Source organism: Kitasatospora sp. NPDC058492 (genome assembly GCF_042720685.1).
GTDB lineage: Bacteria > Actinomycetota > Actinomycetes > Streptomycetales > Streptomycetaceae > Kitasatospora.
Genome location: NZ_JBHXMU010000023.1, coordinates 54,294 through 106,625 on the forward strand (window position 1 = coordinate 54,294; position 52,332 = coordinate 106,625).

Sequence of the window (52,332 nt, forward strand, 5' to 3'; positions counted from 1 at the left end):
TCCGGGCACCGCGACGGCCTGCGCGGCGCCAAGCCTGGCCAGCGTCGCCGTGAACTCGGCCACCTCCCGGGCGCAGGCCGGACACTGCGCCAGATGGCGTTCGAACTGCGCGCGCTCGTCCGCGTCGAGGGCGTGCGCGGCGTAGGCGCCGGTCAGCGTGTGCAGGTCGGCGCCGCTCATGCTCCCACTCCCAGGCAGTCGCGCAGCCGGATCAGCGCGTCGCGCATCCGGGTCTTGACGGTGCCCAGCGGGGTGCCGAGCAGTTCGGCGACCTGCGGGTAGGTGTACCCGCGGTAGTAGGCCAGCGTGATCGACTCCCGCTGCAACTCGGTCAGCCCCTTCAGGCAGCGCCGCACCTGCTCGCGTTCCAGCCGCCCCTCGACCTGCTCGGCGACCTCGTCGAACGCCGGCACGTGCGAGGCGGCGGCTGCCCGCTGGTCGCGGTCGGCGGCGGCCTGTGCCGCCCGCACCCGGTCCACGGCGCGGCGGTGGGCGATGGTCAGCACCCACGCCAGCACCTCCCCGCGCTCGGGCCGGTAGCGGGCGCAGGTGCGCCACACCTCCAGCATCACCTCCTGCGCGACCTCTTCGGACTGCGCCGGATCCCGCAGCACCCGGCGGACCAGCCCCAGCACCGGGCCCGCCACCGCGTCGTACAGCCGGCCGAACGCCTCCCGGTCGCCGAGCGCGGTCCTGCTCAGCAGCTCCTTGAGGTCGGTGCCCGGACGCCCCGGCCCGGACAGGTGAACGACCGTGCTCATCCGGCCGCCTCGCGCTCGCGACACACGGGCGACGGCCCCGGCCAGTGGACGGTGGGCATGGCACGACCTCCAGGTAATCCCGGCCGGGCGGACACCCGGCCGGGCCGACGGAACACGGCGACGTCAGGCGTTCGAAGCTGCACCCGGCGCGGATTGCCCGCGCAGGACACCGGATTCCCGGCCCCCTCGCAGGACACCGGATTCCCGGCCTCGCGCACGCCCGGATTCCTGGCCCCGCGTCCGCACGGGCGCCCGCAGGAGACCCCTGGAAGACTCGAATCCCCGGCCCCGTCCAATCCCCGGCCGCGTCCGCTCCGAACACCCCGGCAGCGCCCCCCGCGCCTGGCGGGGCACGGGGGGCGCACCCGCCCGCACGAGAGGAGCCGCAGGTGGACGAGCCGACCCGGACGCGCCCGCACTGCCTGGTCACCGGCGCCACCGGCTACATCGGCGGGCGCCTGGTGCCCGAACTGCTCGCCGCCGGGTACCGGGTGCGCTGCCTGGTCCGCGACCCGCTCCGGCTGCGGGACCAGCCCTGGCGGGCCGACGTGGAGGCCGTCACCGGGGACGTCACCCGCCCCGAGACCCTGCCCGCGGCCTTCGACGGCATCGACGCCGCCTACTACCTGGTCCACTCCCTGGGCACCGGGCCCGGCTTCGAGACCCGGGACCGGCAGGCCGCCGAGGCCTTCGCCGAGGCGGCCGCCGCCGCCGGCACCCGGCGCATCGTCTACCTCGGCGGACTGCTGCCCGCCGGGGTCCCCGAACCGCACCTGTCGGCCCACCTGCGCTCGCGCGCCGAAGTGGGCCGCGCCCTGCGCACGGGCGGCGTCCCCACCGCCGAACTGCGGGCCGCGGTGATCATCGGCTCCGGCTCGGCCTCCTTCGAGATGCTGCGCCACCTGACCGAACGGCTCCCGGCGATGGTCACCCCCCGCTGGGTCGACACCCGCATCCAGCCGATCGCCGTACGCGACGTGCTGCGCTACCTGGTCGGCGCCGCCGCCCTGCCCCCCGAGGTCGACCGCACCTTCGACATCGGGGGGCCCGACGTGCTCACCTACCGGCTGATGATGCGCCACTACGCCGAGGTCGCCGACCTGCCCCGGCGCCTGATCGTGCCGGTGCCCGTGCTCTCCCCGCGCCTGTCCAGCCACTGGGTGGGCCTGGTCACCCCCGTACCGGGCTCGCTCGCCCGCCCGCTGGTGGAGTCGCTGCGCCACGAGGTGGTGTGCCGCGAACACGACATCGCCCGCTGGATCCCCGACCCGCCCGAGGGCCTGACCGGCTTCGACCGGGCCGTGGAACTGGCCCTGCGGCGCATCCGCGACGCCCAGGTCTCCACCCGCTGGTCCTCCGCCTCCCTGCCCGGCGCGCCCAGCGACCCGCTGCCCACCGACCCCGACTGGGCCGGCGGCAGCCTCTACCAGGACCTGCGCCGGCGCCGGGTGGCCGCCGACCCGGCCGCGCTGTGGCGGGTGGTGGAGGGCGTCGGCGGCGAGAACGGCTGGTACTCCCTGCCGCTGGCCTGGGCCCTGCGGGGCCGCCTGGACCGCCTGGCCGGCGGCGTCGGCCTGCGCCGGGGCCGCCGCGACCGCCACCGGCTGCGGGTCGGCGACGCGCTCGACTTCTGGCGGGTCGAGGAGATCGAACCCGGACACCTGCTGCGGCTGCGCGCCGAGATGCGCCTGCCGGGCCTGGCCTGGCTCGAACTGCGCGTGACGCCCGACGGCGACGGCGGCGCGCTGTACCAGCAGCGGGCGCTGTTCCACCCGCACGGACTGGCCGGCCACCTCTACTGGTGGTCGGTGGCGCCCTTCCACGCCCTGGTGTTCGGCGCCATGGCCCGCAACATCACCGAACGCGCCCGACCCGCCGCCTGACACCCCTGTCCCCATCCCCACCCGCACCCGCACTCCACCGCACGAGGCCCCCGATGAGCACCGCCGTCGTCCTGTTCACCCAGGACCTGCGCCTGCACGACAACCCCGCCCTGCACGCCGCCCGCACCCGCGCCGACCAGGTCGTCCCCCTGTTCGTCCTCGACCCGGCCATCGCCCGGGCCGGCTTCGCCGCCCCCAACCGGCAGGCCTTCCTCGCCGAGAGCCTCGCCGACCTCGACCGGGCGCTGCGCGCCGCCGGCTCCCGCCTGGTCCTGCGCCACGGCGACCCCGCCGAACAGGCCGCCCGCCTGGCCGCCGAGTGCGGCGCCGACACCGTCCACACCAACGCCGGCGTCTCCGCCTTCGCCACCCGCCGCGAACACGCCCTGCGCCGCGCCCTCGGCGAGCGCCTGCACCTGCACGACGCCGCGCTCACCATCGTCCCCGCCGGCCTCGTCACCCCGGCCGGGCGCGACCACTACGCCGTCTTCACCCCCTACCACCGCGCCTGGCAGCAGGCCCCCCGGCGCACCGTCCTGCCCGCTCCGCGCACCCTCGCCACCCCTGACGGCCCCGCGAGCGCCCCGCTGCCCGCCGCCCCCGCCGGCACCTCCCCGGGCCGCGCCCCCGGCGGCGAGAGCGCCGCCCGCCGCCGCCTGCGCGCCTGGAACCCGGACGACTACGAGCAGTTGCACGACGACCTCGCCGCCGACGCCACCTCCCGCCTCTCGCCGTACCTGCACTTCGGCTGCCTGTCCGCCACCGAACTCGCCCACCGCGCCGGGAAGTCCGACACCCCCGGCGCGGCCGCGCTGGTGCGCCAACTCGCCTGGCGCGACTTCCACCACCAGGTCCTCGCGGCCCGCCCCGACGCCGCCCACGCGGACTACCGCCCCCGCCCCGTCCGCTGGTACGACGACGAACGCGAGTTCCAGGCCTGGCGCGAGGGCCGCACCGGCTACCCGATCGTCGACGCCGGCCTGCGCCAACTCGCCCACGAGGGCTGGATGCACAACCGGGCCCGCCTGCTCACCGCCTCCTTCCTCACCAAGAGCCTGCGCCACCACTGGCGCCCCGGCGCCGCCCACTTCCTCGCCCTGCTCGTCGACGGCGACCTCGCCAACAACCAGCTCAACTGGCAGTGGGCCGCCGGCACCGGCACCGACACCCGCCCCAACCGCGTCCTCAACCCGCTGCGCCAGGCCGACCGCTACGACCCCGACGGCGCCTACGTGCGCCGCTGGGTCCCCGAGCTCGCCCACCTGCCCGCCCGCGCCGTCCACCGCCCCTGGGAGCTCGCCGAGCCCCCGGCCGGCTACCCGGCACCCCTGCTGCCCCCCGACGCCCTCGGCACCCGCCTGCGCGAGAGCGGCTGAACCGCCCTCGTCCTCACCCGCACTCATCCGCCCTGACCCGAAACTCACCCGAGCTCACCCGAACGGCGCAGCACCGCGTCCGCTCCCGCGCGGGCCCCACCCGCCTCCCGTTGGATGAACCTGCGGCCCGGCCGCCCCCGGCAGGCCGCCCCCGGCAGGCCGCCCCACCCCCGGCGTACCACCCGAAGGAGCAGGAGCATGCCCATCTCCAGGACCCGCGACGGCGTCGAGATCTTCTACCAGGACTGGGGCAGCGGGCGCCCCGTCGTGTTCATCCACGGCTGGCCGCTCAACGGCGACGCCTGGCAGGACCAGCTGAAGGCCGTCGCGGACGCCGGCCTGCGGGCCATCGCCCACGACCGGCGCGGCCACGGCCGTTCCGCCCCGGTCTACGGCGGCTACGACTTCGACACCTTCGCCGACGACCTCGACAGCCTGCTCACCGGGCTCGACCTGCGCGACGTCACCCTGGTGGCCCACTCGATGGGCGGCGGCGAGCTCGCCCGCTACATCGGCCGCCACGGCACCGGGCGGATCCGCTCCGCCGTCCTGCTGTCGGCGATCACCCCGTCCATGCTGCAGGGCCCCGACAACCCGCACGGCGTGCCCGGCACCGTCTTCGACGACCTCAAGGCCGGCATCCTCACCGAGCGCTCCCAGTTCTGGCAGGACACCTCCGTCGACTTCTTCTCCGCCGACCGCCCCGGCTCCCGCGCCACCCAGGGCAACCGGGACGCGTTCTGGTTCATGGCGATGCACCAGACCATCGAGGGCGGCGTCGACTGCGTGGACGCCTTCGGCTACACCGACTTCCACGAGGACCTGGCCAAGTTCGACATCCCCACCCTGATCGTGCACGGTGACGACGACCGGATCGTCCCCGTCGAGGCCACCGCCCGCCGGGCCGCCCGGATCATCCCCGGCGCCGTCCTGAAGGTGTACGAGAACGGTTCGCACGGCATCGCGATGGTCCCCGGCGACAAGGAGCGCTTCAACGCCGACCTGCTGGAGTTCCTCAAGCGGTGAGGGCGCCCCAGGGCAGCCTCAGGGCGCGCGGCGCAGGGACAGCGCCGTGACGTCGTCGCGGCTGCGGCCTCCGCTCCAGCGGCGGGCCTCGCGGTCCAGGGCCTCGGGCAGCAGGGCGGCGGGGGCGGTGGCGAGGGCGGCCAGGCCCCGCTCGACGGGGTAGAACGCGCCGGTGGCGTCCTGGGCCTCGGTGATCCCGTCGGTGAGCAGCACCAGCACGCCGTCCTCGGGCAGCGCGAACCACCGGACGGTGCGCACCTCGTCGGTCAGCTCCGCCAGCCCGAGCGGCACCCCGGCCGGCAGCGGCACGGCCTCGACCCGGCCGCCGTGCAGCAGGTAGGGGGCGAGGTGGCCGCAGTTGACGGCCTGCACGTCCGCGCCGCGCTCCACGCCCAGCACGGTCGCGGTGACGAAGCGCTCGCTCTCGCCGCCCTGCACCGCGTACGCGTTGTGCCGCTCCACCGCCGCCTCCAGGGCGTCCGCGACGCCGGTCAGCGCCGGCTCCCGGAAGGCCGCCTCCCGGAACGCGCTCAGCACCGCGAAGCCCGCGCCGATCGCCGGCAGGCCCTTGCCCTGCACGTCGCCCACCAGCACCCGGGTGCCGTACGGGGTGTCGGCGACGTCGTACAGGTCGCCGCCGACCAGGGCGTCCTCCTCCACCGGCCGGTACAGCCCGTACAGCTGGACGTCGGGGGTGAGCACCGGCAGCGGGCGCAGCAGCTGGCGCTGCAGGGCGACGGCGGTCTGCCGCATCCGGAACAGCTCCCGCTCGCGCCGCACCCGCCGCGCGCACAGCCCGACCACGGCCGCCTCGGCGCCGACCACGCCCACCAGGGTGCCCACCCGGGCGGCCAGCGAGGACGGCGGGAACAGCACCGTGCTGACCGCCACGACCCCGGCCACCCACACCGAGACCACGACCGTCTGCGCGACGGTGCCCAGCCCCGCCAGCAGGGCCGGCAGGAACACCAGCAGCAGCACCAGCCGGGCGCTGGTGCCGCTCGCCGCCTGGGCGAGCAGCACCACCGCGGTGGAGGCCAGCACCCCCAGCACCACCGCCCGGTTGCCCGGCGCCCGCGTCCCCGCGCCGTCCCGGTCCCCGCTCCCGTCCGCGTCCGCGCCGCCCACCCCGCCGTCCTCTCCGCCGCCTCGCCGTCCCCCCAGGCATACCGGCGGCCCCACCCGGCCGCCAGCGCAGCCCGCCCGGACGGGCGAGCGCCCGCTCGGGAGCGCCCGCCCGGGCCCGGACGCCCGCCGCCCGCCGCCCGGGCGTCAGGCCGTCAGGCGCAGGTGCTGTCCGCGCAGAGCTGCCACGGCTCCCAGGAGACGAACCGGTCCACCTCAGTGGTCCGCCACGAGCGGTCGCGGTTCCACTCGCGGACGGTCACCCGCAGCCGCCCGTCCGGCAGTTGGACGACCGAGGTCGGCGCGCCCAGGCCCGCGTTGGGGTCCGGCAGCCTGGGCAGCTGCCGCACCGGGCCCCAGGAGTCCTGGGCGTCGCCGTCCTGGCTGCGCACCTCCATGGCCGCGTTCGTGTCGGCGCCGGAGGCGAAGACGTGCAGCCGGCCGTCGCGTTCCCTGAAGAGCGTGAGCCCGCCGTGGTAGGGCGGCGGTGACAGCTCGAAGTTCTCGGTCGGGGTCCAGGAGTCGCCGGGCGCGGGCAGGACGGTGTGGCAGAAGCCGCCGTAGGAGGCGAAGAACACCTCCAGGGCGCCGGCGCTGTTCTCGACGGCGCTCACCTGGTACAGCTTCGGGCCCACGGGGGTGGCGCTGACGCGCTCCCAGCCGCCGTAGGCGCCCCCGGGCGCGTCCTGGGAGCGGTGCCAGACGAAGGGCAGGAGGGAGGCCGCCGAACTGTCGTAGAACTGCTGGAACTGTTCGGTCCGCCCGTCGGAGCGCGGCGTCTCCACCAGGGTGTTCGGGAGGGCGGTACTGGCCAGGCCCTGGGCGGTCGCGTCGGCCCCGCACCCGGCGGCGACGCCCGGCGCGGGGGCCGTGCCCGCCGTCGTCGTGGCCCACGCGGTCGTTCCCGCGAAGGCCACGACCAGCACACCCGACAGCACGGCTTGCGGAAGTCTCCTGTACACGGTCGGTGAACCTCCCCATTCGGTAACGGAAAAGGATTGCCCGGCAGGGGAGTTGGCCGCTTTCGCCGGCCCCTCGCGCGGGACCGGCACATTCTCGTGCACCGGCGGCGGGGCGGACAGGGCGCCTGCGGGGCGGCCGGACGGGATCCGGCCGAACGGCGGCCCGCCCCGGCGGCGGCGGGAGGCCGGCCGGTCGGGGGTCGGCAGGTCGGGGGGTCGGCAGGTTCGGGGGACGCCGGTCAGGCGGTCGGCAGGGCCGGGGCGTCACCGCGGGGGCGGCCGCGGAACAACTCGTCCAGGTGGTGGGTGAGGATCGCCAGCGCGGCGTCGCCGGTGCGCTGGCCGCCGAGCACGCTGGAGCCGAGGCCGTTGACCATGGCCAGCAGCCCGGCGGCGGTCATCTCCGGGTCCCTGGCGGGGTCGATCTGCCCGGCCTGCTGGGCCGTGCGGACCTGCTTGGCGAGGAAGCCCTCCAGCAGGTCGGGCTGGGGTGTTCCGTGCTTCTCCACCAGTGCGGGATCGCTGAGCACCAGCGTGTAGTAGGCGGCGTAGGTGCGGGTGATCCGGCGGCTCTCCGGGTCGGTGGGCAGGATGCTGGACAGGACCGCGGTCACCAGGCCGCGCGGCGTGGACGGGGTGGCGGCCGCGGTGATCCACGCCGCCATGCGGGCCTGGAGCTGGGCGCCGAGCCGCTCCAGCGCGTCCAGCAGCAGCCCCTCCTTGGTCGTGAAGTAGTACTGCACCAGCCGCAGGGAGACGCCCGCCTCGGTGGCGACCGCCCGCATGCTGGCCGCCTGCAGCCCCTGGGTGTCGGCGATGCGCAGCAGCGCTTCGGCGATCTGCCGCCGGCGTTCCTCGTGATCGACCCGCGCGTTCATGTACGACCTCCCTGGTACACCCGTATCATGCCGTGATACACATGTATCATGCGAATCAGCCAGTTCAAGAACGACCAGGCCGGGGACCGGTTTCGCGCCGCCTACGAGCGGGCCCTGACGGAACTGTGGCCCGGGCCTCGGACGGTGCTGGACCTCCCGACCGCGTTCGGGACCACCCGCGTCTACCGGACCGGCCCGCAGCACGGCGAGCCGATCGTGCTGCTGCCCGGCTCGGGCGGAAACGCACTGATGTGGCACCGCTACATCGACACACTGGCCCGCCACCGCCCGGTCATCGCCGTCGACACGGTCGGCGAACCGGGCGCGAGCGTGCAGAGCGCCCCGATCGCCGACGGCCGGGACGCGGCCGCCTGGCTGGACGAACTCCTGGCCGCACTGGAGGTGACGGACGCCCAGGTCGTCGGCTGCTCCTACGGCGGCTGGCTGGCGCTCCACCACCAGATCCACCACCCCGGGCGGGTCGCCTCCCTCACCCTGGTGGACCCGGCGGGCTTCGCCGACATGGGCGCCCGGTTCTACGCCTGGGTGATCGCCGGCGGCCTCGCCGCCACCGCGCCGCGGGCGCTGCGCCCCCGGCTGGCCCGCCTGGTCGGCAACAGCGCCATCCTGGAGACCGAACTGATGGCCCTGATGCGCGCGTCGATGGGGTTCCGCCGCGCGCTCCCGGTGCCCCCGGTCCTGTCCGACGAGGAACTGCGCGGCCTGGACGTCCCCGCACTGTTCCTGCTCGGGGAGCGCAGTGCCATGCACGACGCGCACGCGGTCGCCGAGCGCCTCGGCCGCCTCGTGCCCTCGGCCCGGACGGAGATCGTGCCCGGCGCCGGCCACGCCCTGCCGACCGACCGGCCGGACCTGGTGGCCGACCGCGTCCTGCACCCCGCCGGGCGGTAGCGCCACCGGCCGGCCCCGGGGGCTCCCGCTGTGTACCGTCCCGCTGACGGAGCACCACGTGAACCGCGCCGAGCCCGCGCCGAGGCCCGTCGAGCCCGCGCCGAGGCCCGTCGAACCCGCGCCCGCGACCGGACGAAAACCGGTTGCGGGCGCGGCCGCACGCCTGCGACCGTACGGCTCCCGCCAACGACCCCTCCACGAGGCCCCGATGACCATCTACTTCTACGGCGCCGACGAAGCCCCGCACGGCTGCTTCTCCAACTTCTCCCCCCACCCCCTCCACCTCGACGGACACCTCTGGCCCACCTCCGAGCACTACTTCCAGGCCCAGAAGTTCGCCGGCACCCGCCACGCCGACCTCGTCCGCCGCGCCCGCACCCCGCTGCGCGCCGCCGAACTGGGCCGCGACCCGGCCGGACCGCTGCGCCGCGACTGGGAGCGCGTCAAGGACGACGTGATGCGCCGGGCGGTGGCGGCCAAGTTCCGGGAGCACCCGGACATCCGCGCCGTCCTGCTCGCCACCGGCGACGAGGAACTCGTCGAGGACACCGGCACCGACCACTACTGGGGGCGCGGACGCACCGGCACCGGCAGGAACATGCTCGGCCGCATCCTGATGCGCACCCGCACCCGGCTGCGCGCCGAGTTCCCTGCCGGACCCACCGAGCGGGCGTGACACCGCAGCTCACCCGCAGGCGAGTTGACGAAGCGTCAGGACGCGGGGGCCGCCGCCATCAGGTCGTGCAGCAGGTCGTCGCCCAGGCCCAGGCCGGTCTTCGACTCGTCGGGCAGGTGGTAGTCGCGGTACCAGTCCGCGGGGGCCTCCGGGTGCGGGCCGCTGACCGCCACCCGGCCGGCGCCGTAGGGGGCGGTGACGGCGGCGGCGCGGCCGTTGGAATAGCGGGCCAGGACGTCCACGCCCGGGCCGTCGACGTCGAAGTACGGGCCGTCCTGGAAGTACATCCGCTGCGGGCGGCCGCGCCAGGCGACGTCGACGAGGCGGTCCTGCTCGTCGGTGACGGTCGCCCCCCGGGAGTGGATGTACTGCCCGGAGTCGCCCGGCAGGAGGTCGTAGCCCGGGTCGCCGGCCAGGTAGCCGCCCATGCACAGGCCCAGGTAGCGCCCGCCGCCCCGGACGAAGTCGCGCACCAGCTCCGGCGAGAAGCCGGGGTCGCGCTGCAGCAGGCCCCACGCGGTGCTCACCTCCTGCCCGTTGGTGCCGCCCGGCTGCACGTACAGCGCGGCGCCGGCCAGCACGCCCGCGCCGAAGCGCAGCCGCTCCTCGGGCCCGACGTAGCGCACCGCGAAGCCGTCGCGCTCCAGCAGCTCCCGCGCCGCCTCCGGGCAGCCCTCGCAGGCCGCCGGGCCCCGGTAGACCAGCGCGAGCGGCCGCCCGTCGGCGGCGGCGACCGCGTCGTCGGCCGCGCCGTCCGGCACGGGGGAGGCGCCGCAGGCGGACGCCGTCAGCAGCGCCGCCGCCACCGCCAGGGCCGCAGCGGCCCGCCCGGGCCGCCGCCCACCCCTCATGACCGGCACTCCCGCCATCGCTGACACCCTCCCCGGACAGGACCTACGCCGTGTGCAGCGACGACGCTACGGGCACAGCGGCCCGCGCCGCACGTCCGCCCCCCGAACGGGTGCCGCGCGCCGTCCGCGTTGACGGGAGGCGGGCCCGGCGGAGTAGCACGGACGGGCAGGTCAGGCGGACGCGGCCTCGGCCCGCCGTTCGTCCTGGTGCCGCAGAAGATCGTCCGTCGTCATCGGGCAGGTCTGCCGGTCTGCCAGCGGCCGCCGGCCCCGGGAATTGACCCGTGAAAGTGGCATTCAATTGCCACCTGATGGCGGGTCTTTCCGGTTCTAGCCTGGTCCCATGACGACGACGAGCAACACCGCCACCGCCGCCCCCGTGCTGACCCGCCACGCCGAGGCCGAGAGCTGCGCCGACCCGAGCAGCACCATGACCCTGCTCGCCGACTCGGCGCACACCGAGGGCGGGTTCACCAGCTACCGCTCCACCTTCGCCAAGGGCGCCGTCGGGGCCCCCGCGCACTTCCACACCCGGGCGTGGGAGCTGTTCTTCGTGATCGGCGGCTCGCTGCAGGTGCTGGTCGGCGAGGAGGTCACGATCCTGGGCGAGGGCGACTTCCTCGCCGTGCCGCCGCACACCCCGCACGCCTTCGCCGCCGCCCCGGGCGCCGAGGCCGACGTCCTGTTCGTGTTCACCCCGGGCATGGACCGCTTCGACTACCTGCGCCTGCTGGGCCGCGTGATGCGCGGCGAGACCGACCCGGGCGCGATCGCCGCCTCCGCCGGGCGCTTCGACAACCACTACGTCGACAGCCCCGCCTGGCGCGCCGCCCTCGACCGCAGCGCCGCCCCCGCCTGAGGCCCCGTCCCTGCCTGAGGCCCGTGACGGCCGCTCCCGGCGGGCCGGTGCGGGCCGGGTGTGGAACGGTGGAGGCCGGGGGTGTCCTGGTTGCGAGAGGAGTGGCCATGTCGTCGAAGCGTCGCCGCAAGAAGAAGGCCCGGGCCCGGCGCGGGGCCAACCACGGCCGCCGGCCCCAGTGCTGAGCGCCTGAACCGTGCGCGCGGCCGGGGCGCCGCCCCCGGCCGCACCGGGCGCTCAGCCCAGTTCACGCCCGCGCCCGCGCCCGCGCGGCACGGCGTGGTACGTGCAGGTGTCCGTCCAGTCGCGGCCGAAGGTGAGCACCAGCACCGGGCCCCGCCCCTCGGCGCGGGCGGCCCGCAGCAGCGCGGCCGGGTCGCCGTCCGGCGGGATCTGCTCGTGCCGGAAGTACACGTCGCTGCCCGGGCGCGGCCAGTACGGATCCGGGCGGGGGACGCCGGGCAGGTCCCAGACCAGGGTGGCGTCGGCGGTGGACAGGCTCGGGCCGGGCATCCGCCGGCCGTCGGGGAAGAGGCCGCGGTCGCGGTGGTAGCGCAGCGCGTAGGCGACCGTGCCCGGTGAGTACGGCGGTTCGTCGCCCCAGGTGTTCGGGAAGCCCCAGTCGGCCAGGCCCGCCGCCTCGATCCTGGGCAGGACGGCGGTGATGTCCTCGTCGGTGGCGAAGTAGGCGGCGGCGCTCATCCGGCAGACCAGCACGCCGCGGCCCTCGGCGGTGGTGGTGAGCAGGCCGAGCGAGGCGGGGCGGTCGCAGTGGTCGGCGACGCGGGTCAGCAGGTGCGCCACACCCTCCACCGCGGCCAGGCCCTCGACCAGCCGGCGGATCCGCTCGCGCTCGGCGGCCCGCAGCGCCTCGACCTGCGGCGAGGAGGCCAGGGCGCGCAGCCGCCGGGTGGTGGGCAGGCGGGCGCGCAGCGCGTCCCGGGCCCGTACGGGCTGGGCCAGCAGCATGCCGAGCAGGTACTCGAAGCCGTTCACCGGGCGGGGTCCTCTCGGGCCGGGTGGCGTCCGCACGGGTCGCGGCGTCCGCCCCACAGGCTGGCCCGGCGGCGGCCCGCACCGCAATGCGCCGCCGTACCCGACTTCCGCCGGCCGCCGGGTTCAGCCGAGGGCGCCGACCGCCGTCCGGACGGCCTGCGGCAGGCCGAGCAGGTCGGTGCTGTCCGTCCACTGGTCCACGCCGCCCACCGGCGGTAGGGCGCGCAGCCGCGCGTCGGTGACCGTCTCCAGCAGCGCCCGGGCGAAGCGGCCGGCGTCCAGGACGAGGTAGGGGCGGCCGTGGAACGGCCGGCGGGCCGCCGCCAGCGGTGCGGTCAGCCCCAGGCCGTTGTGCCGGCGGGCCGCGGCCTCGTACGCCTCGCACAAGTACCGTTCCCGCTCCGCAAAATGACCGGACGTCAGCGCGCCGTGCAGCAGCGGCCCCAGCTCCCCGGCGGCGCCGGTGCGCCCGAACGCGCTGCCCAGCCACTTGCCGTACGGGGCGTAGCGGCGCTCCATCAGCAGGGACAGCCGCATCACCTCCCGGACCAGGCGGGCGGCCACCACCATCGAACCGAGCTCGTCGCCGACCTCGGCGCAGCGCCCGACGAACGCCTCCTCCTGCTCGATCCGCCGCCACTGGCAGGCCAGCAGGTAGCGCCACACCTGCTCCGGGTACCAGGCCAGGTGGCGCCGGGCCGCGGTGAGGTCGCCCGGGCCGTCGTGGAACACCGCGCCGCCGGTCACCTCGGCCAGGCGCTGCTGCGGCAGTGCCAGCCAGTCACCGGCCCCCGGGTCCGTCCGGTACCACCCGGCCGCCGCCGGGCCCAGCCGGGCGGCCAGCCAGGAGGGCACGTCGTGGACCTCGACCAGGTGGTCCACCGGGCCCTCGGTCCAGTCGGGGTGGCGCACCGGGTCGAGCGGGTCCGGGCCGCGCCGGAAGTGCGTGGAGCGGCCGCGCACCTGCCGGGGCAGCCGGTGCGCCAGCACCTCGCGCAGCCGCTCCCCGTGGCGGGCGGCGTCGCCGGGGGAGAGGAACAGCTCCAGGCGAGGGCCCCAGTCGTGGTCCGTCGAGCGGGCGGTGTCGAAGCCCAGCACCTCCGAGCCCGCGCCCACCCGCGCCGCCGCGTACCCGAGTCCGGGGAACGCCTCGGCCAGCAGCGGGCGCACCGCCTCCTCGTGCAGCGTCCGCGCCAGCTCCAGGCCGGGGACGAACGCGCCACCATCATCGGGAGTCGTCATGGGGCCCACTGTGCCAACACCCCGCCGCCCCGGGCCACCGGATTCCGGACCACCGCCTCCCGGAAACCCCTTCCGTCGGCTGCCGTGTCCGCCGGCCGCCGCCCTTTTCCCCGGCGGACAAACACAGAGAGACCGCTCGGGCCGCTGGGGGCCGGGCGGTCTCTGCTGTTCGGACGGGCCCATGCGCCAACACGGCCCGCTGCCGGTGTTCCCGAGAATTTGGAGTAGACAGCGCCCCCGGGTTCCTGACCCGCAGGTCTGGATGACGCTGCTGCACATCGTCACATTCAGCCAGGACGGCTACAAGGGCGAGTTGCACAAAAATGCATCAAATTCCGGTTTCGAGTTCCTGAACTGCACTGATGTCACAGGGTTGTGACGAGATTGCGGGCCGGGCCCGGGATTCTGGCGCATCAATCTTCGCGATGTTCACCGAACCGATTGGGAATCACCCGTACGCCTGACAGAGTGTTGCGCGAAACGGGTTCCTCGCGTGACGCCAACCACCGAAGTTCCCGTCCGTTGGAGTAGACGGTGATATAGGAGGTCCTCGATGACGAGGAAGCGGAAGAAGAAGCGCGCCCCCGCCCACTGCGCCGCCGGCCACCCGGCGCCGCCGCGGCCGGGCCTGCCCTGGTCGTCCGGCCCCGTGCGGACGGCCGTGGTCGTCGTCGTGGTCGTCGTGGCCGCCGCCCTGGTGAGGACGGGCATGTCGGCGGGAGCGGCGCTCGAACTGGCCACCGGCGGACTGCTGTTGAATGCCAGGCTCCAGCAGGGGCGGGCCTAGAAGGAACGCCGGACCGCGATGGGACGCCAGGAGAAACCGATCGCGGCGACCGAGCCGGCCCTGGGTCGGCTCGCCGCGTTGCTGCGCGAGCAGCGTGAAGAGGCGGGGCTGACCTACCGTCAGCTCGCCGACCGGACCAACTACCACCCGACCACCCTGCAACGGGCCACCAGCGGCCGGACCATGCCGAACTGGGAGGTCGTCGAGGCCCTCACCCGGGCCTGCGACGGCGACCTCAAGGCGGCCCGCCGCAAGTGGACCCTGGCCAACTACTGGGCCCACGTCCCGCGCCCCTCCGGGACCCAGCGCCGGGCGCCCCGACGGCTCAACCCCGAGCAGGTCGACTCCCTCGCCGACCTGCGACGGGCGATGCACGAGATGCGGCGCAAGGCCGACTGGCCCTCCCTGGAGGAGCTGGACCGCCGGGCCCGGGCCGGGGGAGGGCGCCTGCCCTCCAGCACCCTGGCGCTGGTCCTCAGGGGTGAGGCCCCGCTGCGCAAGGCGGTGTTCCTCACCTACATGGAGGTCTGCGGGGTCAAGGAGGCCCGCCGCGCACTGTGGGCGGCGGCCTGGGAGCGGATGAACAACGCCCGCACCCCGGCACCGGTCAACTCCCGCACGTACCAACGGGAGTTCACCCGGGCCATGCAGTCCTCCAGCAGCGGCACCCCGACGGACACCCTGTTCAAACTGTGGGTGACCCTGCGCAACAGCCTGGCCGCCGACCGCGCCGAGGACGCCGGCCAACCCGGCCACTCCGGCCACTCCGGCCACTCCGCTGCGACGGGCCGCGACGGCACCGGCGGCGGCCCGCCGGTACTCGTGTGACCCGGTCCGCGGACGGGAACGCGCCACCAGCGCCCCGTCCGCGGACCAGCACCCACCCGCGCCACCTCGGGAATCAACCATGCCGACACCACCACGACAGCCGACCACCGCCAACGCCACGACCACCGCCATGACCACCGCCACCGGACCGGCGCTGGGCCTGTGGGCGCTGTACGACCTCCACCTGCGCCACTACCTCGACTACGCCGCCCTGCTGCTCCCCGCGGCCGACGCCCCGCTGGCCGTCCAGGGCGCCTTCGACGACCTCAGCGGCCACTGGCTCGACGCCCTGGCCACCGCCAGCCCGGCCGCCTGCGCCTGGCAGGCGGTCCGCCGACGCGTCTGCGCCCTGGCCGGCCCGCGCCCGCTCGGCCCGGTCGCCCACCTCACCGCCCCCCAGCAGGACGTCCTGCTGCTGCACCTGGTCCTCGCCCTGCCCGCCGCCGAGGTCGCCGCGCTGACCGGCACCGAACCGGGCGCCGTCCACGTGCAGTTGCGCTCGCTGGCGGCCGTCCGCCGGTAGCGGCCGCCGCCCTGGCCTGCTCCCGCCGTTCCACCGGCCGGGTTGCCCCCGGCCGGTCCGGCGGCTCACCGCACGGGGCTCGCGACCGGGTCGGGGTCGGGGGCGCTGGGGGAGGGGGCGGCGGCGCGGGCGCAGGCGCGGACCTCGGCGACGGCCGGGCAGGTGGCGTAGACGCGGGTGAGGTGGGCCAGGTGGTCGGCCTCGGACTCCAGGTCCGGCCCCAGGGCGTGCGGCGGTTCGGCCGCCGGGGCGGTGCGCGGGGTGTCGGGGTTGGGCCGGGCGCCGGCGGCCGCGCGTTCCAGTGCGGCGGCCAGTGCGGCGGCCTCGGCGGTGGCGTCGGCCCGGGCGGCGGGCGGGGGGAAGCGCGAGGTGGCGGCGGCGAGCCACCGCGGGGTGCGCGGGTCGAGGTGCTGGCGCAGGATCAGCCGGGCGTCGTGGATCTCGATGATCCGCCGGTACAGGGCGAACTGCGGGTCGCGCGGCGGCAGCAGCGGCAGCCGGCTGGCCGGGGCGAGCGCGATCTCCGGCAGCACGGTGTGCAGGTCCCGCCAGAGCGGGGCCAGCGCCCGGTAGCGGCGGTGGGCGCGCAGCCAGCCGCGGACGGCGGCGTGCGCGGCCGGCCACACCGTGGTGCCCAGGCCGGTCGCCAGCAGTGCCACGCACAGCAGGCCCAGGACGCCGCACAGGGCGTCCTCGGCGCCGGCCTGGGTGCCGGTGGCCGCCGCCTGGACGACGTCGTCGACGCCCCAGGCGTTCCACAGCAGGCCCGCGACCAGGCTCAGGGTGAGCAGCCGCAGCCCGCTGCGCTGCCGCCCGGGCGCGGCGGCGCGGGCGAGCCGGGCGAGCTGGCGCAGCAGGGCGGTGAGGCAGTAGGCGAGGTAGAGCACGCCGGCGGCGGTGTACCCGGCCAGCGCCAGGCGGGCGCCGGTGGAGGGCGCGGCGGTGAGGTCGGAGGCATCCAGACCCGGCGCGGCGGCGACGAACAGGACCGCCCGCACCCCCAGGACACCGGCCAGCAGGGCCAGCTGGCGCCGCACCGCGCGGCGAGCGGGCTCGGGCGTGCGCAGGACACCGGCCAGCAGCCGGATCGCGCAGGCCGCGCCGATGCGCAGCGTGTCGCCGAGCAGGACGGGCAGGGCGGGCGCGATCCCGAGCCGGTGCAGCCGGTCGGCGGCTTGGACGGTGGGCGGGGCGAGCAGCAGCAGGGCGGCGGCGAGCAGCGCGGTGGCGTAGCAGCTGTAGCGGGCGATGGCGCGCGGGTTGGTCCGGCGGCCGCGGGCGAAGTGCCAGGCGCTCAGGGCGAAGAACAGCGCGACGCCGTAGAGGACGAGGCCGCTCACGGACGCCCCGCCGCCCGGTCGCCAGCCGCCCGACCGCCCGCCGCCCGACCGTCGGCCGCCCGGTCGCCGGCGGGTCCGGGCCCGGGCTCGCCGGTGAGCAGGACGTCCAGGACGTCCAGCGAGTCCGGGTGCGGGGCGGGGCCGGGCGGGTGCGCGGCGTCGGCCTTGGCGGCCCGGCTGAGGATGAGGGAGGCCAGCAGCTCGGCCTCGCGCTCCTGGGGCTCGTCGTAGCCGGTGCGCCCGAGCACCCGCCGGACCAGGTCGGGGGACAGGTGCGGCAGGAGGTCCGCGGCCGGGCCGAGCGGCGCGGAGCCGGCGTGGTCCAGGAGCAGGTGGGCGATCTCGTGGACCAGGATGTGCCGGCGGTGCAGCGCGCTGGTGTCGGCGGTGTACAGGATGTAGTCCGCCTCCCGGGTGGACACCAGCAGTCCGCAGGGCGCGTTGGGCCGGGCGGCCACCGGCAGCAGGTCGATCGGCCGCCCCCGCCGGCGGGCGATCTGCTCCAGTAGCACGGTGGTGTCGAACGGGTTTGGCAGTTCCAGCTGTTCGGCCATCCGCCGGCAGCGGCGCAGCGCCGATCGGTAGCACCTGTCGTCCCGCACGCTGTGTTCCCCTTCTCGATCAGCGGCCCCGTTCCCCCCGATCTCCCGACCGCCGTGGTTCCGCCTCCGTGCCTGGCCCCCGTCTTCCTGGCCCCGGACCCCGTCAGCCCCGCCCGCGGCCCGCGCCCCCGTCCGCCCCGCCCGCGCCCCCGTCCGCGCCTGTGCCCCCGCCCGCGCCGCCGGCGTCAGGGCGCCGGGTGCCGGCGGGCCGCGTCCCGGCGGGCGATGACGTCGATCAGCTCGCTGACCGTGTCCAGGCCCTCGGAGGAGAGGCCGACCGCGCGCAGCGCCAGGCTGCGCACGCCCGCGTCGCGCAGCGCGCCGAGCAGGGCGAGCTCCTTGGCGATCTCCGCGCCCTGCCGCTCGTCGAAGAAGTACGCGGGCGGGACCTGGAAGAACTGGGCGAGCGCCTCCAGGTGGCGCTTGGTCGGGTTGTCCCGGCGCCCGGTGCGCAGCTGCCACAGGTAGGTGGTGGAGAACGACTCCCCGGTCGCCTCGCGGCAGGCCCGGGCCACCTCTTCGTTGGTGTACTGCTCGCGGTCGGGCCTGCGGACGGTGTGGAACAGCGCCTCGATCCTGGCCGCGAGCCCGGACAGTTCCACCGGTCCGTCCTCCCGGTTCGATTCCGCCATGGCCCGCCCTCCTCACCGGGGCCCCGCGCGTCTCCTCCTGGCGGGCGGGCAGGGCCGGCCAGGTCACGATAACCCAACGGCATCAGCTGGCGTGGATCACAAGATACCGCCAATCAACGTCAGTTGACCCCTCCACCGGTGGCTGACATCCTGGACCGCAGGCCGTCCGGTCGAACTGACTGGCCATCAAGTCCGTTCGTGTTAAAGACATTTGACGTTTCCCCCGGATCATCCGAATGATCTCGGCAGGCCGGTAGTGTGACCGACTCCCCTGGGACCACCAGGCATCGACACCCGAGACGGGACCGGCCGGCCCCACCGACGGCACGACATGGGAAGGGAGCGCCCGTGAACACGGCGCCGCGACACCAGACGGTGCGGCTGGGCTTCCTGTGGCGAGCCGCCGGCGCCCCCGTCGGCTGCGTGCTCGCCCTGGCGATGGGCGTCGTGCTCGCCGACACCGGGGCCGCCGGCCGGATGGGCGCCGTCCCCGCGCTGCTGCTGTCGAGCGCGGCCGTCCTGGGCGTGGCCCTGCCCGTCCCGTACGGCTTCTGGCTGCGCGCCGACGACCACGGCCTCACCCTCGTCCGGGCGTTCGTCCCGCGCCGCTACCGGTGGCGCGACATCCAGGGCCTCGCGATGGACGCCGGGCAGGACGCCGACTCCGGCGCCCACCGGCTCGTCCTGCTGCTGCGCCTGGCCCCGGCACCCCGCCGGACCGCCCGCACCGCCCGCACCGCCCGCGCCGCCCGCCTGTACGGGCCGGTCCTCGGCATCCTGGGCACCACCCGCGACGGGCTGCCGCGCGGCACCGAACCCCGCCGCCTCGCCGAACTGTTCGACCTGCTCCGGCGCCACGGAGTCCCCTTCGACGACCGCCGCTACGCCGACCTCGTCCTCACCGCGCACGGCTACCCGGCGCTCGCCCACACCGCCCCCGGCGAACCCGCCCGCACCGCCCGGCCCGCCGCCCGCCCCGACGCCGCCTGAACCGGGCCCGAACCGCCCGAGCCGGGTCTGTGCCGCCCGCCCCGGCCGGCCCGGCCCTTTGAGCCGCCCACCGCTGAGCCGCCCACCGCTGAGCCGCCCACCGCCCCGCAGCCGTTGACCCCGACGGAAGCGCGCCCGCCCGGACGGCGCGCCAGGACGTCAGGAGTGCGGCGATGCTCAGGTTCCACGGCGCGTGGCGGATCACCGTGGTCGGCAAGAACGCCAGCTTCGACCAGCGCGCGGTGGTGCGCGGCCCCTACGGCACCCGGATCCTGCCCGGCCGGGTCGGCGCCACCCTGGAAGTCGACGAGGACAGCTGGACGCTGACCCTGGAACACCACCTGTGGGGCCGCAGCTGGCAGCCGAACCTGCGCGTCACCCCCGGGCCCGTCACCGAACGCGACGGCGTCCGCAGCCGCCTGCTGACCAGCAACGACTGCCACTGGCCCGACAAGCCCCTGGACTACGTCAACTTCGTCGTCCGCCTCGACCAGAGCCTCGCCCCGGCCCCCGTCCTCGCCCCCGTCCGGGCCGTGCGCGCCGCCGACTCCCTGCAGCCCTCCGCGCCCCGGGCCATCCGCACCTCCTCCTCCGGCGACGTCGGCGACTTCGGCGCCCCCGCCACCCGGCCCGCGCCCGCCTCCCGGCCCGCGCCCGCCTCCCGGCCCGCAGCCAACCCCGCGCCCAGGCCGGCGCAGGCCCCGGGCACCAACGCCCGGCCCGCCGCGACCCCCTGGTAGCCCGCCGCCGGGCCCGGGGGACAGCCCCCGGGCCCGGCGGCCCGCTGCCCGGATGTCCCGGACGGGCGCCGCAGGGTTGGCTGGACGCATCCGAACCAACCGATCCGAAAGGCCGTCACCCGTGCTCCTGCGCAAGACCGTCCGCCGCCGCGCCGCCCGCGCCACCGCCGTCGCCGCCCTCGCCGCCGCCCTTGGCGCCACCGCCATGACCGGAAGCGCCCAGGCGATCGTCAACGGCCACGACTCCACCGAGCGCTACCCGTTCATGGCCACGATCCCGATGAGCGCCAAGCAGATAGCCGACGGCACCTGCGGCGCCACACTGATCGACCCCCAGTGGGTCCTCACCGCCGCCCACTGCGTCCAGGGCTACCCGGGCAGCGAGCTGACGCTCGACGGCACCGTGCGCATCGGCAGCGCGCACCGCAAGAGCGGCGGCACCGTCCGGGCCATCACCCGCACCGTCGTCCACCCCGGCTTCAGCTTCGGCGACGGCCAGACCCGCCCCAACTACGACGACCTCGCCCTGGTGCGCCTGGACCGCCCCGTCGCCCAGCGGCCCATCCCCGTCGCCCAGCGACCCGGCCCGCCCGGCACCCCGACCCGGCTGCTCGGCTTCGGCACCGTCCTCGACACCCCCAAGTACGAGGACATGGTCTTCCCGGACCGCCTCCAGGAACTCGACACCCGCCGCGCCGCCGCGGCCGACTGCGCCCCCGGCTTCGCCGGCCCCACCCGCCTGTGCACGACCAGCCCCACCCCGAAGGCCATGGCCTGCTTCGGGGACTCCGGCGGCCCGCAGATCCAGCGCGGCCGCGGCGGCCGCTGGGAGCTCATCGGCACCACCTCCGGCCCCGGCGCCCCGGGCGTGCCCTGCTCCGAAGGCCCGGGCCTGTACACCGACGTGCGCGCCTACGCCGACTGGATCCGGGCCACCATCGCCGCCGGCTGACCCGGCTGACCCGGCTGACCGGCCTTGGCCTGACTGACTGACCGGCCTGGCTGACCGGCGTATCCGGCCGACCGCCCGACCCCGGCGGCCGGATGCGCCGACCGACCCGACGGTAAAGTCCCAGGTGAGCACCGTCGCGCCCGAGGAGACCCCGCCATGCCGACCGACCCCGCCACCGGAGCCGCCACCGACCGCCCGCCGATCGCGCGGTACGGCCTGGGCACCGCAGCCGTCGGCCGGCCCGGCTACATCACCCTCGGCCGCGACGGCGACCTGCCCGCCGAACGCACCGTCGAGGCACTGCGCGACCGCACCCACGCCCTGCTCGACGCCGCCTACGCCGCCGGCGTGCGCTACCTCGACACCGCCCGCTCCTACGGCCGCGCCGAGGAGTTCGTCGCCCAGTGGCTCGCCGAACACCCCCAGGCCGCCGCCGAGGTGACGGTCGGCAGCAAGTGGGGCTACACCTACACGGCCGGCTGGCAGACCACCGGCGTGGCCGCGCACGAGGTCAAGGAGCACTCCACGGCGGTGTTCGACCGCCAGATCCACGAGACCCGCTCCCTGCTGGGCCCGCACCTGGACGTCTACCTGGTCCACTCCGTCACCCCCGACAGCCCCGCCCTGACCGACACCGCCCTGCACGCCCGCCTGGCCGACCTGGCCGGGCAGGGCGTGCGGGTCGGCCTGTCCACCAGCGGCCCGGCCCAGGCGGACACCATCCGCGCCGCCCTGGCCGTCACCGTGGACGGCCGCCCGCTGTTCACCGCCGTCCAGGCCACCTGGAACCTGCTCGAACCCTCCGCCGCCCCCGCCCTGGCCGAAGCCCACGCCGCCGGCTGGCTGGTCGTCGTCAAGGAGGCCATGGCCAACGGCCGCCTCGCCGGGCGCAACGCCACCGGGGACGACACCGCCGCACTGCGCGCCCTCGCCGCCCGCACCGGCGCCCCCCTCGACGCCCTCGCCCTGGCCGCGGCCGCCGCCCAGCCCTGGGCCGACCTCGTCCTGTCCGGCGCGGCGACCGTCGACCAGCTCGCCTCCAACCTCACCGCCGCCACCCTGCACCCCGACCCCGACGACCTGGCCGCCCTCGCCGTCCTGGCCGAACCCGCCCCGGCGTACTGGCGCACCCGCGCCGCCCTGCCCTGGGCCTGAACCACCCCCGCCGCACCGCGGGCCCGAACCCAGCCGCCCGGCCCCCCTGCCCGAACTCCCTTGTCAGTGACCGCCCCTACGGTGGCCCCATGACCTCGGACCTGTCCCGTCTCCTGCCCGCCACCCTCCCGCCCGGCCGCCTGGTCGGCGGCGAGGACGGGCCGGAGCCGCTGCTGTGGATCAGCGACGCCCCCGCCCCCGCCGGCCTGTGGCAGCAACTCCACCGCGCCCACCCGCAGTCCGGCCTGTGGCCGCTGCTGCTCGTCCCCCTCGGCGACGGCGCCGACTACCGCCCCTGGCTGTCCGGCGAACTCTTCCCGGCCTCCGCCTCCGACCCCACCCTCTACGACCCCGACGCCCTGCTGCGCCGCTGGTGGCAGCAGCTCGGCGGCACCGACGAGGACGCGCCCGAGGGCCCGCTCGACACCGAGGACGCCGCCGAACTCCACGCCGCCCTGGCCCCCTTCGGCCCCGCCTGGCCCGGCACCGCCCCCGCCGCGGCCGTCCCCGACGGCGCCCCCGGCATCGAGGCCCGCGGCCTGGCCGACGTGCTGCTGTCCGTACGGGACGCGCGCCTGGGCCTGGTCGAGGCGGGCAGCGGCGCCGAGGCACTGGCCGCCTGCGGCTGGAGCGGCCCGCTCAACCACGAGGACGACACCGCCAAGATCGCCGCCGTGCTCGCCGACTGGGAGCGCCGCTTCGGCGCCCAGGTCGTCCAAGTCGGCTTCGACACCCTGGAGTTGAGCGTCGCCGCCCCGCCCGCCACACTCGCCGAGGCCCTCCCGCTGGCCGCCGAGCACACCGCCTTCTGCCCCGACCTCGTCTTCCAGGGCACCGGCACCCTGACCGCCTACGCCGAAGGCCTCGTCGCCGCCCACCAGTGGTCGTTCTGGTGGGACTGACCCGGCACCCGCTCCCGCCACCGGGCCCGGGTCCACCGGACCAGAACTGAAGGGGTCGGGCTATCCGTTGTGTGCTTCGAGCTCGGTCGCCGGCGCTTGTTGGGTGGCCGCCCACGACGCCAGGAGCGCCAGATTGTCAGCGGTCGGTGTGCCCGCGGGTGCGGTGTAGACGTTGAGGTGCAGGCCGGGTTCGGCGGGCAGTTCCAGGGACTCGACGTCCAAGTCGAGCCGGCCCACGATCGGATGGCGCACACGCTTGCGGCCGGACCGGTGCAGCCGCACGTCCTGAGATGCCCACCGCTGCCGGAACAGCTCACTGGACGTCGACAGTTCGCCGACCAGGGTGATCAGCTCCTCGTCGTGCGGATTGCGGCCGGCTTCCATGCGTAGCTTCGCGGCCACTCCGCCGGCAATGTGGTCGTAGTCGACAAAGAAATCTCTGGCCGCCTCGGGGTTCAGATAGACGAACCGCGCCGTGTTCGCTGGCCGTCGCGAGTCGGCCAGCACCGGCGAATACAGCGCGCGAGCGAGTCGGTTCGTGGCGAGCACGTCGTAGCGGCCGTTACCGATCCAGGCCGGCGCACCGGAGATCGCGTCGAGCACCTGCTGCAGCGTCGCGCGCACCGTCACGGCAGGCCTACGCCGGCGTGGGCCGCTGGGCGCCGTGGACTGGCGCGCGAGGTGGAACAGGTGGTCGCGCTCGGCCTCGTCGAGTTGCAAGGCAGAGGCCAGCGCGTCGAGCACGCCATCGGAGGCGCCGGCGAGGCGGCCGCGCTCCATGCGCACGTAGTAGTCGACCGATACCCCCGCCAGCAGCGCCACCTCCTCGCGGCGCAGACCCTTGACCCGACGGTTGCCGCCGTAAGCGGGCAGGCCCGCCTGCGCGGGTGCGATGCGGGCGCGGCGCGAGCTGAGGAACTCCCGGATCTCGGTGCGCAGATCCATCGTGGCCATCCCCTCACCGTAGGCCGGTCCCGCAGTCTAAGGGGTGCCCGATGCGGTCGTCGCGATGCCGCCGTCCACCGGGATGACGGTGCCCGTGAGGTAGGACCCGGCCCGGCTGGCGAGAAACACGGCGATACCCGCCATGTCGTCGTCGCGGCCGATCCGGCGCAGAGGGGCCGCGGCCGCGATCGTGTCGCCGACGGCATCGAGCGTGGACGCCGTCATCCGCGACGGGAACACTCCCGGTGCCACCGCGTTCACCGTGACGTGCTGTGGGCCCAGCTCCCTGGCAAGCACCCTGGTGAGTTGATGAAGAGCCGCTTTGCTGCTGGCGTACGAGTAGTTGGGCGACTGGGCGACGTGGATGGCGGCGATACTGCCGATGTTGATGATCCGCGCGGGATCATCCGCGGTGCCCGCCCTGCGAAGTGCGGGGAGCAGCGCCTGCACCAGCCAGAACGGCGACTTGAGGTTGAGGTCGATCACCGCGTCCCAGGCCTCGTCCGGGAACGTCGCCAGCGGCTCGCGCCACATCGCCCCCGCGTTGTTGACAAGGATGTCCAGGCGTCCCGAGCCGGCCTCGACAAGATCGGCGAGGCGCTGACACTCGTCGTGCCTGGACAGGTCGGCGGGAATTGCTTGAACGTCGCCGAATTCGGACAGCAGCTGCTGCGCCTCCGCGCACGTGTCCGCCTTGCGTGAGCTGATGACGACGCGGGCGCCCGCCTGGAGAAGGCCGCGCGCTATCATCAGCCCGATTCCCCTGGTGCCGCCGGTGACAAGGGCGTACTTCCCGCTCAGATCGAAAAGTTCCGTGTGAGCGGTGAATTGGTTGTCCGCCATTGGTCTCCGTCTGTTCTGTCGTGGAAGAATGCGCCGACACGGTCGCGAATTCGGGGCAGCTGAATTGAACCGATGGGGTTAAAGCTGCGGTGTGTGTCCATGGTGACAGGCGTTTTGAACGTCCGGGAGACCCTGGTGATACAGGTACTGCGAGAGCCACCCTCGCCTGGCGCCGGTGGATGGTTCTTCCAGAAACGAAGAAGTGCCTTGCGACCTGCGATGATGGGGTCCAGGACCACATCAGGACAGGTCGGGGCGGGAGCTCATGGTGCCACTTCCTTCCGGATGCTTGAGGTCCTGGGTTGTGCGGCGCAGCCATCCGCGTAGGTGGATCAGTTGGTGCTGAATTCGCCGGCTCGGATGGCGGTCTGAAAGAGGCTCTGCCCGCGCTTTCGTGAATGATCTTCGAGGCGCTTGCTGCGGATTGAGTAGCCTCTCGCCATGACCGAGATCGAGCCGACCAATCCTCAGACCGAAGCCGACCGTGGGCGCGTGGCACTCTGGCTGGATCCTGGCGATCTGGCCTGGCTGGCTCGGCACTGCTGCTGCCCGGACGACGCGACCGAGGAGGTGAAAGACCGCTGCGGCCGTATCCGCTTCCGCGCGAGCGCCGCGCTGCACAAGAGTGGTCGAACGAGCTGACCACAGCCCTCGCGGCCTACCTGAAGATCATTCATGGAACTGCGGTCAGAACGCCACCCGGTGACAGACGCGGCCCGAAAACTCCCTGGACCGTCCGACCCGTCTCGGCCATGATCCTCACGTGGCCACCTACCTCGAGTCCGAGCGCCTGACCCTCCGCCCCTTCGCCGCCGCCGACGCGGACCTGCTGATCGAGCTGGACAGCGACCCGGCGGTGATGCGCTACCTGACCGGCGGCGCTCCAACCCCGCCAGAGGAGGTCCGCGGCCTCGCCATCCCCAGCATCCTCGCCGGCTACGAGCGCTGGAATCATGACCTCGGCCTGTTCGCCGCGCACGAGAAGGACGGCGGCGCGTTCGTCGGCTGGTTCTGCCTGCGTCCGCTGCGCAGCGGCCCGCGTGAGGAGGCCGAACTCGGCTATCGCCTGCGCCAGGCGGCCTGGGGCCGGGGCTACGCCACCGAAGTCTCGCAGGCGCTGCTGGCGAAGGGGTTCGCCGAGCTCGGCATCCGCATGGTCTGGGCCGAGACGATGACCGTGAACCGCCCTTCGCGTAACGTCATGGAGAAGCTCGGGATGACGCTCGCGGAGAACATCCCCACGCCGGACGACATGATGGCGGTCGAGGGTTCCGAGCACGGGGGTGTGCGGTACGAGATCACGAAGGAGCAGTGGGAGCGGCGGCAGGCGTAGGCGGCGCGAGGCGCGGCGCCCGTGGATGTGAAGTCATCGGCCCGCGCGGCCTTGTCTCATCACGCCCTATCGGGCATATCCCGGCAGCATCTTGCCGAACTCGTCGCTGAGCTCGTCCCTGCCTGGGAGGCGCAGCAGGAGTCTGCGCTGCGGGAGCGGCGCGGCGGCGACCGCCGGCCCGGCGTCAAGGTGCATGTCGACGAGGGCTACCGGGGCCTCGCCAACCAGTTCCCACGCCAGGTCACCGCCCCACCCCGCAAGCCGAAGAAGGACGCGACCCTCGGCGAGCAGCACGCCTGGCGGCACGAACGCCGAGCGCAGTCCTCCAACCGGATCTGCGTGGAACACGCCAACGCCGAGTACAAGCAGTGGCGCAGCGCTACACCGGTCGCCGCGAATACTTCGCCGAGACCCAAGCCGCCATAGCCGGCCTGGTCTCCGACCGGTCAGCCCGCCGGGCCACCCGCAAGACGAGCAAAGAACTCGTCCTCGCCGCCGACGCCCGCCCGACGTCCTGCTGATCAATCCCAGGCGGATTGCTCAGCCGAGCCTGCCCGGATTCTTATCGCTCCCCAAGCCGTCAGCCCCCGTTCTGCAGCTGCTGGAGCAGGTCGGCGTCGCCCTCCATCCGCAGCGAGCCGTTCGGGATGCGCATGTACATGAGCAGGGCCATCTCGCTCGCCGTGCCGTAGATGGCGGCGGTGGGCTTGCTCTCGGCGGCCTCCGCCGCGGTGAGGCGGGTGAAGCGGGACCCGGCGGCGTCCACCGTCTGGCGCCAGGAGCCGGCTTCGGCTGCGTGGTAGTCCATGGTGGCGGGCTCGTGCGGCCACGGGACCGTGACGGTGCAGACCGTGGCGAGGAACTCCTCGATGGCGTCGACCGCCTCGGTCGTCGGCAGCTCCTGCGGCGTACCGGAGGCCAGCTGGGCGTCGTAGGTGTGGATCAGCGACTCGTGGACGCGGCGGCGGGCCACGGCGGCCCCCGTGTGCGGCGAGGCCAGCGGCTCCCACCAGGCCCAGCAGGCCCGGTCCGGGCCGGCCTCGCGCAGAGCGGCAAGCAGCTGCTCCGTCGAGTCGGCCAGCCAAGCTATGAGGGCCTCGTGCTCCCTGGGCGCCGCCAGCCCGTCCTTGCTCGGCCGCTCGTCGCCCGGCGCGGTGTTCAGCACGATGTAGGCCCAGAAGCGGTCCCCCTCACTGAGGTGGTTCGCCAGGTCGTACAGCGTCCAGCCCGGGCAGGACGGGACGTCGGCGTCGAGGCTGGGGGCAGCGGCGACGGCGGCGCGGAACGCGGCGGACCGCTCGTCGATCATCTGCAGCAGGGTGGGGAAGGAGAATTGCTCAGTCACGCAGACCTTGTATCACCCGGACCGGAACTCTCGCACTCGATTTAAGGCCCCCCAAATGAGATGTCCTCTTAACTCCACTGCCAGCATGGCCAATTCACGACAACCTGATACGCGATGCCATCATTACACCTTGGGTAGCCTGAAGCTCTAACCTGGTTCGGTGTTCGAGGGCGCCGGGCCGGGCCGGCCGGGTTGCGGAAGTGCAAGGGCTGCGGGATCCGACTGAGGTCGGAAGGTTTGGCCGGGGTGGCACTTCAGCGTGCGGTGACCCAGTACGCCGCGAGCGGGCGGTTGCCATGCGGTGCGGCGACGGCCCGCAGGACGTCGCTCTGGCTGAGGACGAGTTGCCGTACCGGTTCGGACAGCGCGGCCAACCGTTCTCCTCCGGTGATCAGGTCGAGACAGGCGGCGATCTCCCAGTCCGCGTCCTGGAGTGCGTCGGTGTCGACCGGCCCGTCGCCGTCCGCTGTCCAGCCCGCCTCGGGCAGGAGCCGCAGCAGCGCCTCGCGGGAGAAGGACGTGCGGATGTTGCCCTCGCCGTGTGAGCCTGCAGCCTCGATCTGGCCCTGGATCAATACTGCGAGCAGGTGCGCGAGCTGGTCGCCGCAGGAGGGCGTCAGGTCCCACTCGGTGAACCACAGCCGCCGCGCCCAGGGTCGCACCCGGGCCAGCGTGTCGCGCAGCTGCCCGAGCGAGGCGAAGTACCAGGAGCAGTGGGCGAGCACGACGTGGTCGAAGGTGTCGGAGGGGAAGTCGACCGACGGGTCGCGGACATCCGTGCTGAAGCGGAAGTCGATGCGCGGCCCGACCGGGCTCGCCGCGAGCCGGGCCGCCGATTCCCCGAGCGTGACCGGCGCCCCGTAGGTCGGATCGGCGACATCGACGGCCACCACGCGTCCCTGGGGTCCGACAGCCTCCGCGAGGACGGCGGTCATATCGCCCTGCCCGCAACCCAGTTCGAGGACGGTGGATCCGGGCTCGATGTCCCAGCTCTCCACGAGTGAAGCGCGGTGGCGTGTCTGTGTCAGCTGAGCGTCCGGGCTGTGGTCGGCAGCGGCCATGGTCTTCACGAGCAACGGAATCCTGGCGTGGAGATCGAAGTGCTTCACACAATCCTCAGTGGCTATTCGGCGGACCGGTGAGGACGAGGGTATGAGACGCCCCTTGGCGGCGCCTGCGATTTCTCGCTCGAGTCCTGCTCACGACAACAGCAGATCCGATCAGACCTCAGTGAGAATCGGTCTACCTTCGGTGAGCGGGGACAGCGGCCGACGAGCGGCAACACCCACTGCGGCCTCGACGAGTTCACCGCTCCGTGCTCCTTCTTCCCATGCAGGCGAAGGACTGCCGGATCCAGAGCGAGAGTGTCAGGTGCCGCCGCCCCGGCCCGGGTCGGCGGCGCCGTCGAGCAGCATCAGTTGGTGCCGAATTCGCCGGTGCGGACGGCGGTGACGAAGGCCTGCCAGGCGTCGGCGGGGAAGACGAGGGCCGGGCCGTGGGGGTCTTTTGAGTCGCGGACGGGCATGACGGTCGGGAAGTCGGGCGCGACCTCGACGCACTGACCCCCGTCGGAGCTGTGGGAGGACTTGACCCAGTGGGCAGAGGACAGGTCGGGGCGGAAGCTCATGGTGCCAGTTCCTTCCGGATGCTTGGGGTCCTGGGTTGTGCGGCGCAGCCATCCGCGATGGCTGCGCCGCGCAGGTGGATCAGTTGGTGCTGAACTCCCCGGCTCGGATGGCGGTGATGAATGCCTGCTAAGCGGCTGGTGGGAAGTTGAGGCGGGGGCCGTCGGGGTCCTTGCTGTCCCGCACGCGACCTGGCTGGGCATCGTCCACCTCAATGCACATGCCGCCGTCGTTGTTGCTGTGGCTACTCTTCCGCCATCTCTCCTGGTTCCCTGCTGGCACGACCGAACTCCTGTGAGATGCGCCTGATCATCGCCCTGGAGCACCGGGGCGACAGGGCCATGGCCCTGAGGAGAGCATGACCTGCGGCAGGCGGCAACACCCTCTGCATCCTCGATGAGTTCACCGCTCCGTGCTCCTTCTTCCCACTTCCCATGCAAGCGAAGGGCTGCCGGATCCAGAGCGACACCGTCAGGCGCCGCCGCCCCGGCCCGGGTCGGCGGCGCCATCGAGCAGTATCAGTTGGTGCCGAATTCTCCCGTGCGGACGGCGGTGACGAAGGCCTGCCAGGCGTCGGCGGGGAAGAGGAGGGTCGGACCGTTCGGATCCTTGGAATCGCGGACCGGCATCACGCCGATGAATCCGTCGGCGACCTCCACGCACGTGCCGCCGCTACCGCTGTATGAGCTCTTCCTCCAGCCGGTGTCAGTCAGGTCGACATCCATTCAAAGTCCCTCCGTACCGCGCGGATCATGGCCACTGAGTCGGCCTGGCTCATGGCTTCGACTACGAGCCGATCGTAGTCGTCGACCAGCGCGGCAATCGTCTCAGTATCTCGATCGATGTAGCCTCGCTGCTCGATCTCGCCGTAAGAGAGCATTTTGCGTCCTGGCATGGTAAGGAGGTGCACCAGGCGCGTGAACGGCCTGTCCTCGCCTAGCGAGTACGGTGCCACCTGGATGATGATGTTGGGCTGCTTGGCGAGATGTTCGAGGTGGAGCAACTGCTCGATCATGGTGTCGCGGCCGCCAATGGGCCGCCTGAGGCAGCTCTCGTCCATCACCGCGTGCAGAAGTGGTGGCGGGGTGCGGGCGTGGATGTTTTGTCGGGCGAGCAGGAATTCGATTCGCTCCTGGGCCTGTTCTGGTGTGACGGTTCCTCGTCGGAGATTGCCCTGCTCCCAAGCGGTTGCATATGCCCGGGTCTGTAGCAGCCCTGGAATCACGTTGATTTCGAAGAGCTTGATCTTCTCTGCGCGGGCCTCGTAGTTCGCGTACTCGGGGAAGCCCGGCACCAAAGCTGTGTGGCGGAGCTGCCAGTACATCAGCAGCAGGGTCCCGCCCGTCTGCAGGATCTCATCGGCCTTGGTAGCAAACTTCTCACTCGGCGGGCGCTGCGCAAGTTCGACGAACGAGACGTAGGACGGGTGGACACCGATCCTGCGCGCGAGCTGTTCCTGCTTGAGGCCCATCGCCATGCGTGACCTGCGGAGTTGGATCCCGAAGGCGGCCCATGGAGATGACTTCGGGTCAATTTCCTTGATGTTCACCATGGCCGCTCCAACTCTCCGTGCTGTCGAGGTCAAGTCGTCTACCGCTTCCGATGCTAGGTGACGCCGGGCCACCATGTGCACAGAACGTGAAACATTGATTGCGGAAGGTTATTCCCATGGCCGATGCCCAAGTTCCCCGCCTCCACGGCTACGGCGTGCGTTGGGACACCGGGGCCCGCCTCTACCGGGTCCGCAACGAGCTCACCCGGGAGTGGTTGCGCCAACCGGACGGTGAGCTCAGCGGGTTCAGGTCCTTCTCCGACGCCTGGAGCGCCTGGCGCGTCTTCGAGGTCCACAAGCGGCCGGGGGAGTGAGCGTGTCCTCGATGCTCTCCCGCGTGACCGTCGACCAGCGGCGGCAGGCGGCCGACGTCCTGGACGACCTGACGGCCGTCCTTGCCCTGGGCGGCGTCACGCTGCCGTCCGTCGAAGTCGACTGGGAGCACGGCCGGTTGACCGGGTGCTACCTGGTGAATCTGGGCTCGGCCAGCCCGTCTGCGCTCCTGCGGGTCGTCGACCTGCTCCGCAAGGGGCTGCGCTACGAGCGCCTGACGCATGACGGCTGAACTCCTCGTCCGCCTCCTGTGGTTGGCGGGCTTCTCCCTCACGCTCTTCGCCGCTCTCAGGAAGTGAACTCCCGATGCAAGACCCCCGTCTGCTCGCCAAGCCGCCGGTGTGCCGGCTCGGCTGCCTCGTCCTCGTGCGCAACCCGCGCGGTGACGTTCTCCTCGTCGACCCGGACTACATGGACGGGCTGATCCTGCCCGGCGGCGCCGCGAAGCCGAACGAGCCCCCGCACCTCGCCGCCGCCCGTCACCTGCACGCCGAGACCGGGCTCGACCTCCGTCTCGCCGACGTCCTCGCGGTCGACTTCACCCCCGCCGACCGCTACCTGGAGCGCCTCAACCTCGTCTTCGACGGCGGCACCATTGCCGACAGTGCCCACCTCACCGTCCCGCCCCGGCACCGCAGCGGCCTGTTCGGTGCCCGCTTCGTCCCCGTCCGCCAACTCCACGACGTCATGGCGCCCTCCCAAGCCGCCCGTGCCACCGAGGCGTTGGCGGGCCGCGCGCTGCCCGTCCTCCTCCACGGACAGCGCGCGACCTGAGGACCGCCGCCGGGTTGGGGTGGTCAGTGCCCACATCGGCCCAGGCGGTGACGCGTTCGGCACTTCGGCACTTCGGCAATGAGAAGGGGCGGGCGCCAGGATCGGCGCCCGCCCTCCCGCGTCCGGGTGCGGTCAGCTCCAGGGGTTGGCCGGCTGGTCGGTGATGGCGGTCCAGAAGCGGGTGCCGGCGGTCAGGGTGCCGTTGGCCCACAGGCCCCAGCCGTTGGCGTCGTGGAACTCGGCCATCCGGAAGCCGGTGCCGAAGTAGCCGGCGCAGAGCTGGTCGGCGGCGGCCCGGCTGGAGAGCTGGCTGCCGGAGGTGGGGATGGTGGCCTTCACCTCGCCGCCGGCCCAGCTGTGGAAGCCGCTGGTGGGGACGCCGGCGGGGGCGGGGCGGCCGTCCTGCTTGAGGCACAGCACGGGCAGCTGCGCGGTGGCGGGGGTGTCGCCGCTGTACGCGTTGCTGCTGTTGTCGTTGCCGACGTGCACGACGTTGTCGGCGCGCTGCTCAAGGGTGGCCCAGGTCATGCCGTTGTGGGTGGCGACGCCGCCGAACAGGGCCACGTAGGTGCTGCGGTAGATGTCCCACTCCTGGTACCCGCCGTCGTTGCAGTCGAACATGTAGAGCCGCCAGCCGCCGCCGCCGATCCTGTGCTCGGTGTTGTCCAGGCACTGGGAGTTGGAGATGTTCTGCAGCCGCACCCCGAACAGGTCGTACCTCGACGTGCTGTCGGCCGCGGTCCACGGCGTGACCCGCCACATCTGCGAGGTGGCGTTGGCGACGCACTCGGCGCTGGAGGGGGTGTAGTCGGCGGTCAGGCAGTAGCGCTGGTCGTTGGTGTTGTTGAGGGTGTAGACGCTCGGCAGGCCCGGGACGGGCTTGAACACCCACTGGCCCGGGCCGTCGGACGGCGCGCAGGGACGCAGGTGCGTGCCCGTCAGTACGCCGTCGGGACAGCGCTCGGACTTCTGGTTGAACAGGACCGTCGAGGGGGTGTCGGCCGAGGCCGAGCCGCCCGGGACCAGCACCAGGCCGGTCAGGGCCAGCGCGATGCCGAGGACGATACGCCGGACTAGTGAACGCACAGAGCTCTCCAGGGAGGGGGACGACGAGGGGCGGCGGCCGGTCCGGAGGGCCCCCCGGGCCACCCGGTCCGTCCGCCGCCAGCGTGTCAGCGTCCGATCAACCGCCGGTATCCCAGCTTTCTGGGGGGTCGTCCGACACCCCGCCTGGTCAGGGGCGCGGCCAGGGGCGGCCCGGGCTACGTACCCCCTACCGATCCGCGACGGATTCGCCCCCTCCGCCCCCGCCCGTACCGTCGGAGACCACGGACACCGGACCAACCCCCAGGAGAACAGCGATGACCGCCTACGCGATGGCCCAGGTCCACTCGGTCGAGTTCGGCCCCGACATCGTCGAGTACCTCCAGCGCATCGACGCCACCCTGGACCCCTTCGACGGCCGCTTCCTCATCCACGGCGACCGGATCGAGACCGTCGAAGGCACCTGGGGACAGGACCTCATCCTCATCGAGTTCCCCGACCACCAACGCCTGCGCGCCTGGTACGACTCGCCCGCCTACCAGGCGATCCTCCCGCTGCGCACCCGCCACATGACCGCCGACGTGGTCTTCGCCCGGGGCGTGCCCGTCGGCTACCGCGGCGCCGACGCCCTCAAGCACTGACCGGCCCGGGGGCTCAACGCCCCTGCGCCCGCTCGCGCCACCACCGCACCGTCGCCTCCACCTGCTCCTCCAGCGCGGTCGCGCGCACCGCGAACGCGGCCTCGTAGGCGCAGGCGTCCACCACGAACGGGCGGTCGAACTGGTAACGGACCTCCCGCAGTTCACGCAGCAGCGGGGAGAACAGCCCCGCCGCGCCCAGCAGCGCCTGCGGGAGCCGGCGCACCGCGACCGGTCCGACGCCCGCCTGCGCGGCCAGCCGTTCCACCATCGCGCGCACCGGCAGCGCGGGGGCCGTCGGCACGTGCCAGGCCCGCCCCCAGGCCCGCTCCTCGCCCGCGACCTCGGCCAACGCCCGCGCCACGTCCGGCAGGTACGTCCAGCTGTGTGGCGCGTCCGGGTCGCCGAGCACCGCGATGTTCCGGCCCTTCAGCAGGCCCGGCATCACCCGCGAGGCCAGGTGCCCGCCGTCCGTCACCCCGGGGCCGAAGAAGTCCGAGGCCCGCACCTCGACCGCCCGGATCCGCCCGGCCCCGTGCAGTGCCCGCGCCTGCTCCCACGCCGCCGCCCGCACCCGCCCCTTGGGGCCGGCCGCGGCCAGCGGCAGGTCCTCGGTCATCGGACCCCGCACCGGCCCGTAGCCGTAGAGGTTGCCGAGCATGACCAGCACCGCCCCGGTGGCCTCGGCCGCCGCGCACAGCGAGGAGGCCAGCGCCGGCCACCGCGCCGCCCACTGCGGCAGCGGCGGCGCCGCGCAGCCGTAGATCGCCGCCGCGCCGCGTGCGGCCTCCGCCAGCCGCGCGCGATCGCCCGCGTCCAGCGCCACGTGCTCGATGCCGGGCACCGGAGCCCCGCCCCGTGCGGGGCTCCCCGCCCTGGTGACGACCCGTACGGCGTGCCCCTGCCCGGCCAGCAGGCGGGCGGTGGCGGCCCCGGCGGGCCCGTATCCGACAACCACGTGGAAGCTCATCCGCCCCACCCTAGGGTCTGGGGCTGCGCGGGTGCTGCGGGTGCTGTGAGTGCGGTGCGGGCGCTAGCAAATACTTGGTATGGCAACCGTAAAAGACGATCTATGCTGGCGGACGTTCACAATCTCTCCGCACAACGCAAGGTGCTGAATGAAGCTGCCCCGGGTGTCCGCCGTCGTCGCGGCCGCCGTCCTGGCCCCCACTGTCCTCTTCCCGTCGATGGCCTCCGCCGCCGACAACCCCCAGCCGGCCGGCGTCTCCGGCCCTGACACCGCGTCCAAGGGCACCGAGGACCAGGGGACAGGCCAGGAGGAGCACGACCGCGCCGAGGTGCGGCGCATCCTCGCCGACAAGGAGAGCGGCGTCAGCGTGCGCGAGGCCGCCCAGAAGGCGCTGAACGGCACCGCCGCCGACCTGCGGCACTTCCTGGACGTCGAGCTCCACGACCAGCGCGTGATCGACAACCGGGTGAAGGCCTACCAGGTCCTCGCCGTCGGCGGGCCGGCCGTCAAGAAGGCCGCCACGGCCGCCCTGCGGGGCGGCACCGCCGAGGACGTCGCGAAGTTCCTCAAGGAGGGCCAGTTCACCGCCCGCGCCGAGGACGAGGACCGCGCCAAGGTCCAGAGCATCCTCGACGACAAGGAGACCGGCCCGGCCGTGCGCGAGGCGGGGGAGAAGGCCCTCGCGGGCACCGCCGCCGACGTGCGGCACTTCCTGGACGTCGAGCTCGGCGAGCGGCGTCTGACCGACAACCGGGTGATGGTCGCCCGGATCTTCGACGGCGCCGGGCCGGCGGTGAAGGCGGCCGCCCGGAAGGCGATATCCGGCAGCAACCAGGAAGTCCTGGCCTTTCTGAAGGAGGGCCAGTTCATCGCCCGGGCCGAGGACGAGGCCCGCGCCAAGGTGCAGAGCATCCTCGACGACAAGGAGACCGGTCCGGGCGTGCGCGCGGCGGGGGAGAAGGCCCTCGCGGGCACCGTCGCCGACGTGCAGCACTTCCTGGACGTCGAGCTCCCCAAGCAGCGGGCCGACGACAACCGGGTGAAGCTCGCCCAGATCATGTCGGCCGGCGGGCGGGCCGTGCGCGAGGCCGCCGGCCGGGCGCTGGACGGCACCGACGAGGACGTCGTGAAGTTCCTGAAGGAGGGCCAGTTCACGGCCCGCGCCGAGGACGAGGCCGCGAACAAGCCGGCCCCGCAGCCGGCCCGGCCCGCCGAGCAGCCGCAGACCGCCACCGGCGCCCAGTCGGCCGTCCAGCCCGCCGCCCTGACCACCACGACGGGCACGACCGCGGACACGACCGCGGACACGACCGCGGGCACGACCACGGCGGGCACCACCGCGGGCACGACCACGGCGGGCACCACCGCCGGGACGGCGGCCACGGCCACCACGGGCGCCACCACGGTCACCACCCGCCCCGGCCAGCTCGCCGCGACCGGCACCGAGGGCCTCGGCTGGGAGGCCGGCGGCGCCGCCGCGGCCCTGGCCGCGGGCGCGGCGCTCGTCGTCGCCTCCCGCCGCCGTCGCTCCACCGAGAGCTGACGCCCCGTCCTGCCCCCGGCCGTGATGGTCGGCTGGGGGCAGGACGCATGCTCAGCCGTCGGGGCAGCGCTCGGCGATCATCCGGGCGAGTTCCGCGCGCCAGCGGGCCGCGTTGCCGCCGTCCAGCTGGCCGGCGAAGGCGCGCCGCGCGGCCTGCACCAGCTCCTCCGAAGCGTGCGGGTACGCCTCCCAGACCGCCCAGAGCGCGTTCTCGGTGTCCTCGTCCAGGCCCGTGCAGGTGAGCGGTCCGGTCCCGGACAGGGTCTTGGCCAGCACCGCCTCGAAGACCCGCCGCAGCCGCTCGTCGTCGCGCCCGCGGGCGGGGCGCTCAGCCACCATCGCCGCCGCCACCGTCGCCGCTGTCACCGCCGCTCAGGCTCCGGTTCCGGCGCCGGCTGCGCGCGGAGCGGCGCAGCAGGGACCCCGAGGCGAGCGTCGCGGACGCCACGGCGCGCACCCAGCGGGGGCCGCCGCGTTCGGCCCACACCACGCACACGCACCCGCCGACCACGATCACCAGGACACCGACCAGCACGGCACCGACCACGGCTCACCCCTCTCCCGTCCATCCCGTTTCCGGGCCGATCCTCTCAAGCCGAGCCGCCCGCCCGCGCCCCCGACCCGCCCGAAACCGGGTCGATCCGCCATGCAAGCAGACAGTCCGCTTGCCGTGCAGGAAAGTTGGTGCCGCGCGGCATTTGCCGGGGTCGGGGCCCCGCGCCGGTGTGACCGGCGGAAATCGCCCCCGTCCGACCCGCGCCCCGGCCCGGCGCCGGGTGCGGTCACGAACCCGCCGTGTGCCAGGATGCCGACGCTGATCCCCTCTCCCGACCACCCGAGCAAAGGAGTCCGCCATGGCCAAGGGCCTGTTCGCGACCCTGCACACCACCCTGGGCCCGATCCGGCTGGAGCTGTTCCAGTTCCACGCGCCGAAGACGGTCCGCAACTTCGTCGAACTCGCCGAGGGTGCCCGGGAGTACACCGACCCGCGCACCGGCGGGCCGGGCAGCGGCCCGTACTACGACGGCACGCTCTTCCACCGCGTGGTGACCGGCTTCATGGTCCAGGGCGGCGACCCCACCGGCAGCGGCACCGGCGGCCCGGGCTACGCCTTCGCCGACGAGTTCCACCCCGAACTGCACTTCACCAAGCCGTACCTGCTCGCCATGGCCAATTCCGGCCCGGGCACCAACGGCTCGCAGTTCTTCATCACGGTCGGCACGCCGGCCCACCTGAACCGCCGTCACACCATCTTCGGCCAGGTCGCCGACGCCGACTCCCGGGCCGTCGTCGACGCCCTCGCGGCCGTCCCCACGGACGGCGAACGCCCCGTCGACGACGTCGTGATCACCCAGGTCACCGTCGAGCGGCTCTGACGCCCGTCTCCCGGGAAGCCCTGCGCCCGTCGTCCGGCGGCGTCAGAGCCAGCCGCGGTCGTCGGCGGTGCGCAGGGCCTCGGTGCGGTTGCGGGTGGCGGTCTTGGCGATGGCGGAGGAGAAGTAGTTGCGCACGGTGCCCTCCGAGAGGTAGAGCTTGCCGGCGATCTCGGCGACGCCGGCCCCGGAGCGGGAGGCGTTCAGCACGTCGCGTTCCCGGGCGGTGAGCGGGGAGGCCCCGGCCGCCAGGGTGGCCGCGGCCAGTTCCGGGTCCACCACGCGTTCGCCCGCCGCGACCCGGCGGATGGCGTCGGCGAGCACTTCGGCCGGCGCGTCCTTGACGACGAAGCCGACCGCGCCCGCCTCCATCGCCCGGCGCAGGTAGCCGGCGCGTCCGAAGGTGGTGAGGATGACGACCCGGCAGCCGGGCACCTGCTGGGCCAGGACGGCGGCGGCGGCCAGGCCGTCGAGGCCGGGCATCTCGATGTCCAGGAGGGCCACGTCGGGCCGGTGTTCGCGGGCCGCGTCGACGACCTGGTCGCCGCGCCCGACGGCGGCGACCACCTCGAAGCCGTCCTCCAGGTCGAGCAGGGCGCACAGCGCGGTGCGGACCAGTTCCTGGTCCTCGGCGAGCAGCAGGCGGATCGTCATGTCGTCCCTTTCCGGGCGGGGGCGCGCCCGTGGCGGGCGCCCGGCGGGACGGTGACCAGCAGCCGCCACCCGCGCGGGCTCAGCGGGCCGGCTTCGACGGTACCGCCGGCCGCCGCGACCCGTTCCCGCAGCCCCCTCAGGCCCTTCCCGATCCCGCTGCCCTCGCCGGTCCCGCCGCCCCCGGCGACCCCGTCGGTCCTGCCGTCCGCGCCCGTCCCGTCGTCGCGGATCTCCACGGAGGAGCCGGTGACGGTGACGGTGCAGCGGTCGGCCCGGGCGTGCCGGACCACGTTGGTCAGGCCCTCGCGCACCACCCAGCCGAACAGTTCCCCGTCCTGCGTGGCGACGGGGTCGGTGGACGTCGGCAGGTCGGCGACCACCCCGGCGGCGCGCAGCAGTTCGCGTCCGCGCGCCAGTTCGCCGGCCAGCGTGACGTCGCGGTAGCCGGTGACCGCGGCCCGGACGTCGGCCAGCGCCTGCCGGGACAGCGACTCCACCGCGGCCATCTCCGCCAGCGACTGGTCGAGGTCCTTGGCGGCGAGGCGCTGGGCCAGGCGGGACTTGACGGTGATCGCGGTGAGCGAGTGCCCGAGCAGGTCGTGCAGGTCGCGCGCGATCCGGTTGCGTTCGGCCTCCGAGGCCAGCCGCGCCACCTCGGCCCGGGCGGCCACCAGGGCCTGGTTGGTGGTGGCGATCTCCGCGAACGCCCCCGTGGTGAGCACGGTGAACAGCAGCGCCAGCGCCTGGAAGGTGCCGGGCCCGGTGTGCCAGGCGGGCACCGCCCACGGCACCAGCAGGGCGGCCAGGGTGGCGGCGGCGGTCACCCGGGTGGCGTGGCGGCGCCGCAGCACGGCGACGAAGGAGACCACGACGGTGGCGAGGTAGAACGCGTTCTCGTGGGCGAACGGCAGCGCGGCCAGGAACAGCGCGCTCATCACCGCCAGCAGCAGGAGCACCTGCCGCCGCCGGCCGCGGACCATCGCGGTGGCGGTGAGGACGAAGCAGAGGCAGAACGCGCCGACGACCGCGTACCCGGCGACCAGGGCCGCCCCGGACACGTTGTCGTTCACGGCGACGGCGGTCAGGCACGGGTAGACCAGCATCCCGGCGCCCAGCATGATCCGCCGCCAGCCCTGCACCCACCGCTGCGGGGCGCGCTCCCCTGTGGCGCGCTCAGCGGCGGCGTGCCCGGGGAGGGTCGCCTGCGTGTCCTCGTCCACCCTCGCCTGCCTCACGTCGCGTCGGATCGCGCGAACAGGGTACGCAGGTGGCGTCCGTTGATCACGGCGGCCACCCCCGCCAGCACCAGCCCGCACAGGGCCTGCTCGGCCTTCATCCAGAACGGGAAGGTCCCCGGCACGCAGATGATCACGACGATCGCGGCGATCATGACGGCCGAGATGATCCGCAGCCGCCGGTACGCCGCGTGCGAGCCGCGGGCGGCCCGGGTGGTGAACAGGGACGTGACCACGGCGCTGGCCACGACGAGGCTGCCGCGGATCCACACGGCGGGGTTCACCAGGTCGGGGTGGTCGCGCAGGGCGTAGGCGGCCGCCAGGGTGACGACGCTGAGGCCCAGGTAGGCGAACACCAGCCGCCTGATGGTGCGGAAGGCCCGAACGGTGTCGGGGTGGTTCACATCGGTGGAGGTCATGCCCCCATGCTGTCCGCGCCGTGCCCCCGCCCGGCAGTGTGCTGCCGCACCGGCCGACCGTGACAATTGTCAGCAGGTCAGGGCAGGGAAGGGCGGGGTCAGGTCAGGGCGGGGGAAGGGCCGGGGGAAAACGGGGCCGCCGCCCGGCGGGGCCGGGCGGCGGCTGGCTGTCGGTCGTGCGGTGGGGCTCAGGAGCAGCTGGTGAAGGTGGGGCTGGTGTTGGCGATGTAGAGGGTGGCGCCGCCGCTGGGGTCGGAGGTGAGCGGGACGGTGACGGTGTCCTCGGCGGTCCACGGGAAGCCGCGGGCGTCGAACGTCCAGCTTCCGGTGACCTTGCGGGCGAGTTCGGCCAGCGTCACCCAGCCGTACTGCTGGGGCGGGACGTTGACGGTGACGGCGTTGTTGACGGTGGTCGAGCCCTGCCAGACGTTGCTGTAGTTGACGGCGGTCTTGACCGCGGTGGTGAAGACGCCGCCGGGGGCGCCGCCGGAGATCTCCGCCCCGATCTCGCCGCCGAGGGTGCTGGACCAGCCGGTCATGTTGGTGACCGCGAAGTTCTGCTGGGCGGCGCTGCTGGTGTTGTTGAACCAGATCGAGGAGACGCAGACCTTCGGCAGCGGTGCCGCGGGGGCCTCGCTCTTGACGGCCCAGGAGCAGGAGGAGACGTCCTTCTGGCACTGCTTGGCGGCGTGGTCGACGGCGAGGCTGCGGGCGGCCTGCGGGAAGCCGGTGGACCACTGCTGGTTGGCGGTGCCGTTGCAGGTGTACTGGTCGGTCCAGGCGTCGTCGTACTGGGCGCCGAGCAGCAGGTCCAGGCAGGTGTTGTCGCCCAGGTGGCGGATCATGAACGCGTCGGCGGCCCCGGCGACCGGCTGCAGGAACCACCGCTGGCTGGCCTGCCCGGCGCAGGTCTGCTGGCGCAGGGCCGGGGTGAAGAAGGCCAGGTCGATGCACTTGCCGGTGTCGTTGTTGACGATGGTGAAGGAGAAGTCGGAGGGGTCGACGCTCAGCCGCCAGGACTGGTGGTAGCCGGGCGAGGAGTTGGTGACGATGTAGGCGCCGTCGCCCATGGTGCCGTTCTGGACGTCGAGTTGGCGCCCGTTGCTGAGGGACTTGATGGTCAGGCACTGCTGCGGGGAGGCGCAGGCGGCGGCCGGCGCCGTGGCGGCGTGGGCCCGCGCGGTCGCGAACGGGGAGGCGGTGAAGCCCAGGGCGGCGCAACAGGCCACCAGGACGGCCGCGATCAGGCGCAGCCAGGGAGCCGGTCGGCTCGGGGTCGTGGCGGAGAGCACGGGGTCGGGTCCTTTCGTCGGGAACAGGGAGAGGGAGAGGGGAGAGGGAGCGGAAAGAAGGAGGGCGGGCCGGTCAGGCGGCGGCGAAGGCCGCTTCCAGGCGGGGGACGTAGTCCACGAGGTCCTGCGCCCAGCAGCCCGCGCTGTGGCCGCCGTTGCAGGCGGTGCCCCAGCCGGCGCCGTTGCCGTAGTCGACGTAGTGGTAGCGGTAACCGAGGGCGTCCAGGCGGTCCTTGAGGCGCTTGGCGGTGCCCTCGGCCCAGAACTCCATGTCGGAGGCGCTGCCGTTGCCGTTGCCGGTGTAGACCGCGATGCCGGTGTCGGTGAGCGCGCCCAGGCGGGAGACCGGGTCCGCGGCGTTCCAGCGCCAGTCGGCGTTGAACACCGGGTACGGCGAGCCGAAGATCGCGTCGCTGGAGACCGTGGGGCCGAAGTCGAGGCCGCAGGGCTTCCCGTCGCTGGGCCCGCACAGCACGGTGCCGGCGTTGGTCAGGGTGGCGACCACGGCCCCGCGGATGATCATCTCGTTCACGGAGAGGTCGTTCGCGCCGGACATGGTGAGGACCTGGCCGAACAGCTGGGGCCGGTCCTGCGCGTAGTGCAGCGCGCCGAAGCCGCCCATCGACAGGCCGCCGACGGCCCGGCTCTTACGGCCCGTCAGGGTGCGCAGGTTGGCGTCGATGAACGGGACGACCTGGTCGAGGTGGAAGGTCTCCCAGTTCTGCGCCCCGGCGGCGGTGTTCTGGTCGAGCCAGTCGGTGTACCAGCCGCGCAGGCCGCCGTCCGGGATGACGGTGATCATCGACTGCGCGGCGGTGAGGGCGGGGTAGGCCAGGGCCGGGTCGCTCGGGTTGTCCGAGGCGCCGTGCAGGAAGTACAGGACCGGGTAGCGCTTGGCCGGGCTGGCCGCGTAGTCGGCGGGCAGCAGGATCCGGATGGTGTGCTCCCCGGCGACCTGAGGTGTGGTGACGGTGAGCACGAAGTTGGTGGCGCTGCCGGTGGCGGCGCCGACCTGGGTGAGCCCGAAGCCGTCCTTCATCGGCGGCGGGGCGGGGGCCTCGGCGTGCGCGGCGGGCACGCCCAGCAGCAGGAGGCAGGCGGCCAGGGCTGCGACGGCCGTCCTGGCGTGCCGGAGCCGGGCGCGCAGGAGCCGTACGGGCGGGCGCCGGGCGGGCTGGGCTGGTGTCATCGGTCGTCCTTGGCCGTGAGGGTGCCGCCGGTCCCGGGGGGAACCGGTGGAACTGTCTGAACACCGACAACTCTTGCGAGATCACCTCGCGGTCCGCCAGAGCGCCCTGCGGCGCACCTGGGCCACTGGCGCATGTGCGCCACCGGCGTGGGTAGCCTCCGACGGCCCGTCCGGGCGACACCGGCACAACGACAAGCCGACAAACCGACGAGTGGACGGGCCGACACAACGGCACACGGACACACCGATACGCCGACACACCGATACACCGATACACCGACACGATGACGGGGGACGTCGTGCACGACGTGCTGGATCCCGACTCCGAACGCGGCCGGGTCTACCGCTGCCTGGTCGGCCGTCCGCAGGCGCGGGCGGCGGAGCTGGCGGCCGGGGTCGGCCTCGGCGAGGGCGCCGTCCTGGCCGTGCTCAGGGAACTCGCCGACGAGGGCATCGTCGTGGCCTGCAACGGCGACGGCCCGCCCGTCGGCGGCCATTGCGGCGACGGCCCGCCCGTCGGCGGCCATTGCGACGACGGCCCGCGCGGCGACGGCCACCGCGACCGCGACCGCGCCTGGGAGGCGCTGCCGCCCGGCCGGGTGGTCGAGGCGGTGCTGCAGAGCGACGCCGTCCGGCAGGCCACGGCGCGCCGGGCCGGGGCGGAACTGGAGCGCCTCTACCGCTTCGCCCGGCGCGACGCCGGCACCTACGGCGCCCTGGAGGTGGTCGAGGACGCCGCCCAGGTGCTGGCGGCCAGCCGGCGCCTCCAGCTCGCCGCCCGCCACCAGGTGCGGGTCATCGACGTGCCGCCCTACTCCGGCAGTTCGGCCTACTACCTCGACCAGGAGGTGCTGCAGCGCCAGCGGATGGCCGCCGGGGTCGTCTACCGCTCGATCTACCACGGCTGCGCCTTCGACGACCCGGTCGCGGGCCCCAACATGGCGCGCATGGTCGAGGCGGGGGAGCAGGCCCGCACGCTGGACGAGCCGCCGCTCAAGCTGGCCCTGGGCGACGACGACCTGGCGATCGTCACGCTGGCGGCCGACGGGCGCCCGGGCGTCGTCTCGCTGCTGATCCGGCCCTCGGGCCTGCTGCGGGCGCTGGCCGCGGTGTTCGAGACGCTCTGGCGGCTGGCCGTCCCGGCGTCGGTGTCCGCCGTCGACCTGCGGATCGGTGAGCGGGACCGCCGCATCCTGACCCTGATGGCCAGTGGTGCCACGGACGACGCCATCGCCCGGCGGCTGGGGCTGGGGCGGCGCACGGTGGTGCGCCGGGTCTCGGCGCTGCTGGCCCAGCTGGGGGCCACCACGCGTTTCCAGGCGGGCGTGCAGGCGGCCCGGCGCGGCTGGCTGTGAGCCGTCCGCGCCGGGCCGGACCCCTGGGGGGTGGGGGTCAGGGAAAGGTGGTCAGCAGGTGCCCGCCGCGCGGTCGCGCACGACCAGGTCGGTGCGGCCGGGGGTGGAGTCCAGCCAGACCACCCGGGTGCCCTGGTCGGCCGCGGGCTGGTCCTGGCCGCCCCGGTCGCAGGAGAGGCGCTGCGGGGTGCCGCCGCCGGTCGGGAGCTGCCAGAGCTTGGGCAGCGCGGCGTTGGTCCAGCCGCCGGCGGGCTTGGTGCTCTGGACCTTGTAGGTGACGGCCTGGTCGGAGGCGGTGAGGTCGCTGCCGAGCGTCGGGGCGTTCGGCGAGTCGGCGGCCAGCACCTCGTTCACGCCGGAGCCGTCCAGGGCGCCGGAGCGGATGGAGGCGCGGGCGGCCGCGCCGGCCGGGGTGTCCAGCCACAGCAGCCGGCCGCCGGCGAGCCGGGCGGAGGAGGCGGTGGTCGCGGCGGCGCCGGGGGCGGCGTGCGCGGTGTACTGCGCGGTGACCTTGCCGGCGGCGATCGAGTAGACGGTCGGCGCGGTGACGTACTGCTTCCCGTCCTGCCAGGACTCGGTCCAGGCGAGGTAGCCGTCCTTGAGGGTGAGGTCGTCCGGGTGGTGCCCGTCGGCCAGCGGCAGTTCGACCGCGGGGGCCCCGTCGTGGGACAGCCACAGGCTGGTGCGGCCGGTGGCGAAGTCGTGCACGGTGAAGGCGATGTCGCCGCCGGAGACCTGCGGGTTGCCGGGCTCCTTCCCGTCGGCGAGGAACAGGCTGCGGACCGGGCCGGCGCCGGACAGCGGTGCGGTCAGCAGCTCCCGGCTGTGGTCCTTGGCGGTGGTGCCGATGGCCTTCCACACGGCGTTGGTGCCGTCGGTGGAGGGCCAGCTGTGGTAGCGGCCGTCGTCGGGGCTGAGTCGGACGGGGGCGCCGCGCCCGGTGGTGGAGCCGGTGTACAGCGCGGTGGTGCCGGGCAGGGTGCCGCCCGTGCCCTTGACCGGGTCGGGGGCGGGGGCCATCGCCACCCAGTGCCCGCCGCCGGCGGCCGGGGGCGCCATCGAGTAGGAGAGGTTGCGTGCCAGCGTGCGGCTGTCCATGCCGATCCGGCTCTCCCAGCCGGCCTTGATCCCGTGCGCGTCGAACGCGGCTGCCACGGTGCGCAGTTGGGCGTGGCTGAGGCCGAGGTCGCGGCCGGCCGCCAGTGCCGCGTTGCGCCCGGCCACGAAGTCGTCGAGCGGGGTGAGGTAGGCGGTGAGCGCCCGGTAGACCACCCGGTCGGCGGTGAGCGGGTCGAGGGTGCGCCGGATGTCCCACAGGGCGCCGCTGAAGATGGTGGCGTTGAGGTGCTGTCCGCCGTTGTCGACCGTGCCGCCGAGGTAGTCGTCCACGGTGGTGCGGTGGTCGTCCATCCGCCGGTCCGCGCAGGCCTGCGGGGTGCCGGTGCGGCACTTGCTCTCGCCGAGCAGCGCCGCCGCCGGGTCGTTCATGGACATGCCGCGGGCGGTGACCTCGATGGCGTTGCCGAAGTAGTCGGCGAGCCCCTCGTTCATCGCGCCGGCCTGGCCCATGCCGACCAGGTCGGCGGTGTTCGATATGACGCCGTGGGTCATCTCGTGCCCGGCGATGTCGAGGGCGGCGGAGAACGGGTAGTAGTTGGGGCCCCCGCTGCCGTAGACCATCTTCTTCCCGTCCCAGTACGCGTTGGCGTAGGGGGCGCCGTCCTGGGACACGTTGACGACGGAGGTGATCGCGCCGCCCTTGCCGTCCAGGCCGTTGCGGCCGAACCGGTCGTGGTAGAAGTCGTACACGATACCGGCGTTGACGCTGGCGTCGGTGGCGCCGCTGGTGCCGGCGGAGGCCGGGAAGTCCGGGCCGGGGGAGTGGGCCGGGGGGAGGTCGGCGGGGATGCCGCCGCCGAGGTCCATCTCGTCCCGGCCGCCCGCGTCGTAGGTGGTGATGGTGGCGGGCCGGGTGAGGTCGGTGAGCTGGTAACTGCCGTCCGGCAGGCGGGCGATGTTCACCTTCGCGGAGTTGCCGCGGGCGTCCGGTGCGGTCCCGGTGGCGGGTTCGAGGCCGGCCGCGGCGGCGCGCTGGTCGGTGCCGCCCGCCGGGAGCGGGGCGCGGGTGTCGTAGGCGAGGGCGACCACGCCGACGGTGGCGTCCACGAAGACCTCGCGGGCCGCCGGCCCCCCGGTCGCCGGGTCGGCGGCGTGCACGGTGAAGCGCTGGGCGAGCCGGCCGGCGCCGTCCGGCAGGACGACCAGGCCGTGGTCCTCGGCGGTGGCCGCGGCCCGGGCCTTCGGGTCCTGGACGGAGCCGAGCGCCAGGTCCCGCAGGGCGGCGGCCGGGACGGTGGCGGTGGTCGGCACGGTCAGGCCGGTGAAGTACTTGCCGCCGACCGACTCGACGCGCTGCCCGGCGCCCTCGCCCGTCAGGTGCACCAGGTACTGCGCGCCGAACACGGGCACGCCGTCGTGGCGCTGCTCGAACCTGACGGTGCGCCGGCCGTCGGCGGTGCTCTCGGAGCCGACCTCGGCCAGCTCGCCGGGGTCGACGTGGTAGCGGTCGGCGTGGGCCGCGAGGTGGGCGCGGGCGGCGTCGGCGGGGCTGCCGGCGGCCGGCTCGGCCAGGCCGGTGACCAGCTGCGGGGCGGCGGTGTCCTGACCGGCCACCAGGGAGGGCACCGGGTCGGGGGCGGCCGCGGGCCCGGCCAGCGCGGGCGGCGCGGCCAGGGCCAGCGCCACCACGGCGGTGGCGCTGATGCCGAGTGCTGTGGACGTGCGGGAACGACGGGGCACGGAGGTCCTCTCGCAGGGCCGAACGGTGGTCGCGGCGGGCCGGTCGCGCCGACCACCGCGACGATCACGATAAGTCATCCAACGTCATATGTCGATAGACTTTCTATGTGCCCGCGGAGGGCCGGAACCCGACCCCCGCAACCAGCCCCGCAACCGGCCCGCAACCAGCCCCGGAAACCCCCAACCCGCCCCGCCCGGCGAGCGATTCGTTCAAGACGCCACCACACCCCCCGGCCGACACTGACCCTCATGACCGATCGCGCCTTCACCCCCGCCGCCGGCCGCCTCGGCCCCGTACGCCTCTACGACCCCATCGTCTCCCTCACCCGCGAACGCCTGTGGCGCAGCCTGCTCGCCATGCACGTGGCCCCCCGCCCCGACGACGTGATCCTCGACGTCGGCTGCGGCACCGGCTCCCTGGCCGTCCTCCTCGGCCGCGTCGAACCACGCGCCCGCGTCATCGGCGTCGACCCCGACCCCACCACCCTCGAAGTGGCCCGCCGCAAGGCCGCCGCCGCCGGCGTCACCCCCGAATGGCACATCGGCATGGGCGACGCCGTCGCCGACCTCGTGGGCGCCGAAACGGCCGACACCGTCGTCTCCAGCCTCGTCCTCCACCAGTGCCCCATCCCCATGAAACAGGCCGTCCTCGCCTCCATGCACACGGCGCTGCGCCCCGGCGGCAAGCTCGTCATCGCCGACTTCGGGCGCCAGCGCACGGCCGCCATGCGCCTGGCGTTCCGCATCGTGCAACTGGCGGACGGCAAGGAGGACACCCAGCCCAACGCCGACGGCATCCTGCCCCGGCTGATCACCGAGGCCGGCTTCCACGGCGTGCGCGAGACCGAGACCGTCTCCACGCTCACCGGCTCGCTGTCGTTCTACGTCGCCCGCCGCGCGTAGGCCGCGCCCGCGCCGCCCGTCGGGTTCCCCGCCCGTCGGGTTCCCCGTGCGACCGGGGGAGATGACGCGCGGGCAGGCCCGCACCTCCTGCTCAGCCGAGCGCCGTGTACTTCACCCGCTCCTGGAGCGGAGTCAGGCACTCCGTCAGCCGGCGTGCCTCGATGCTCTCCACGCGGTCGGGCGGTTCGTCCTCGTCCCCGGCCCAGCACATGTAGATGTCGACCGGCCCGTGCAAAAGGGCCGCGGACACCAGCGCCGCCAGGAACTCCCGTGAGTGCTTCTGCGCGAGGAACTCCTCGCGCTCCTCGTCCCGCATCGCGTCGACGAGCGCCATCGCGTCGGCCGTGTCGGTGAACCCCTCCCACTCGAACCGGGAGCTGTTGAACCCGCAGCCGCAGCCCTCGTGTGAGCCGACGCAGGTCACGTGCGGTGAAGTGAAGCGGGCTCGAACGGGCGCGTCGGCGGCAGTCTCGCGAACCCCGCAGTAGCAGGTCCCGAGCTGCGGACCGGCGGCGCAGGGGATCGGCAGCACGGGCTGTTCGGTTCCGATCCACACCATCAGACACATGCGGACGAGGCTACGCCCGGCCCGAGGCACCCGCCGGACTGCCTGCCCGGCCCGGGCCGCCCGCCGGGCCCGAGGCGCGCAGCACCGGGAGCACCGCCGACGGCGTCAGCCCCGTCATCTCCCGCATCTGGCGGCTGAAGTGCGCCTGGTCCGCGAAGCCGCCCGCCAGCGCCGCCTCGGCGAGCGTGCGCCCCTCGCCCAGCGCGTCGGCGGCGCGGGCCAGCCGCCGCCAGATCCGCCAGCGTGCCAGCGGCACCCCCAACTGCCGCCGCGCCAGCGCCCGCAGGCGCTGCGGCGACAGCCCCACCCGCGCCGCCAGCCCCGGCAGCGCGACCCGGTGGTCCGTCAGCGCCTCCATCGCCGCCCACAGCCGCACGTCCACCTCGGCCGACGGCAGCACCCCGGACGGCTGCAGGTCCTCCTCCACCAGGTCCCGCCACTGGGGCGCCACGGTGACACCGTCACCGCACCCCGCCCGCAGCCGGTCCGCGAACGCGCAGTGCGGATCGACGAAGAACGCCGACACCCCCCGGACCGGCGCCATCCGGTGCCACACCATCGGCGCCACCACCACCGCCGCGCCCCGGTGGCGGACCCCGGCCCCGTCCACGATCGTCACCTCGCCGCCCGCCGCCGCGACGGCAACCTGGAACGCGGCGTGCCGATGTGACGTACTGTCCGCCAACGGCCCCCGGTACAGCGCGTACCCCGCGCCCACGACGAAGCGCCGCCCGATCCCCTCCCACTGCCCCATCCGCCCGATGCTGCCAGAGCACCGCACCCGCCACCCCGGATTCCGGCCACCCCCGGGAACCGTCGGACCCGCCTACCGCCTCAGGCCCACGTCGCGGGCCTTCCAGGCCAGGAACGCCGAGAACCGGACCGTGCCCGCCAGCCCGGCCAGGGCGAGCGCGATCCACAGCGGGATCCCGAGCAGGCTGGGCCGGCTCGTGATCATCCGCTCGCCGGCGAGCCACACCCTGGTCTCGTGGCCGTCCGGATACAGCTTCCCGGTGGGCCGCTCCTCGCTGAACTCCCGGTCGCCGGCGCTCCAGTGGTACGTGCAGCCGTAGACGTCGTGGCCCTGGTTCTGGTCGTCCAGCTCCCGGCCCGTCGTCCGGCAGCCCGTCACGGTGGCCGTGACGTGGGGCGGTTCGTGCAGCCTGGTCCGGACGGCGTAGGCGGCCTGCGCCGCCGCGAACACCGTGCCCAGGGCGAGTACCAGCAGCAGCACCAGCGCCACGCAGGAGACGACGTAGTCGGTGGTGGAGACCCGACGCAGCAGCGGCAGCGAGGCGCCGACGGCCGCCACCAGCGCGACCCCGCACACCACCAGCCACCACCGCCGATCGCCCGGCAGGTCCTGCGACCCCGCCCACACCACCGGCCCGGCCGCGCCCCCCAGCACCGCCACCCCCGCCACCACACCCACCGCACACCGCCGGTGCAGCGCCCCCCACTCCACAGCAGCCTCGCGTCCCACCCCGCCCCCTCTCCCCGTTCACCCTCGCCACCCCGAGGACGCCCCCACCCGAAGCCACGGTTTCGGTCCGGTGCGACAGGCTCGGTGCGGGGCTGAGCCAGGCCTATACGGGCAGATCCCATCCGGGCCCGTCCTCGGTGCCGAGCCAGACCCGCTGTCCGGCCGCCGACACGGTGATCCCGAAGCGATCCTGGTGCGGCTCACCGGCCGCCTGCCAGGTCTCAACCGTCTGCTCGACGTGGTCCCACAGGGCGACGGGCCCGCGCTGGGTCACGGTCCACCCGCCGGTGGGGTCGGGCGCCGTCCGGGCCTGCGATCCGGTGGCCAGGTCCCAGAGGATCTGTTGAGCCCCCACACCCATGCGGATTGCCCCGGGTGCGGCAAGCTGGGCTACCCAAACGCCCGTCCAACTGTCCAGCTTCGCCGGGTCGATGCGGGTCGGACGCTCCTTGCCGGGCAGGAGGTCCAGCGTCGGGCGGGGCGGTCGGTCGTGCGTGCGGGCGATCATGAAACCGGTTTGGCCGGTCAGGAACCGGCCAGTGGCCTCGCCAGGTCCGGTCACGTCGAGCAGCACGAGGGCGTTCGCGTAGCTCCACCCGGAGAGGGTGACCAGGATTCGACCGCCGGGCTTGACCTGGTGGAGCCAGGAGAGAGGGATGTACCGGACGGAACAGGTGGCGATGAGCCGGTCGTACTGCCCGCCGTCCGGGTCGCCGCGCAGCCCGTCACCGATGATCAGCCGGGGGGAGAATCCCGCAGTCCTGATCGCCGCCGCCGCTGCCGCGCCGACCGCGGGGTCGTACTCGATGCTGGTGAGGCCGGCGTCCCCGAGGCGGTGCGCGCCGAGGGCGGTCGAGTACCCGGTGCCCGTACCGATCTCCAGTACCCGGTGCCCGGCCTCGGCGCCCAGCTGCTGCCACATGCGCAGTACGACGGACGGGAGGGTGGACGACGATGACGGGATACCTGTCACGGTCTCCCCGGCGGTGTCCTCGGGCCCGATGCGGCCGTCGAGTTGGGTCACCAGCGTCTGGTCGTCGTAGATCCCGGCCAGCCACCCGGGCTCGCCCTGACGGACGGACCGGTAGCTGGTCGGGACGCTGCCGGCGACCGGAGCGAAGTAGGTTCCGACGAAGAGCTCTCGCGGAACGGCCCTCGCCGCACTGTCCCACTCGCGTTCGGTCAGCGTGCCGTCCTCGGTGAGCCTGTCGGCCAGAGCGGTGCGGAGTTCAGCCGGCGTGCTCATGCGTCACGGCCTTTCTGTAGCTGGTCGGCGAGGGCGCGGGAAATCGCCTCGGTGGTCTCGGCCGGCTGCCATGCCCACTGGCCGTTCGGGTTGCATTCAAGGAAGTACCAGTCGCCCGAGGCGGTCACGGCGAAGTCGAACGCGCCGTAGACCAGACGAAGTTCTCCGAGGTAGGCGGCGACCGAACGTGCGACCGGCTCGGGTACGCCGATCGGGGTGCACGTCATCCGGTCCTGACGGCGCCGCCAGTCAAGGTCGGGGCTGTCGATCCGGACGCCGAACAGGCGGTTGCCGACGGCCGTCACCCTTGCGTCGAACAGCTTCGGCACCTTCGCCTGGAAGAGGTGCGGGCAGGCGGACACGGCGCCTCCGCTGACCGGCGCCTCAGCCCCCAAGGCACCAGTACGCTGCCCCTCAGCTCCCCACCAGCACGCGGAGGTAGAGGATGGCCCGGGTCGCCGTACTGTCGGCCGGATCGTGGGGGACCGCCTTCGCGCTGGTTCTCGCCGACGCCGGATGCGACGTCGTCCTGCACGCGCGCCGCCCCGAGGTCGCCGACGGCATCAACACCCGGGGAGTCAACCCCGGCTACCTGCCCGGCGTCACGCTGCCCGGCACGGTGAAGGCCACCACCGGAGCCGACGTCGCCCTGGCCGGAGCCGACGTCGCCGTCCTGTCCATCCCCTCCCAGACCCTGCGGGCCAACCTGGCCGCGTGGGCGCCCCTGATCGAGCCGGACACCCTGGTCGTCAGCCTCATGAAGGGCATCGAGCTCGGCACCGGCCGGCGCATGAGCGAGGTCATCGCCCAGGGCGCAGCCCTCGACCCCGCCCGCGTCGCCGTCCTGTCCGGCCCGAACCTGGCCCGCGAGATCGCCGCCCGCCAGCCCGCCGCCAGCGTCATCGCCTGCACCGACCACGACGCGGCCCGCCGGCTCCAAGCGGCCTGCCGTACACCGTACTTCCGCCCCTACACCCACACCGACGTCATCGGCTGCGAACTCGGCGGCGCGGTCAAGAACGTCATCGCGCTCGCCGTCGGCCTGGCCGCCGGACTCGGCCTCGGCGACAACGCCAAGGCCACCCTCCTGACCCGCGGACTCGCCGAAACCGCCCGCCTGGGAACCGCGCTCGGCGCCGACCCCGCGACCTTCGCCGGCTTGGCCGGCCTCGGCGACCTCACCGCGACCTGCCTCTCCCCGCTCTCCCGCAACCGCACCTTCGGCGAACACCTCGCCCGCGGCCTGACCATCGACCAGGCCGCCACCGCCACCGGCCAGACCGCCGAAGGGGCCAAGTCCGCCTACGCCGTCCTCGACCTCGCCCGACGACACCAGGTCGAGATGCCCATCACCGCACTCGTCGTCGCCATCCTCGACGGCACCGTCACCACCGACCGCGCCGTCGACCTGCTCATGGCCCGCACGCCCAGAGCCGAACGGTAGGCAGGCGGCATCGTCGCCCCCGGGCCCGCACCCGCCCGATGTCACGGTTTCGGGCCGCGTCCGGTCTTCATCGGTGAACAGGGCGCGGCCGACACCCGTGCCCCCCCGCTGCAGGAGAGGGACGAGCCATGGAAACCGTGACCGTGCGACGGGTCGTCGCGGCGCCGATCGCCGAGGTGTTCGACTGGTGCGCCACGAGCACCAACTACACCCGCTCCCCGTTCGTGCTCAGGGCGCGCCTGGCCCGGCCCGGGGAGGGCGCGCCCTACGGGGTGGGCGCCGTGCGGCTGCACACCTGGCTGATCGGCTGGTTCAACGAGCGGATCACCGCCTACAACGCCCCGCACGGCTTCGACTACACCGTCGACCGCAGCTTCCCGCCGGCCCGGCACGAGTTCGGCCGGATGACGTTCGAGGAGGTCCCCGAGG

62 protein-coding genes (2 of these 62 running past the window's edge) are annotated in these 52,332 nt (G+C 74.0%); 27 read left to right on the top strand and 35 right to left on the bottom strand.

From position 1 onward, the window contains the following. Together ACFWPI_RS17320 and sigK are read right to left on the bottom strand one after the other, a co-directional pair. Window positions 1-180, bottom strand: the beginning of a protein-coding gene (locus ACFWPI_RS17320; RefSeq protein ID WP_380424885.1) for an anti-sigma factor domain-containing protein. It extends 570 nt beyond the left edge of the window; 180 of the gene's 750 nt are visible here — the first part of the coding sequence; its start codon is at window positions 178-180; its stop codon lies beyond the left edge, outside the window. Then, on the bottom strand, window positions 177-761 hold the full coding sequence (sigK, locus tag ACFWPI_RS17325) for an ECF RNA polymerase sigma factor SigK (RefSeq protein ID WP_380375490.1): 585 nt from the start codon (window positions 759-761) through the stop codon (window positions 177-179). The genes ACFWPI_RS17320 and sigK overlap by 4 nt, the downstream gene beginning before the upstream one ends. A gap of 389 nt (window positions 762-1,150) precedes the next feature. Here sigK and ACFWPI_RS17330 point away from each other — a divergent pair, with 389 nt between their 5' ends. The 3 genes from ACFWPI_RS17330 to ACFWPI_RS17340 all read left to right on the top strand — a co-directional run bounded on the left by ACFWPI_RS17330 (window position 1,151) and on the right by ACFWPI_RS17340 (window position 5,046). Beyond that, a complete protein-coding gene (locus ACFWPI_RS17330) occupies window positions 1,151-2,644 on the top strand; it encodes an SDR family oxidoreductase (protein ID WP_380375491.1) in 1,494 nt (497 codons plus the stop codon). A 53-nt stretch (window positions 2,645-2,697) separates the two neighbouring features. Further along, complete coding sequence (locus tag ACFWPI_RS17335; RefSeq protein WP_380375492.1) at window positions 2,698-4,020, top strand: cryptochrome/photolyase family protein; 1,323 nt, start codon at window positions 2,698-2,700, stop codon at window positions 4,018-4,020. 198 nt (window positions 4,021-4,218) lie between these two features. Continuing rightward, the gene (locus tag ACFWPI_RS17340; RefSeq protein WP_380375493.1) at window positions 4,219-5,046 is read left to right on the top strand and encodes an alpha/beta fold hydrolase; all 828 of its coding nucleotides are present in this window, start codon (window positions 4,219-4,221) and stop codon (window positions 5,044-5,046) included. 18 nt (window positions 5,047-5,064) lie between these two features. On the opposite strand, the gene ACFWPI_RS17345 is transcribed toward ACFWPI_RS17340, so the two are convergent. The 3 genes from ACFWPI_RS17345 to ACFWPI_RS17355 form a co-directional block, all read right to left on the bottom strand. Then, window positions 5,065-6,174: a PP2C family protein-serine/threonine phosphatase gene (locus tag ACFWPI_RS17345; RefSeq protein ID WP_380375494.1), complete on the bottom strand. Its 1,110-nt coding sequence runs from the start codon at window positions 6,172-6,174 to the stop codon at window positions 5,065-5,067. 152 nt (window positions 6,175-6,326) lie between these two features. After that, window positions 6,327-7,133, bottom strand: coding sequence for a hypothetical protein (locus tag ACFWPI_RS17350; RefSeq protein WP_380375495.1), 807 nt, complete (start codon window positions 7,131-7,133; stop codon window positions 6,327-6,329). Between the two features lie 239 nt (window positions 7,134-7,372). After that, the gene (locus ACFWPI_RS17355) at window positions 7,373-8,011 is read right to left on the bottom strand and encodes a TetR/AcrR family transcriptional regulator (RefSeq protein ID WP_363375996.1); all 639 of its coding nucleotides are present in this window, start codon (window positions 8,009-8,011) and stop codon (window positions 7,373-7,375) included. A 48-nt stretch (window positions 8,012-8,059) separates the two neighbouring features. Between ACFWPI_RS17355 and ACFWPI_RS17360 the strand changes: the two genes are divergently transcribed. Then, complete coding sequence (locus ACFWPI_RS17360; RefSeq protein ID WP_380375497.1) at window positions 8,060-8,923, top strand: alpha/beta fold hydrolase; 864 nt, start codon at window positions 8,060-8,062, stop codon at window positions 8,921-8,923. A gap of 208 nt (window positions 8,924-9,131) precedes the next feature. Next, window positions 9,132-9,599 carry an NADAR family protein gene (locus ACFWPI_RS17365; RefSeq protein WP_380375499.1) on the top strand — a complete coding sequence of 156 codons (468 nt, stop codon included), beginning with the start codon at window positions 9,132-9,134 and terminating at the stop codon, window positions 9,597-9,599. A 35-nt stretch (window positions 9,600-9,634) separates the two neighbouring features. On the opposite strand, the gene ACFWPI_RS17370 is transcribed toward ACFWPI_RS17365, so the two are convergent. Continuing rightward, window positions 9,635-10,450, bottom strand: a complete 816-nt coding sequence (locus ACFWPI_RS17370; RefSeq protein WP_380375500.1) for a BPL-N domain-containing protein — start codon at window positions 10,448-10,450, stop codon at window positions 9,635-9,637. Window positions 10,451-10,793: 343 nt separating this feature from the next. Here ACFWPI_RS17370 and ACFWPI_RS17375 point away from each other — a divergent pair, with 343 nt between their 5' ends. Next, window positions 10,794-11,309 (top strand): cupin domain-containing protein, encoded by a 516-nt coding sequence (locus ACFWPI_RS17375; RefSeq protein ID WP_380375502.1) that lies wholly within the window; start codon window positions 10,794-10,796, stop codon window positions 11,307-11,309. Window positions 11,310-11,546: 237 nt separating this feature from the next. Here ACFWPI_RS17375 and ACFWPI_RS17380 read toward each other — a convergent pair whose 3' ends face one another. Further along, the gene (locus ACFWPI_RS17380; RefSeq protein WP_380375504.1) at window positions 11,547-12,305 is read right to left on the bottom strand and encodes a hypothetical protein; all 759 of its coding nucleotides are present in this window, start codon (window positions 12,303-12,305) and stop codon (window positions 11,547-11,549) included. A 123-nt stretch (window positions 12,306-12,428) separates the two neighbouring features. Then, the gene (locus tag ACFWPI_RS17385; protein ID WP_380375506.1) at window positions 12,429-13,547 is read right to left on the bottom strand and encodes a DUF4037 domain-containing protein; all 1,119 of its coding nucleotides are present in this window, start codon (window positions 13,545-13,547) and stop codon (window positions 12,429-12,431) included. A 553-nt stretch (window positions 13,548-14,100) separates the two neighbouring features. Between ACFWPI_RS17385 and ACFWPI_RS17390 the strand changes: the two genes are divergently transcribed. From ACFWPI_RS17390 to ACFWPI_RS17400, 3 genes are all read left to right on the top strand, one after another. After that, window positions 14,101-14,334, top strand: a complete 234-nt coding sequence (locus tag ACFWPI_RS17390) for a hypothetical protein (RefSeq protein ID WP_363586793.1) — start codon at window positions 14,101-14,103, stop codon at window positions 14,332-14,334. An 18-nt stretch (window positions 14,335-14,352) separates the two neighbouring features. Next, window positions 14,353-15,162, top strand: coding sequence for a helix-turn-helix domain-containing protein (locus ACFWPI_RS17395; RefSeq protein WP_380375508.1), 810 nt, complete (start codon window positions 14,353-14,355; stop codon window positions 15,160-15,162). 79 nt (window positions 15,163-15,241) lie between these two features. Then, window positions 15,242-15,685, top strand: coding sequence for a hypothetical protein (locus tag ACFWPI_RS17400; protein ID WP_380344182.1), 444 nt, complete (start codon window positions 15,242-15,244; stop codon window positions 15,683-15,685). Between the two features lie 65 nt (window positions 15,686-15,750). On the opposite strand, the gene ACFWPI_RS17405 is transcribed toward ACFWPI_RS17400, so the two are convergent. From ACFWPI_RS17405 to ACFWPI_RS17415, 3 genes are all read right to left on the bottom strand, one after another. After that, window positions 15,751-17,025: an MAB_1171c family putative transporter gene (locus tag ACFWPI_RS17405; protein WP_380375510.1), complete on the bottom strand. Its 1,275-nt coding sequence runs from the start codon at window positions 17,023-17,025 to the stop codon at window positions 15,751-15,753. Next, window positions 17,022-17,627, bottom strand: coding sequence for a ParH-like protein (locus tag ACFWPI_RS17410; protein WP_380344187.1), 606 nt, complete (start codon window positions 17,625-17,627; stop codon window positions 17,022-17,024). Before ACFWPI_RS17410 ends, ACFWPI_RS17405 begins: the two co-directional genes overlap by 4 nt. Window positions 17,628-17,812: 185 nt before the next feature. Next, on the bottom strand, window positions 17,813-18,259 hold the full coding sequence (locus ACFWPI_RS17415; RefSeq protein WP_063352883.1) for a helix-turn-helix domain-containing protein: 447 nt from the start codon (window positions 18,257-18,259) through the stop codon (window positions 17,813-17,815). A gap of 348 nt (window positions 18,260-18,607) precedes the next feature. Between ACFWPI_RS17415 and ACFWPI_RS17420 the strand changes: the two genes are divergently transcribed. The 5 genes from ACFWPI_RS17420 (at window position 18,608) to ACFWPI_RS17440 (ending at window position 22,998) form a co-directional block, all read left to right on the top strand. Beyond that, window positions 18,608-19,249 (top strand): hypothetical protein, encoded by a 642-nt coding sequence (locus ACFWPI_RS17420; RefSeq protein ID WP_380375513.1) that lies wholly within the window; start codon window positions 18,608-18,610, stop codon window positions 19,247-19,249. A gap of 173 nt (window positions 19,250-19,422) precedes the next feature. Next, window positions 19,423-19,989, top strand: coding sequence for a hypothetical protein (locus ACFWPI_RS17425; RefSeq protein ID WP_380375515.1), 567 nt, complete (start codon window positions 19,423-19,425; stop codon window positions 19,987-19,989). A 52-nt stretch (window positions 19,990-20,041) separates the two neighbouring features. After that, a complete protein-coding gene (locus ACFWPI_RS17430; protein ID WP_380344193.1) occupies window positions 20,042-20,941 on the top strand; it encodes a S1 family peptidase in 900 nt (299 codons plus the stop codon). Between the two features lie 156 nt (window positions 20,942-21,097). Further along, a complete protein-coding gene (locus tag ACFWPI_RS17435; protein WP_380375517.1) occupies window positions 21,098-22,096 on the top strand; it encodes an aldo/keto reductase in 999 nt (332 codons plus the stop codon). 89 nt (window positions 22,097-22,185) lie between these two features. Further along, window positions 22,186-22,998, top strand: coding sequence for a DUF4253 domain-containing protein (locus tag ACFWPI_RS17440; protein WP_380375519.1), 813 nt, complete (start codon window positions 22,186-22,188; stop codon window positions 22,996-22,998). 60 nt (window positions 22,999-23,058) lie between these two features. Here the strand turns inward: ACFWPI_RS17440 and ACFWPI_RS17445 are convergent, their stop codons facing one another. Both ACFWPI_RS17445 and ACFWPI_RS17450 read right to left on the bottom strand, forming a co-directional pair. Then, entirely contained in the window at window positions 23,059-23,952 is an 894-nt protein-coding gene (locus ACFWPI_RS17445) for a helix-turn-helix transcriptional regulator (protein ID WP_380375521.1), read from the bottom strand. 27 nt (window positions 23,953-23,979) lie between these two features. Continuing rightward, on the bottom strand, window positions 23,980-24,786 hold the full coding sequence (locus tag ACFWPI_RS17450; protein WP_380375523.1) for an SDR family oxidoreductase: 807 nt from the start codon (window positions 24,784-24,786) through the stop codon (window positions 23,980-23,982). A 441-nt stretch (window positions 24,787-25,227) separates the two neighbouring features. Here ACFWPI_RS17450 and ACFWPI_RS17455 point away from each other — a divergent pair, with 441 nt between their 5' ends. Both ACFWPI_RS17455 and ACFWPI_RS17460 read left to right on the top strand, forming a co-directional pair. After that, on the top strand, window positions 25,228-25,428 hold the full coding sequence (locus ACFWPI_RS17455; RefSeq protein ID WP_380375525.1) for a hypothetical protein: 201 nt from the start codon (window positions 25,228-25,230) through the stop codon (window positions 25,426-25,428). Window positions 25,429-25,549: 121 nt separating this feature from the next. Next, window positions 25,550-26,119, top strand: coding sequence for a GNAT family N-acetyltransferase (locus tag ACFWPI_RS17460; protein WP_380375527.1), 570 nt, complete (start codon window positions 25,550-25,552; stop codon window positions 26,117-26,119). Window positions 26,120-26,185: 66 nt separating this feature from the next. Here the strand turns inward: ACFWPI_RS17460 and ACFWPI_RS17465 are convergent, their stop codons facing one another. Further along, a complete protein-coding gene (locus ACFWPI_RS17465) occupies window positions 26,186-26,314 on the bottom strand; it encodes a hypothetical protein (protein WP_380375528.1) in 129 nt (42 codons plus the stop codon). On the opposite strand from ACFWPI_RS17465, the gene ACFWPI_RS17470 reads away from it, so the two are divergent. Beyond that, a complete protein-coding gene (locus tag ACFWPI_RS17470; protein ID WP_380375530.1) occupies window positions 26,309-26,545 on the top strand; it encodes a hypothetical protein in 237 nt (78 codons plus the stop codon). The genes ACFWPI_RS17465 and ACFWPI_RS17470 overlap by 6 nt on opposite strands. A 154-nt stretch (window positions 26,546-26,699) precedes the next feature. On the opposite strand, the gene ACFWPI_RS17475 is transcribed toward ACFWPI_RS17470, so the two are convergent. From ACFWPI_RS17475 to ACFWPI_RS17500, 6 genes are all read right to left on the bottom strand, one after another. Continuing rightward, window positions 26,700-27,464, bottom strand: a complete 765-nt coding sequence (locus ACFWPI_RS17475; protein WP_380375532.1) for a maleylpyruvate isomerase family mycothiol-dependent enzyme — start codon at window positions 27,462-27,464, stop codon at window positions 26,700-26,702. A gap of 254 nt (window positions 27,465-27,718) precedes the next feature. Further along, the gene (locus tag ACFWPI_RS17480) at window positions 27,719-28,525 is read right to left on the bottom strand and encodes a class I SAM-dependent methyltransferase (RefSeq protein ID WP_380375586.1); all 807 of its coding nucleotides are present in this window, start codon (window positions 28,523-28,525) and stop codon (window positions 27,719-27,721) included. Between the two features lie 353 nt (window positions 28,526-28,878). Then, window positions 28,879-29,091, bottom strand: a complete 213-nt coding sequence (locus tag ACFWPI_RS17485; RefSeq protein WP_380375534.1) for a DUF397 domain-containing protein — start codon at window positions 29,089-29,091, stop codon at window positions 28,879-28,881. Between the two features lie 127 nt (window positions 29,092-29,218). Further along, window positions 29,219-29,371, bottom strand: coding sequence for a DUF397 domain-containing protein (locus tag ACFWPI_RS17490; protein WP_380375536.1), 153 nt, complete (start codon window positions 29,369-29,371; stop codon window positions 29,219-29,221). A 236-nt stretch (window positions 29,372-29,607) separates the two neighbouring features. Continuing rightward, window positions 29,608-29,814: a DUF397 domain-containing protein gene (locus ACFWPI_RS17495; RefSeq protein ID WP_380375538.1), complete on the bottom strand. Its 207-nt coding sequence runs from the start codon at window positions 29,812-29,814 to the stop codon at window positions 29,608-29,610. Continuing rightward, entirely contained in the window at window positions 29,799-30,641 is an 843-nt protein-coding gene (locus ACFWPI_RS17500) for a helix-turn-helix transcriptional regulator (protein WP_380375540.1), read from the bottom strand. The genes ACFWPI_RS17495 and ACFWPI_RS17500 overlap by 16 nt, the downstream gene beginning before the upstream one ends. Before the next feature lie 116 nt (window positions 30,642-30,757). Here ACFWPI_RS17500 and ACFWPI_RS17505 point away from each other — a divergent pair, with 116 nt between their 5' ends. The 3 genes from ACFWPI_RS17505 (at window position 30,758) to ACFWPI_RS17515 (ending at window position 31,748) form a co-directional block, all read left to right on the top strand. Beyond that, complete coding sequence (locus ACFWPI_RS17505) at window positions 30,758-30,955, top strand: hypothetical protein (RefSeq protein ID WP_380375542.1); 198 nt, start codon at window positions 30,758-30,760, stop codon at window positions 30,953-30,955. An 11-nt stretch (window positions 30,956-30,966) separates the two neighbouring features. Continuing rightward, window positions 30,967-31,206 (top strand): hypothetical protein, encoded by a 240-nt coding sequence (locus tag ACFWPI_RS17510; protein WP_380375543.1) that lies wholly within the window; start codon window positions 30,967-30,969, stop codon window positions 31,204-31,206. Window positions 31,207-31,280: 74 nt separating this feature from the next. After that, window positions 31,281-31,748 carry an NUDIX domain-containing protein gene (locus ACFWPI_RS17515; protein WP_380375545.1) on the top strand — a complete coding sequence of 156 codons (468 nt, stop codon included), beginning with the start codon at window positions 31,281-31,283 and terminating at the stop codon, window positions 31,746-31,748. Between the two features lie 132 nt (window positions 31,749-31,880). Here ACFWPI_RS17515 and ACFWPI_RS17520 read toward each other — a convergent pair whose 3' ends face one another. Then, window positions 31,881-32,834 (bottom strand): hypothetical protein, encoded by a 954-nt coding sequence (locus ACFWPI_RS17520; protein ID WP_380375547.1) that lies wholly within the window; start codon window positions 32,832-32,834, stop codon window positions 31,881-31,883. 275 nt (window positions 32,835-33,109) lie between these two features. Between ACFWPI_RS17520 and ACFWPI_RS17525 the strand changes: the two genes are divergently transcribed. Then, window positions 33,110-33,433 carry a DUF1330 domain-containing protein gene (locus ACFWPI_RS17525; RefSeq protein ID WP_380375549.1) on the top strand — a complete coding sequence of 108 codons (324 nt, stop codon included), beginning with the start codon at window positions 33,110-33,112 and terminating at the stop codon, window positions 33,431-33,433. Between the two features lie 13 nt (window positions 33,434-33,446). Here the strand turns inward: ACFWPI_RS17525 and ACFWPI_RS17530 are convergent, their stop codons facing one another. Beyond that, on the bottom strand, window positions 33,447-34,400 hold the full coding sequence (locus tag ACFWPI_RS17530) for an NAD-dependent epimerase/dehydratase family protein (protein WP_380375550.1): 954 nt from the start codon (window positions 34,398-34,400) through the stop codon (window positions 33,447-33,449). A 148-nt stretch (window positions 34,401-34,548) separates the two neighbouring features. Here ACFWPI_RS17530 and ACFWPI_RS17535 point away from each other — a divergent pair, with 148 nt between their 5' ends. Next, window positions 34,549-35,943 (top strand): ALF repeat-containing protein, encoded by a 1,395-nt coding sequence (locus ACFWPI_RS17535; protein WP_380375552.1) that lies wholly within the window; start codon window positions 34,549-34,551, stop codon window positions 35,941-35,943. Between the two features lie 51 nt (window positions 35,944-35,994). On the opposite strand, the gene ACFWPI_RS17540 is transcribed toward ACFWPI_RS17535, so the two are convergent. Both ACFWPI_RS17540 and ACFWPI_RS17545 read right to left on the bottom strand, forming a co-directional pair. Further along, window positions 35,995-36,282: a hypothetical protein gene (locus ACFWPI_RS17540; RefSeq protein WP_380375554.1), complete on the bottom strand. Its 288-nt coding sequence runs from the start codon at window positions 36,280-36,282 to the stop codon at window positions 35,995-35,997. Further along, window positions 36,272-36,490, bottom strand: coding sequence for a hypothetical protein (locus tag ACFWPI_RS17545; protein ID WP_380375556.1), 219 nt, complete (start codon window positions 36,488-36,490; stop codon window positions 36,272-36,274). The genes ACFWPI_RS17540 and ACFWPI_RS17545 overlap by 11 nt, the downstream gene beginning before the upstream one ends. Window positions 36,491-36,797: 307 nt before the next feature. On the opposite strand from ACFWPI_RS17545, the gene ACFWPI_RS17550 reads away from it, so the two are divergent. Next, on the top strand, window positions 36,798-37,319 hold the full coding sequence (locus tag ACFWPI_RS17550; protein ID WP_380375558.1) for a peptidylprolyl isomerase: 522 nt from the start codon (window positions 36,798-36,800) through the stop codon (window positions 37,317-37,319). A 42-nt stretch (window positions 37,320-37,361) separates the two neighbouring features. Here ACFWPI_RS17550 and ACFWPI_RS17555 read toward each other — a convergent pair whose 3' ends face one another. The 5 genes from ACFWPI_RS17555 to ACFWPI_RS17575 form a co-directional block, all read right to left on the bottom strand. After that, entirely contained in the window at window positions 37,362-37,970 is a 609-nt protein-coding gene (locus tag ACFWPI_RS17555) for a response regulator (RefSeq protein ID WP_380344249.1), read from the bottom strand. Further along, window positions 37,967-39,190 (bottom strand): sensor histidine kinase, encoded by a 1,224-nt coding sequence (locus ACFWPI_RS17560; protein ID WP_380375560.1) that lies wholly within the window; start codon window positions 39,188-39,190, stop codon window positions 37,967-37,969. Before ACFWPI_RS17560 ends, ACFWPI_RS17555 begins: the two co-directional genes overlap by 4 nt. 11 nt (window positions 39,191-39,201) lie before the next feature. Continuing rightward, a complete protein-coding gene (locus ACFWPI_RS17565) occupies window positions 39,202-39,624 on the bottom strand; it encodes a hypothetical protein (protein ID WP_363376075.1) in 423 nt (140 codons plus the stop codon). 188 nt (window positions 39,625-39,812) lie between these two features. Then, entirely contained in the window at window positions 39,813-40,916 is a 1,104-nt protein-coding gene (locus tag ACFWPI_RS17570; RefSeq protein WP_380375562.1) for an RICIN domain-containing protein, read from the bottom strand. Window positions 40,917-40,989: 73 nt separating this feature from the next. Then, window positions 40,990-42,105 (bottom strand): alpha/beta hydrolase, encoded by a 1,116-nt coding sequence (locus tag ACFWPI_RS17575; RefSeq protein ID WP_380375564.1) that lies wholly within the window; start codon window positions 42,103-42,105, stop codon window positions 40,990-40,992. Window positions 42,106-42,389: 284 nt separating this feature from the next. Here ACFWPI_RS17575 and ACFWPI_RS17580 point away from each other — a divergent pair, with 284 nt between their 5' ends. Next, window positions 42,390-43,460, top strand: a complete 1,071-nt coding sequence (locus ACFWPI_RS17580; RefSeq protein WP_380375565.1) for a LuxR C-terminal-related transcriptional regulator — start codon at window positions 42,390-42,392, stop codon at window positions 43,458-43,460. A gap of 51 nt (window positions 43,461-43,511) precedes the next feature. On the opposite strand, the gene ACFWPI_RS17585 is transcribed toward ACFWPI_RS17580, so the two are convergent. Continuing rightward, window positions 43,512-46,259, bottom strand: coding sequence for a M4 family metallopeptidase (locus ACFWPI_RS17585; protein ID WP_380375567.1), 2,748 nt, complete (start codon window positions 46,257-46,259; stop codon window positions 43,512-43,514). A 249-nt stretch (window positions 46,260-46,508) separates the two neighbouring features. Between ACFWPI_RS17585 and ACFWPI_RS17590 the strand changes: the two genes are divergently transcribed. Continuing rightward, the gene (locus tag ACFWPI_RS17590; RefSeq protein ID WP_063352855.1) at window positions 46,509-47,162 is read left to right on the top strand and encodes a class I SAM-dependent methyltransferase; all 654 of its coding nucleotides are present in this window, start codon (window positions 46,509-46,511) and stop codon (window positions 47,160-47,162) included. A 91-nt stretch (window positions 47,163-47,253) separates the two neighbouring features. On the opposite strand, the gene ACFWPI_RS17595 is transcribed toward ACFWPI_RS17590, so the two are convergent. The 5 genes from ACFWPI_RS17595 to ACFWPI_RS17615 form a co-directional block, all read right to left on the bottom strand. After that, a complete protein-coding gene (locus ACFWPI_RS17595) occupies window positions 47,254-47,730 on the bottom strand; it encodes a hypothetical protein (protein ID WP_380344553.1) in 477 nt (158 codons plus the stop codon). A 10-nt stretch (window positions 47,731-47,740) separates the two neighbouring features. Then, a complete protein-coding gene (locus ACFWPI_RS17600; protein ID WP_380375569.1) occupies window positions 47,741-48,484 on the bottom strand; it encodes a helix-turn-helix domain-containing protein in 744 nt (247 codons plus the stop codon). A 72-nt stretch (window positions 48,485-48,556) separates the two neighbouring features. Beyond that, a complete protein-coding gene (locus ACFWPI_RS17605; protein ID WP_380375571.1) occupies window positions 48,557-49,144 on the bottom strand; it encodes a hypothetical protein in 588 nt (195 codons plus the stop codon). A 172-nt stretch (window positions 49,145-49,316) separates the two neighbouring features. Then, entirely contained in the window at window positions 49,317-50,459 is a 1,143-nt protein-coding gene (gene tgmC, locus ACFWPI_RS17610) for an ATP-grasp peptide maturase system methyltransferase (protein ID WP_380375573.1), read from the bottom strand. Then, window positions 50,456-50,821 (bottom strand): hypothetical protein, encoded by a 366-nt coding sequence (locus ACFWPI_RS17615; RefSeq protein WP_380375574.1) that lies wholly within the window; start codon window positions 50,819-50,821, stop codon window positions 50,456-50,458. Before ACFWPI_RS17615 ends, tgmC begins: the two co-directional genes overlap by 4 nt. Before the next feature lie 83 nt (window positions 50,822-50,904). Here ACFWPI_RS17615 and ACFWPI_RS17620 point away from each other — a divergent pair, with 83 nt between their 5' ends. Then, on the top strand, window positions 50,905-51,903 hold the full coding sequence (locus ACFWPI_RS17620) for an NAD(P)H-dependent glycerol-3-phosphate dehydrogenase (protein WP_380375575.1): 999 nt from the start codon (window positions 50,905-50,907) through the stop codon (window positions 51,901-51,903). A gap of 128 nt (window positions 51,904-52,031) precedes the next feature. Further along, window positions 52,032-52,332 carry the 5' portion of an SRPBCC family protein gene (locus ACFWPI_RS17625; RefSeq protein WP_380375577.1) on the top strand. It continues 161 nt past the right edge of the window, so 301 of the gene's 462 nt are visible here — the first part of the coding sequence; its start codon is at window positions 52,032-52,034; its stop codon lies beyond the right edge, outside the window.

Excerpts from the sequence above, each read along its gene's own strand:
- sigK (WP_380375490.1), bottom strand. The coding sequence starts at position 761 with ATGAGCACGGTCGTTCACCTGTCCGGGCCGGGGCGTCCGGGCACCGAC.
- ACFWPI_RS17335 (WP_380375492.1), top strand. The coding sequence starts at position 2,698 with ATGAGCACCGCCGTCGTCCTGTTCACCCAGGACCTGCGCCTGCACGAC.
- ACFWPI_RS17340 (WP_380375493.1), top strand. The coding sequence starts at position 4,219 with ATGCCCATCTCCAGGACCCGCGACGGCGTCGAGATCTTCTACCAGGAC.
- ACFWPI_RS17355 (WP_363375996.1), bottom strand. The coding sequence starts at position 8,011 with ATGAACGCGCGGGTCGATCACGAGGAACGCCGGCGGCAGATCGCCGAA.
- ACFWPI_RS17360 (WP_380375497.1), top strand. The coding sequence starts at position 8,060 with ATGCGAATCAGCCAGTTCAAGAACGACCAGGCCGGGGACCGGTTTCGC.
- ACFWPI_RS17365 (WP_380375499.1), top strand. The coding sequence starts at position 9,132 with ATGACCATCTACTTCTACGGCGCCGACGAAGCCCCGCACGGCTGCTTC.
- ACFWPI_RS17370 (WP_380375500.1), bottom strand. The coding sequence starts at position 10,450 with ATGAGGGGTGGGCGGCGGCCCGGGCGGGCCGCTGCGGCCCTGGCGGTG.
- ACFWPI_RS17375 (WP_380375502.1), top strand. The coding sequence starts at position 10,794 with ATGACGACGACGAGCAACACCGCCACCGCCGCCCCCGTGCTGACCCGC.
- ACFWPI_RS17385 (WP_380375506.1), bottom strand. The coding sequence starts at position 13,547 with ATGACGACTCCCGATGATGGTGGCGCGTTCGTCCCCGGCCTGGAGCTG.
- ACFWPI_RS17390 (WP_363586793.1), top strand. The coding sequence starts at position 14,101 with ATGACGAGGAAGCGGAAGAAGAAGCGCGCCCCCGCCCACTGCGCCGCC.
- ACFWPI_RS17395 (WP_380375508.1), top strand. The coding sequence starts at position 14,353 with ATGGGACGCCAGGAGAAACCGATCGCGGCGACCGAGCCGGCCCTGGGT.
- ACFWPI_RS17400 (WP_380344182.1), top strand. The coding sequence starts at position 15,242 with ATGCCGACACCACCACGACAGCCGACCACCGCCAACGCCACGACCACC.
- ACFWPI_RS17415 (WP_063352883.1), bottom strand. The coding sequence starts at position 18,259 with ATGGCGGAATCGAACCGGGAGGACGGACCGGTGGAACTGTCCGGGCTC.
- ACFWPI_RS17425 (WP_380375515.1), top strand. The coding sequence starts at position 19,423 with ATGCTCAGGTTCCACGGCGCGTGGCGGATCACCGTGGTCGGCAAGAAC.
- ACFWPI_RS17430 (WP_380344193.1), top strand. The coding sequence starts at position 20,042 with ATGTCCCGGACGGGCGCCGCAGGGTTGGCTGGACGCATCCGAACCAAC.
- ACFWPI_RS17435 (WP_380375517.1), top strand. The coding sequence starts at position 21,098 with ATGCCGACCGACCCCGCCACCGGAGCCGCCACCGACCGCCCGCCGATC.
- ACFWPI_RS17440 (WP_380375519.1), top strand. The coding sequence starts at position 22,186 with ATGACCTCGGACCTGTCCCGTCTCCTGCCCGCCACCCTCCCGCCCGGC.
- ACFWPI_RS17445 (WP_380375521.1), bottom strand. The coding sequence starts at position 23,952 with ATGGCCACGATGGATCTGCGCACCGAGATCCGGGAGTTCCTCAGCTCG.
- ACFWPI_RS17450 (WP_380375523.1), bottom strand. The coding sequence starts at position 24,786 with ATGGCGGACAACCAATTCACCGCTCACACGGAACTTTTCGATCTGAGC.
- ACFWPI_RS17455 (WP_380375525.1), top strand. The coding sequence starts at position 25,228 with ATGACCGAGATCGAGCCGACCAATCCTCAGACCGAAGCCGACCGTGGG.
- ACFWPI_RS17465 (WP_380375528.1), bottom strand. The coding sequence starts at position 26,314 with ATGCACCTTGACGCCGGGCCGGCGGTCGCCGCCGCGCCGCTCCCGCAG.
- ACFWPI_RS17480 (WP_380375586.1), bottom strand. The coding sequence starts at position 28,525 with ATGGCCGCTGCCGACCACAGCCCGGACGCTCAGCTGACACAGACACGC.
- ACFWPI_RS17485 (WP_380375534.1), bottom strand. The coding sequence starts at position 29,091 with ATGAGCTTCCGCCCCGACCTGTCCTCTGCCCACTGGGTCAAGTCCTCC.
- ACFWPI_RS17495 (WP_380375538.1), bottom strand. The coding sequence starts at position 29,814 with ATGGATGTCGACCTGACTGACACCGGCTGGAGGAAGAGCTCATACAGC.
- ACFWPI_RS17500 (WP_380375540.1), bottom strand. The coding sequence starts at position 30,641 with ATGGTGAACATCAAGGAAATTGACCCGAAGTCATCTCCATGGGCCGCC.
- ACFWPI_RS17505 (WP_380375542.1), top strand. The coding sequence starts at position 30,758 with ATGGCCGATGCCCAAGTTCCCCGCCTCCACGGCTACGGCGTGCGTTGG.
- ACFWPI_RS17510 (WP_380375543.1), top strand. The coding sequence starts at position 30,967 with ATGCTCTCCCGCGTGACCGTCGACCAGCGGCGGCAGGCGGCCGACGTC.
- ACFWPI_RS17515 (WP_380375545.1), top strand. The coding sequence starts at position 31,281 with ATGCAAGACCCCCGTCTGCTCGCCAAGCCGCCGGTGTGCCGGCTCGGC.
- ACFWPI_RS17525 (WP_380375549.1), top strand. The coding sequence starts at position 33,110 with ATGACCGCCTACGCGATGGCCCAGGTCCACTCGGTCGAGTTCGGCCCC.
- ACFWPI_RS17530 (WP_380375550.1), bottom strand. The coding sequence starts at position 34,400 with ATGAGCTTCCACGTGGTTGTCGGATACGGGCCCGCCGGGGCCGCCACC.
- ACFWPI_RS17535 (WP_380375552.1), top strand. The coding sequence starts at position 34,549 with ATGAAGCTGCCCCGGGTGTCCGCCGTCGTCGCGGCCGCCGTCCTGGCC.
- ACFWPI_RS17540 (WP_380375554.1), bottom strand. The coding sequence starts at position 36,282 with ATGGTGGCTGAGCGCCCCGCCCGCGGGCGCGACGACGAGCGGCTGCGG.
- ACFWPI_RS17550 (WP_380375558.1), top strand. The coding sequence starts at position 36,798 with ATGGCCAAGGGCCTGTTCGCGACCCTGCACACCACCCTGGGCCCGATC.
- ACFWPI_RS17555 (WP_380344249.1), bottom strand. The coding sequence starts at position 37,970 with ATGACGATCCGCCTGCTGCTCGCCGAGGACCAGGAACTGGTCCGCACC.
- ACFWPI_RS17565 (WP_363376075.1), bottom strand. The coding sequence starts at position 39,624 with ATGACCTCCACCGATGTGAACCACCCCGACACCGTTCGGGCCTTCCGC.
- ACFWPI_RS17575 (WP_380375564.1), bottom strand. The coding sequence starts at position 42,105 with ATGACACCAGCCCAGCCCGCCCGGCGCCCGCCCGTACGGCTCCTGCGC.
- ACFWPI_RS17580 (WP_380375565.1), top strand. The coding sequence starts at position 42,390 with ATGACGGGGGACGTCGTGCACGACGTGCTGGATCCCGACTCCGAACGC.
- ACFWPI_RS17590 (WP_063352855.1), top strand. The coding sequence starts at position 46,509 with ATGACCGATCGCGCCTTCACCCCCGCCGCCGGCCGCCTCGGCCCCGTA.
- ACFWPI_RS17595 (WP_380344553.1), bottom strand. The coding sequence starts at position 47,730 with ATGTGTCTGATGGTGTGGATCGGAACCGAACAGCCCGTGCTGCCGATC.
- ACFWPI_RS17600 (WP_380375569.1), bottom strand. The coding sequence starts at position 48,484 with ATGGGGCAGTGGGAGGGGATCGGGCGGCGCTTCGTCGTGGGCGCGGGG.
- tgmC (WP_380375573.1), bottom strand. The coding sequence starts at position 50,459 with ATGAGCACGCCGGCTGAACTCCGCACCGCTCTGGCCGACAGGCTCACC.
- ACFWPI_RS17620 (WP_380375575.1), top strand. The coding sequence starts at position 50,905 with ATGGCCCGGGTCGCCGTACTGTCGGCCGGATCGTGGGGGACCGCCTTC.